This window comes from Oscillochloris sp. ZM17-4, assembly GCF_019599295.1.
Lineage (GTDB): Bacteria > Chloroflexota > Chloroflexia > Chloroflexales > Chloroflexaceae > Oscillochloris.
On sequence record NZ_JAIEWN010000006.1, the window covers coordinates 38365 to 96035 of the forward strand.

At 68.8% G+C, this 57671-nt stretch carries 46 protein-coding genes (1 of these 46 running past the window's edge); 35 read left to right on the plus strand and 11 right to left on the minus strand.

The features are described 5' to 3' along the window. Positions 1 to 1106 (minus strand): pyridoxal phosphate-dependent aminotransferase (locus K2Z83_RS07065; protein ID WP_220594474.1); only part of this gene is annotated, 1106 nt, incomplete at its 3' end. 191 nt (positions 1107 to 1297) lie between these two features. On the opposite strand from K2Z83_RS07065, the gene K2Z83_RS07070 reads away from it, so the two are divergent. The 5 genes from K2Z83_RS07070 (at position 1298) to K2Z83_RS07090 (ending at position 7176) form a co-directional block, all read left to right on the plus strand. Next, positions 1298 to 1861 carry a hypothetical protein gene (locus K2Z83_RS07070; protein ID WP_220594475.1) on the plus strand — a complete coding sequence of 188 codons (564 nt, stop codon included), beginning with the start codon at positions 1298 to 1300 and terminating at the stop codon, positions 1859 to 1861. 141 nt (positions 1862 to 2002) lie between these two features. Continuing rightward, positions 2003 to 2383: a RidA family protein gene (locus K2Z83_RS07075; protein ID WP_220594476.1), complete on the plus strand. Its 381-nt coding sequence runs from the start codon at positions 2003 to 2005 to the stop codon at positions 2381 to 2383. A 93-nt stretch (positions 2384 to 2476) separates the two neighbouring features. Further along, a complete protein-coding gene (locus K2Z83_RS07080; protein WP_255603496.1) occupies positions 2477 to 3310 on the plus strand; it encodes a hypothetical protein in 834 nt (277 codons plus the stop codon). Between the two features lie 77 nt (positions 3311 to 3387). Beyond that, positions 3388 to 4971: an oligosaccharide flippase family protein gene (locus K2Z83_RS07085; protein ID WP_370650093.1), complete on the plus strand. Its 1584-nt coding sequence runs from the start codon at positions 3388 to 3390 to the stop codon at positions 4969 to 4971. 318 nt (positions 4972 to 5289) lie between these two features. Continuing rightward, positions 5290 to 7176, plus strand: coding sequence for an LpqB family beta-propeller domain-containing protein (locus K2Z83_RS07090; RefSeq protein ID WP_220594477.1), 1887 nt, complete (start codon positions 5290 to 5292; stop codon positions 7174 to 7176). Between the two features lie 145 nt (positions 7177 to 7321). Here K2Z83_RS07090 and eno read toward each other — a convergent pair whose 3' ends face one another. Together eno and K2Z83_RS07100 are read right to left on the minus strand one after the other, a co-directional pair. Next, positions 7322 to 8608 (minus strand): phosphopyruvate hydratase, encoded by a 1287-nt coding sequence (eno, locus tag K2Z83_RS07095; protein WP_220594478.1) that lies wholly within the window; start codon positions 8606 to 8608, stop codon positions 7322 to 7324. 163 nt (positions 8609 to 8771) lie between these two features. Next, entirely contained in the window at positions 8772 to 9686 is a 915-nt protein-coding gene (locus tag K2Z83_RS07100; RefSeq protein ID WP_220594479.1) for a universal stress protein, read from the minus strand. A 698-nt stretch (positions 9687 to 10384) separates the two neighbouring features. Between K2Z83_RS07100 and ilvD the strand changes: the two genes are divergently transcribed. The 10 genes from ilvD to K2Z83_RS07150 all read left to right on the plus strand — a co-directional run bounded on the left by ilvD (position 10385) and on the right by K2Z83_RS07150 (position 23237). Further along, on the plus strand, positions 10385 to 12070 hold the full coding sequence (gene ilvD, locus K2Z83_RS07105) for a dihydroxy-acid dehydratase (RefSeq protein WP_220594480.1): 1686 nt from the start codon (positions 10385 to 10387) through the stop codon (positions 12068 to 12070). 116 nt (positions 12071 to 12186) lie between these two features. Further along, positions 12187 to 13923: a biosynthetic-type acetolactate synthase large subunit gene (gene ilvB, locus K2Z83_RS07110; protein ID WP_220594481.1), complete on the plus strand. Its 1737-nt coding sequence runs from the start codon at positions 12187 to 12189 to the stop codon at positions 13921 to 13923. Positions 13924 to 14021: 98 nt separating this feature from the next. Further along, a complete protein-coding gene (gene ilvN, locus K2Z83_RS07115; RefSeq protein ID WP_220594482.1) occupies positions 14022 to 14561 on the plus strand; it encodes an acetolactate synthase small subunit in 540 nt (179 codons plus the stop codon). A 151-nt stretch (positions 14562 to 14712) separates the two neighbouring features. Beyond that, complete coding sequence (gene ilvC / locus K2Z83_RS07120) at positions 14713 to 15735, plus strand: ketol-acid reductoisomerase (RefSeq protein ID WP_220594483.1); 1023 nt, start codon at positions 14713 to 14715, stop codon at positions 15733 to 15735. Between the two features lie 108 nt (positions 15736 to 15843). Then, positions 15844 to 17529: a 2-isopropylmalate synthase gene (locus K2Z83_RS07125; protein ID WP_220594484.1), complete on the plus strand. Its 1686-nt coding sequence runs from the start codon at positions 15844 to 15846 to the stop codon at positions 17527 to 17529. Positions 17530 to 17601: 72 nt separating this feature from the next. Then, entirely contained in the window at positions 17602 to 18426 is an 825-nt protein-coding gene (gene pheA, locus K2Z83_RS07130; protein ID WP_220594594.1) for a prephenate dehydratase, read from the plus strand. A 69-nt stretch (positions 18427 to 18495) separates the two neighbouring features. After that, entirely contained in the window at positions 18496 to 20118 is a 1623-nt protein-coding gene (cimA, locus tag K2Z83_RS07135) for a citramalate synthase (protein WP_220594485.1), read from the plus strand. Between the two features lie 162 nt (positions 20119 to 20280). Continuing rightward, positions 20281 to 21699 (plus strand): 3-isopropylmalate dehydratase large subunit, encoded by a 1419-nt coding sequence (leuC, locus tag K2Z83_RS07140; RefSeq protein ID WP_220594486.1) that lies wholly within the window; start codon positions 20281 to 20283, stop codon positions 21697 to 21699. Between the two features lie 101 nt (positions 21700 to 21800). Further along, a complete protein-coding gene (gene leuD, locus K2Z83_RS07145; protein ID WP_220594487.1) occupies positions 21801 to 22406 on the plus strand; it encodes a 3-isopropylmalate dehydratase small subunit in 606 nt (201 codons plus the stop codon). Between the two features lie 84 nt (positions 22407 to 22490). Continuing rightward, positions 22491 to 23237: a CPBP family intramembrane glutamic endopeptidase gene (locus K2Z83_RS07150; protein ID WP_220594488.1), complete on the plus strand. Its 747-nt coding sequence runs from the start codon at positions 22491 to 22493 to the stop codon at positions 23235 to 23237. 50 nt (positions 23238 to 23287) lie between these two features. On the opposite strand, the gene K2Z83_RS07155 is transcribed toward K2Z83_RS07150, so the two are convergent. Beyond that, positions 23288 to 24358 (minus strand): histone deacetylase family protein, encoded by a 1071-nt coding sequence (locus K2Z83_RS07155; RefSeq protein WP_220594489.1) that lies wholly within the window; start codon positions 24356 to 24358, stop codon positions 23288 to 23290. Between the two features lie 347 nt (positions 24359 to 24705). Between K2Z83_RS07155 and K2Z83_RS07160 the strand changes: the two genes are divergently transcribed. After that, the gene (locus tag K2Z83_RS07160; RefSeq protein WP_220594490.1) at positions 24706 to 28617 is read left to right on the plus strand and encodes a magnesium chelatase subunit H; all 3912 of its coding nucleotides are present in this window, start codon (positions 24706 to 24708) and stop codon (positions 28615 to 28617) included. Positions 28618 to 28645: 28 nt separating this feature from the next. On the opposite strand, the gene K2Z83_RS07165 is transcribed toward K2Z83_RS07160, so the two are convergent. Beyond that, positions 28646 to 29596, minus strand: a complete 951-nt coding sequence (locus K2Z83_RS07165; protein WP_220594491.1) for a DUF4938 domain-containing protein — start codon at positions 29594 to 29596, stop codon at positions 28646 to 28648. Between the two features lie 140 nt (positions 29597 to 29736). Here K2Z83_RS07165 and K2Z83_RS07170 point away from each other — a divergent pair, with 140 nt between their 5' ends. After that, positions 29737 to 30459 (plus strand): class I SAM-dependent methyltransferase, encoded by a 723-nt coding sequence (locus K2Z83_RS07170; RefSeq protein WP_220594492.1) that lies wholly within the window; start codon positions 29737 to 29739, stop codon positions 30457 to 30459. Positions 30460 to 30517: 58 nt separating this feature from the next. Continuing rightward, positions 30518 to 31048, plus strand: coding sequence for a hypothetical protein (locus tag K2Z83_RS07175; protein WP_220594493.1), 531 nt, complete (start codon positions 30518 to 30520; stop codon positions 31046 to 31048). A 290-nt stretch (positions 31049 to 31338) separates the two neighbouring features. Here K2Z83_RS07175 and K2Z83_RS07180 read toward each other — a convergent pair whose 3' ends face one another. Continuing rightward, positions 31339 to 31824: an MOSC domain-containing protein gene (locus K2Z83_RS07180; protein WP_220594494.1), complete on the minus strand. Its 486-nt coding sequence runs from the start codon at positions 31822 to 31824 to the stop codon at positions 31339 to 31341. 101 nt (positions 31825 to 31925) lie between these two features. On the opposite strand from K2Z83_RS07180, the gene K2Z83_RS07185 reads away from it, so the two are divergent. Further along, entirely contained in the window at positions 31926 to 33050 is a 1125-nt protein-coding gene (locus K2Z83_RS07185) for a hypothetical protein (protein ID WP_220594495.1), read from the plus strand. 25 nt (positions 33051 to 33075) lie between these two features. Here K2Z83_RS07185 and K2Z83_RS07190 read toward each other — a convergent pair whose 3' ends face one another. Further along, positions 33076 to 34515 (minus strand): S41 family peptidase, encoded by a 1440-nt coding sequence (locus K2Z83_RS07190; protein WP_255603498.1) that lies wholly within the window; start codon positions 34513 to 34515, stop codon positions 33076 to 33078. A 455-nt stretch (positions 34516 to 34970) separates the two neighbouring features. On the opposite strand from K2Z83_RS07190, the gene K2Z83_RS07195 reads away from it, so the two are divergent. The 7 genes from K2Z83_RS07195 to K2Z83_RS07225 all read left to right on the plus strand — a co-directional run bounded on the left by K2Z83_RS07195 (position 34971) and on the right by K2Z83_RS07225 (position 44233). Further along, on the plus strand, positions 34971 to 37241 hold the full coding sequence (locus K2Z83_RS07195) for a DUF11 domain-containing protein (protein WP_220594496.1): 2271 nt from the start codon (positions 34971 to 34973) through the stop codon (positions 37239 to 37241). 113 nt (positions 37242 to 37354) lie between these two features. Then, positions 37355 to 38158, plus strand: a complete 804-nt coding sequence (locus K2Z83_RS07200; protein ID WP_220594497.1) for a DUF11 domain-containing protein — start codon at positions 37355 to 37357, stop codon at positions 38156 to 38158. Between the two features lie 253 nt (positions 38159 to 38411). Beyond that, a complete protein-coding gene (locus K2Z83_RS07205) occupies positions 38412 to 39428 on the plus strand; it encodes a LacI family DNA-binding transcriptional regulator (protein ID WP_220594498.1) in 1017 nt (338 codons plus the stop codon). 167 nt (positions 39429 to 39595) lie between these two features. Further along, positions 39596 to 40930: a sugar ABC transporter substrate-binding protein gene (locus K2Z83_RS07210; protein ID WP_220594499.1), complete on the plus strand. Its 1335-nt coding sequence runs from the start codon at positions 39596 to 39598 to the stop codon at positions 40928 to 40930. Positions 40931 to 41063: 133 nt separating this feature from the next. Next, positions 41064 to 42008: a carbohydrate ABC transporter permease gene (locus tag K2Z83_RS07215; protein WP_220594500.1), complete on the plus strand. Its 945-nt coding sequence runs from the start codon at positions 41064 to 41066 to the stop codon at positions 42006 to 42008. Positions 42009 to 42019: 11 nt separating this feature from the next. Next, complete coding sequence (locus K2Z83_RS07220; RefSeq protein WP_220594501.1) at positions 42020 to 42859, plus strand: carbohydrate ABC transporter permease; 840 nt, start codon at positions 42020 to 42022, stop codon at positions 42857 to 42859. A gap of 279 nt (positions 42860 to 43138) precedes the next feature. Then, positions 43139 to 44233 (plus strand): calcium/sodium antiporter, encoded by a 1095-nt coding sequence (locus K2Z83_RS07225; protein WP_220594502.1) that lies wholly within the window; start codon positions 43139 to 43141, stop codon positions 44231 to 44233. A gap of 1 nt (position 44234) precedes the next feature. Here the strand turns inward: K2Z83_RS07225 and K2Z83_RS07230 are convergent, their stop codons facing one another. Beyond that, the gene (locus K2Z83_RS07230; RefSeq protein WP_220594503.1) at positions 44235 to 44582 is read right to left on the minus strand and encodes a cupredoxin domain-containing protein; all 348 of its coding nucleotides are present in this window, start codon (positions 44580 to 44582) and stop codon (positions 44235 to 44237) included. Between the two features lie 154 nt (positions 44583 to 44736). Between K2Z83_RS07230 and mbhE the strand changes: the two genes are divergently transcribed. The 7 genes from mbhE to mnhG all read left to right on the plus strand — a co-directional run bounded on the left by mbhE (position 44737) and on the right by mnhG (position 50743). Further along, entirely contained in the window at positions 44737 to 47130 is a 2394-nt protein-coding gene (gene mbhE, locus K2Z83_RS07235; protein ID WP_220594504.1) for a hydrogen gas-evolving membrane-bound hydrogenase subunit E, read from the plus strand. Between the two features lie 3 nt (positions 47131 to 47133). Further along, complete coding sequence (locus K2Z83_RS07240; protein WP_220594505.1) at positions 47134 to 47601, plus strand: Na+/H+ antiporter subunit B; 468 nt, start codon at positions 47134 to 47136, stop codon at positions 47599 to 47601. Between the two features lie 72 nt (positions 47602 to 47673). Beyond that, a complete protein-coding gene (locus K2Z83_RS07245; protein ID WP_220594506.1) occupies positions 47674 to 48012 on the plus strand; it encodes a Na+/H+ antiporter subunit C in 339 nt (112 codons plus the stop codon). Positions 48013 to 48089: 77 nt separating this feature from the next. Further along, positions 48090 to 49607: a proton-conducting transporter membrane subunit gene (locus K2Z83_RS07250; RefSeq protein ID WP_220594507.1), complete on the plus strand. Its 1518-nt coding sequence runs from the start codon at positions 48090 to 48092 to the stop codon at positions 49605 to 49607. Between the two features lie 7 nt (positions 49608 to 49614). Next, a complete protein-coding gene (locus K2Z83_RS07255) occupies positions 49615 to 50124 on the plus strand; it encodes a Na+/H+ antiporter subunit E (RefSeq protein ID WP_220594508.1) in 510 nt (169 codons plus the stop codon). Continuing rightward, entirely contained in the window at positions 50121 to 50390 is a 270-nt protein-coding gene (locus K2Z83_RS07260; RefSeq protein ID WP_220594509.1) for a monovalent cation/H+ antiporter complex subunit F, read from the plus strand. Before K2Z83_RS07255 ends, K2Z83_RS07260 begins: the two co-directional genes overlap by 4 nt. Beyond that, positions 50390 to 50743 carry a monovalent cation/H(+) antiporter subunit G gene (mnhG, locus tag K2Z83_RS07265; RefSeq protein WP_220594510.1) on the plus strand — a complete coding sequence of 118 codons (354 nt, stop codon included), beginning with the start codon at positions 50390 to 50392 and terminating at the stop codon, positions 50741 to 50743. Before K2Z83_RS07260 ends, mnhG begins: the two co-directional genes overlap by 1 nt. Positions 50744 to 50953: 210 nt before the next feature. Here mnhG and K2Z83_RS07270 read toward each other — a convergent pair whose 3' ends face one another. Then, on the minus strand, positions 50954 to 54277 hold the full coding sequence (locus tag K2Z83_RS07270; protein WP_370650096.1) for a WD40 repeat domain-containing protein: 3324 nt from the start codon (positions 54275 to 54277) through the stop codon (positions 50954 to 50956). Beyond that, positions 54247 to 55515 carry a CHAT domain-containing protein gene (locus K2Z83_RS07275; protein ID WP_220594512.1) on the minus strand — a complete coding sequence of 423 codons (1269 nt, stop codon included), beginning with the start codon at positions 55513 to 55515 and terminating at the stop codon, positions 54247 to 54249. The genes K2Z83_RS07270 and K2Z83_RS07275 overlap by 31 nt, the downstream gene beginning before the upstream one ends. Before the next feature lie 178 nt (positions 55516 to 55693). Between K2Z83_RS07275 and K2Z83_RS07280 the strand changes: the two genes are divergently transcribed. Then, positions 55694 to 56671 (plus strand): STAS domain-containing protein, encoded by a 978-nt coding sequence (locus tag K2Z83_RS07280; protein WP_220594513.1) that lies wholly within the window; start codon positions 55694 to 55696, stop codon positions 56669 to 56671. A 63-nt stretch (positions 56672 to 56734) separates the two neighbouring features. Here the strand turns inward: K2Z83_RS07280 and K2Z83_RS07285 are convergent, their stop codons facing one another. Beyond that, on the minus strand, positions 56735 to 57331 hold the full coding sequence (locus K2Z83_RS07285; protein WP_220594514.1) for a hypothetical protein: 597 nt from the start codon (positions 57329 to 57331) through the stop codon (positions 56735 to 56737). A gap of 197 nt (positions 57332 to 57528) precedes the next feature. Here K2Z83_RS07285 and K2Z83_RS07290 point away from each other — a divergent pair, with 197 nt between their 5' ends. Continuing rightward, a protein-coding gene (locus K2Z83_RS07290) for an STAS domain-containing protein (RefSeq protein ID WP_220594515.1) crosses the window boundary here: on the plus strand, positions 57529 to 57671 show its 5' end (the start). Its footprint extends 706 nt past the window's final position; 143 of the gene's 849 nt are visible here — the first part of the coding sequence; its start codon is at positions 57529 to 57531; the stop codon falls past the right edge of the window.

The following is a 57671-nucleotide window of genomic DNA, read 5'->3' on the forward strand; positions in this document are numbered from 1 at the left end:
CGGAAGGTGTCGGGCCGGGTGATGGCGGAGATCATCAGGTGGACGCCAGTCACCTCGCCGTAGTAGAACCCCGGGTGGGTGAGGACGCCGTGGTCGAGCAGGTGAAGGGCGAGAGTCTCCTCGTCGTCCCACCCGTCGACGGACGGGAAGAGATAGTAGCCGCCATCGGGCGCGGCGGCGCGCAGCCGCGGGTGGCCCCTCAGGGCGGCCAGAGCGTAGTCGAGGTTCTCGCGGACGCGCCCGGCCATCATCTCGACAAAGGGCATACCGCCGGCGAAGAGCTGCGGCAGCATGTGCTGGGTCAGGCTGTTGGCGCCGAGGAAGGTGTCGTTGAGCAGCTCCAGGCGGGCGCCGTACCCGGCTGCCTCCCGGCTGAGCGCCGCCCATCCCAGCTTCATGTCGGGCAGCGCGAAGATCTTCGAGATGCCGTTTAGCGTGAAGACCGGCAGCTCGGGGTGCAGGGCGGCCAGGGGCGGGGCCGGCGGCGCGGCGTAGTGGAAGGGCGCGAAGACCTCGTCGCAGATGATCGGCAGCCCCAGGCGGCTCAGGGCCGCTACCGGCGCACTGACGATCGCCCCGGTGGGGTTGTGCGGCGAGATGATCAGCACGCCACGGGTGCGGCTGTCGGCGGCGGCCAGCAGCGACTCCCCATCGATCCGCCAGCCCTCAGACTCGACCATGTCGTAGGGGCGCAGCTCGATGTCGCGCATGGCGGCCAGGTACTCGAAGAGCGGGTAGGTGACGGCGGGTGCCAGCAGGTTGTCGCCGGGGTCGGCCAGCAGGGCGAAGAGCAGCCCGTATGCCTCGCTGGTGCTGGCGGTGATGAAGATGTCGTCGCCGACCAGGGCGAGGGGTGGGGTGCGGCCGGCGTAGTAGGCGGCGATGGCGGCGCGGGCGGCCTGGCTGCCGCGCGGGTCGGGCGCGTAGCGCCGGGTCTCCCAGTAGCCCTCGGCGGCGGCGCGCAGCAGGGCGGGCGGGAAGAGCAGGCCCTGCTGGGTTGGGTTGCTGCTGGTCAGGTCGATGTAGCCGGCCCCGGCGGCGCGGGCCAGGCGGGCGATCTCCAGCGGGTTCGGGCTCAGGTCGAGGTCGTTGTAGCAGCCGGGCATGACCATTCCCTGATTGCAGATTGCAGATTGCAGATTGCAGATTGGCGCTATTATCGCATATGCTTGCCGCCCAAGATGACAAACTTGGTACCAGATGCCTACTTGAAACTGTATGGCAAAGATCCTACAATAGGTAGTAGTACCAAGGCGAGTGGGGGCCTGCAATCTGTAATCACACCAGGGAGCCTGCCGTGCCCGACGTTCTTGACCTTGTGGACCATCGGCTGCTGGATGATAGCCCGCCCCGCCGGCTGCCCTTCTTCTTCCTGCCGAACCTGATCGGCGAGTACATGCTTGAGCGCCCGCCGAGCTTCTACCTCGACCCAGTCCTGATCTTCGGCCTAGCCGCCGCTGTGGTGCTACTCTTCCTCCACGTCGACCCGCTGATCTGGCTGATCCTGGGGCTCGTCCTGGGGCTGCGGGCGGTGGCCGCCTGCTGGAAGATCTACCGCGATGTGCGCGAGGACTATCTGCTGATGCGGCACGGCGTTGTCACCAGCGCCCATGTGATGGGCGTGCGGGCCTGCCGCGACGCTGGCGGCGCGCCGTCGGGGGCCTATGTCGACTGCGTGATCCCGATCTCGCGGCGGCGCACCTCGGTGGGCAGTGTCTGGATGCCCGACGCCGGCGAGGCCACGCGCATCGGCCAGGCCGGGCACCTGACGGTGATCTGCCTCGCCCGCTCCCCCGGCGCCTGGCGCCTGCGCGAGGGCGACGGCCCGCACCTGCGCTACGAGCCGACCGGCGGCGAGTGAGCTAAGGGGACAGGGGACAGGGGACAGGGGGCAGGGGACAGGCAGCGCGCATTAGTGAGTGCTGTAATCTGCCTATCCCCTGTCCCCTTGCCTGATGCTATAATGGCGCGTCCCCAACGCGATGTGAATGAAGGAGTATGTATGCAGCGCACTGTGATCAGCACCTCGGACGCGCCCGCCGCGATCGGCCCCTACTCGCAGGCCGTCCGGGTCGGCGACATGATCTTCCTCTCCGGCCAGCTCCCCATCGACCCTGCCAGCGGCGAGATCGTCGCTGGCGATATCGCCGCGATGACCCGCCAGATCTTCACGAATATCTCCGCCGTTCTCGCCGCCGCCGGCAGCTCTCTGGAGAAGGTCGCCAAGGTGACGGTTTTTCTGGCCGATATGGGCGACTTCATCCCGATGAACGCGGCCTACGCCGAGTTCTTCCCCGCCGCGCCGCCGGCCCGCTCGACGGTGCAGGTTGCCCGGCTCCCGAAGGACGCCCGCATCGAGATCGAGGTGGTGGCTCAGGCGTAGGGCAATCGCAGATTGCAGATTGCAGATTGCGCATCCTAACAAGCGCTCCCACGGTACATGCATTGGTGTGCCGATAGGTACGGGAGGCGGCGGATGGATGCTCCGAAGGATGATCGACGATCACGGCTGTGGCGGGCGGCGCGCTGGCTGGCGCTGATGCTGGCCTGTCTGCTGGCGGTGGCCTGGGCGCAGCGCCCCGACGGGCGGCTGCACGTCTACTTTCTCGACACGCCCGGCGACGCGGTGCTGGTGCAGGCGCCGTCGGGCCGCTTCGCGCTGATCGATGGCGGGGGCGACCCGGCGCTGATGGCGACGACCCTGGGCCGGCTGATGCCCTTCTGGCGGCGCGACATGGCTGCGGTGGCGCTGACCCGCGCCGACGGCGCGCATCTGCCGGGCCAGGTCGCCGCCCTGGCCCGTTACCGCCCCGATCTTGTGCTTGGCCCGCCGGGGATGCCCGCGGGCGGCGTGGCCGGCGAGTGGCTCCGGCTGGTGGGGGCGCAGGGCGCGCCGCTCCGCGCCCTGCGCCCCGGCGCGCGGATCGGCCTGGGCGGCGGGGCGACCCTGTCGGTGCTCGGGGTGTCGGCGGGCGAGGGGGGCGGCGCGGTGCTGCTGGTCGAGTACGGCGCGGCGCGGGTGCTCATCCACGGCGGCGGGCCGGATGGCGATGCGGCGGCTATGGCCGCCGCGGGCAAGCCCCTGGCCGCCATAGCCTACCCCTGGCAGCGCGAGTTCGACACGCCCCTGCTGGCCGCCCTGCGCCCGCGCGCCGTCGCCTTCACCAGCGCCTACGAGGCCGCCGAGCCGGCCCTGCTCAGCTACGCCGAGCGCCGCCTGGTCAGCCCGGCCCTCTACCACGAGAAGAATGACGGCACGGTCGAGCTGATCAGCGATGGGAGAAGTGTCTGGTTTGCGACGCAGCGCTAGCGCCGCGTCGCAGACCGCATGAGCAAGACAGGTAGCGATCTCTGCGCATCTACATCATCATCGCCATTCTCGTCGGGGTGCTGATCGCCGCCGCTGTGGGCGCGCTGCTCTGGCGGCGCTTCTACCGGGACGACCCGGGGAACGCGGCGCGGCGGATCTTTAAGAACAGCGCCGTCACCTTCGGGCTGCGCGTGCTCGTCAAGGGCCTCGACACCATCGTGCTGCTGCTGCTCGTCGGCAGCTTCGGCCTGGCCGAGCTCGGCGCGTATAATGTCGCCGCGCTGCTGGTGGTCCAGTACCTCGCCACCTTCAGCGAGTTTGGCCTGGGCGTGCTGCTCACCCGTGAGGTGGCGCGCGAGCCGGGGGCCGCGCGCCGGCTCTTCGGCGTCACGCTGACCCTGCGCCTGCTGCTGGTCGCCATCGCCGCCGCGCCGGTCGCGCTGCTGGTGGCGCTGGCCTACGGCGCGCTCAGCCGGCTCGGCCTGAGCGCGCCGCTCAGCGCCGAGGCGCAGGCGGTGAACTGGGTCCTCCTGCTCACGCTCATCCCGAGCGCCTACTCGGGGGCGGTGACGGCGCTGTACAACGCCGCCGAGCGCATGGAGGTGCCCGCCCTGATCGAGCTGATCACCGCGGTGATCAGCTTCCTGGCCCGGATCGGCGTCCTCGCCCTGGGGCTCGGCATCGTCGGCCTGGCCTGGGCCGCCGTCGGGGTCAGCTCGATCACGGCGCTGCTCTTTCTCGGCCTCCAGATGGGGGCTTTCTTCGCGCCCACGCTCAGCTGGGACCCGCCGGCGATGCGCGCCCTTGTGCCGCAGGCCTTCCCGCTGATGCTGAACAACCTGCTCAGCGCGGTCTTCTTCCGCTTCGACATGTTCATTGTGCGCGGCTTCAGCGGCGCGCGGGCCGACGCCCTGGTGCAGCAGTACACGCTGCCCTACCAGCTGCTCAACATCGCGCTGGTGCTGCCGCCCGCCGTCACCTTCGCGGTCTTCCCGCTGCTGGCCCGCCGGGCGGCCGGCGAACGATCTGCCATGGCCGACGCGCAGCGGCGCACGCTCCAGCTGCTGCTGCTGCTGGCCTTCCCGCTGGCGATGGGCATGTGTGTCCTATCGAGCGACCTGGTCTGGGTCTTCGCCCGCAGCAAGTTCGCCGAGTACCTGCCCTCGGTGACGGTGCTGGCGATCCTGGCCTGGTTCCTGCCGCTCTCCTTCGCGAACGGGCTGCTCCAGTACGTGCTGATCGCGGTCAACCGGCAGGCGGCGATCACGCGGGCCTTCGTGATCGGGGCGGCCGTCAACCTGGCGCTGAACCTGGCGGCGATACCGGCGGCCAGCCTGCTGCTCGACCGGCCCGAGTGGGGGCTCTACGCGGCGGCGGCGATCACGATCCTCTCCGAGCTGGTGCTCTACCTGGTCTTCCGCCCGCTGCTGGCGGGCGAGGGCCTGGCCCCCGGCGTGTCCCGGCTCTCCTGGCGGCCGCTGCTGGCCTCCCTGGCCATGGGCGCGGCCATGCTGGCGCTGCGCCTGCCGCTCGGCGCGCCCCTCGGCACCGCCCTGGCCATCCTGGCCGCCCCGCCGGTCTACGCCCTGGCGCTCTGGCTGCTGGGCGGGGTGGGGGCGGAGGAGCGGGCGCTGGCGATGAGAATTCTGGGGCGTAGGTAGGGCGCATCGCGATGCGCCCTACCTACGCCCCAGAATTCTGATTCTGTGCATAGTGAGGGTGTAGGAGAGCTTCGCTCTCCCACACCCTCTCTGTGCACAGTGTTGTTGCTGGCAACAACAATCCTGATATTCCCCTCACACTCCCTTCAGATCCTCACGAGCGCCACACGATCCGCCCGTCATTCCCTGTCGCGTCCCCGCGCGCTATAGTGGTGGCACGATAGATGCAACACACAGCGAGAACGGGTTGGAACGTACAGTTCTCTCTGATCGTCTGGATGTACGCAGCATACTATCACATATCAGAAGGAGGAGCGTATGATGCTCGGAACACTTCGGCGGCGCGGCGGCGCGGTTGTCGCTGCGGTGATGCTCGGCGCCCTGGCCCTGACGGCGATCTCGGCCGGCGCGGCGCCCTTCGACGGCGCGCGCAACCAGTTCGCCGACGCGCGGTTCTCGACCGTCTGGGCGCGCACCGACGGCCAGGCCGTGCGCGGCGGGCGCAGCTGGTACTGGGGGCCCGGCCCCTGGTTCGACTACGCCGAGTTCTACCGCGAGAGCGAGAACGGCCTGCGCACCGTGCAGTACTTCGACAAGGCCCGCATGGAGCTCAACAACCCGGCCGACCGCTCCGGCCCCAGCCAGGGCGTCACCAACGGCCTGCTGGTGAAGGAGCTGGTGAGCGGGCGGGTGCAGCTCGCCAACAACCCCTACGACTACGACCAGCGCGAGCCGGCCGATGTGCCGGTGGCCGGCAACCCGCGCAGCGCCAACGATAGCGCGCCCGGCTACGGGGCCTTCGCCGGCGTGGCCACGATCGAGAACGGCTACCGCGACCCGCAGCGGCTCGGCGAGACGGTGGCCACCACCCTCGACCGCAGCGGCAACCTGGGATTGAACCCTGCCCTGGCCCTGCCCGAGACGAAGATCGTCCAGTACAACAGCGTCACCGGCCACAACATCCCGCAGGTTTTTTGGGACTTCATGAACCTGCGGGGAAAGATCGACACCGGCCGGGTGGAGAATGGCCCGGTGGTGGACTGGCTCTTCGCGATGGGCCTGCCGATCAGCGACGCCTACTGGACGCGGGCGCAGGTGGGCGGCGAGACCAAGGACGTGCTGGTGCAGCTCTTCGAGCGGCGCGTACTGACCTATGTGCCGACCAACCCGGCGGGCTACAAGGTGGAGATGGGCAACGTGGGCCAGCACTACTTCCAGTGGCGCTACCCGCACCTGGGCACGCCCTGGGCCTCGCCCGAGCCGAGCATGCCGCTGGTCTACGCCTCGGACATCGACACCGGCGGCAAGCACTGGGAGCTGTACACATCGAACAACGTCGGCGGCGGCGTGCGGATGACCAACAACGCCCAGGAGACGGTGGCCTTCTCGTGGCGGCGCAGCTGGGACCCGGCCCAGATCGCCCTGCTCGTGGACTCGCGGCGCAGCAACGCGCAGTTCCGCCAGATCTACGAGTTTGATGTGAACGCCTTCTACAGCGGCGACCATAGCGCAAACGCCAAGGTGCGCCGGCTGAGCTACAGCGACGGCACGCCGCCGCCGCCGAACGGCCCCTGGCCGGGCTACCTGCCCAACGGCACATCCAACGATTACAACGCCAGCTACTCGCCGGACGGCACCAAGATCGTCTTCGTGAGCGACCGGATGGGCGGTGGCGGGCAGGAGCTGTTCATCATGGGCGCGACCGCCAACGGCCCGGCCCAGCTGACCAGCCAGGGCTGTGTGAACGAGACGCCGACATGGTCGCCTGACGGCCGGCGGATCTACTGGGCGAGCAACTGCGACGGCGACTTCGACATCTACCGCGCCGACATCGCCTACAACAACGATACGGCCTGGGGCGTGGACGCGCACCTGGTGAACACCGTCAACCTGACCAACAACCAGAGCGACGACCGCCTCGCGCGGGTGTCGCCGGACGGCAAGACGATCGCCTTCTCCGGCAACCGCGAGGGCAACTGGAACATCTACACGATCAACACGGAGAATGGCGGGGGCGAGCGCACGCTGACGATCAGCCTCGCCAACGACGACGCGCCGACCTGGTCGCCCGACGGCGTGTGGCTGGCCTTCGCCAGCGACCGCGACGGCGACTACGAGATCTACACGATGCGGTTTGACAGCAGCAACGTGACCCAGATCACCAACAACGCGGCGCAGGACCGCTGGCCGCTCTGGGCGCAGTAGGAAATAGGGAACAGGGGACAGGGGACAGGGGACAGGGGACAGGGGACAGGGGACAGGTGGTCTCGCCTGGTGGTGTAGATAACGAACAGGGGACAAGTGGGCAGAGATGTTGCCCGCCTGTCCCCTGTTCGCTGTCCCCTGTCCCCTAGAACTTCACCTGGAAGGCGGCCCGGCCGGCGTACTTAGCGCCGCCGCCGAGCTCCTCCTCGATGCGCAGGAGCTGGTTGTACTTCGCGATGCGGTCGGTGCGGGCGGGCGCGCCGGTCTTGATCTGGCCGGCGTTGGTGGCCACCACCAGGTCGGCGATCGTCACATCCTCGCTCTCGCCGGAGCGGTGCGAGACGACGGCGGTCCAGGCGTGGCGCTGGGCCAGCTGGATGGCGCTGAGCGTCTCGGTGAGGCTGCCGATCTGGTTGAGCTTGATCAGGATAGAGTTGGCGGCGTCCTCGTCGATCGCCTTCTGGAGGCGGGTGACATTGGTGACGAGGAAGTCGTCGCCGACCAGCTGGACCTTGTGGCCGAGCTTCTGGCGCAGCAGCTTCCAGCCCTCCCAGTCGTCCTCGGCGAGGCCGTCCTCAAGCGAGATCAGCGGGTAGCGGGCGGCGATATCGACCCAGTAGTCGACCATCTCGGCGCTGGTGAGCACCTGGTTGTCGCGGGTGAGGTGATACTTGCCGTCCTTGTAGATCTCGGTGGTGGCCGGGTCCATGGCCAGCATGACCTGCTCGCCGGGCTTATAGCCAGCCTTCTCGATCGCCTCCATAATCACCTGGAGCGGGGCCTCGTTGGAGGGCAGGCTGGGGGCGAATCCGCCCTCATCGCCGACGGTGGTGGCGAGGCCGCGGTCGTGGAGCACCTTCTTGAGGCTCTGGTAGATCTCGGAGCCCCAGCGCAGGCCCTCGCGGAAGCTCTCGGCGCCGACGGGCATGACCATAAACTCCTGGAAGTCGGTGGAGTTGGTGGCGTGCTGGCCGCCGTTCATGATGTTCATCATGGGCACGGGCAGCGTGTGGGCGAAGACCCCGCCGAGGTAGCGGTAGAGGGGCAGGCCGAAGGCGGCGGCGGCGGCCTTGGCGGTGGCCAGGGAGACGCCGAGGATGGCGTTGGCGCCGAGCCGGCCCTTGTTGGGCGTGCCGTCGAGGGTGATCAGCTCATTGTCGATGCCGATCTGGTCGGCGGCGTCGAGCCCCTCCAGGGCCTCGGCGATATCGCTGTTGACGAACTCCACCGCCTTGAGCGTGCCCTTGCCGCCGTAGCGGGCCTTGTCGCCGTCGCGCAGCTCCAGGGCCTCGTGGGCGCCGGTGGATGCGCCGCTGGGCACGATCGCCCGGCCGACGTCGCCGCTCTCCAGGCGCACATCCACCTCAACCGTCGGGTTCCCGCGTGAGTCGAGCACCTCGCGGGCGATAATCTCCTCGATCAGAGTCGACATAATTCCTCCGATTATTCAGCCCTATCAGTGGGCATCACCGCGTTAGCCTGTCATTGCCGGCTGTCGGCGCCCGCCAGTATAGCATAGAACCCGCGCGCGCTTCGGCTCGCGGGTTCTATGCTAGGTGGGGGGCGGGGAGGGTGAAACCCTCCCCGAAATCGTCTCACCCGTCAGGGTGGCTGGGGCGCAGGGCGAGCACCGGCAGCGCGCCGCCGCGGATGATCTTGTCGGCCACGCTGCCGAGGAGGGCGCTGGCCATGCCGCTGCGCCCACGGGTGGCCAGGGCGATCAGGTCGGCGCCGCGCCCCTCGGCGGCGGCGAGGATGGCCTGGGCCGGGCCGTCGGCGGCCTCGATGGCGGTGTGGGCGGGGTGCCCGCCGGCCAGGAGCTCCGCGGCCAGGCGGCTCAGGTAGAGCTCGGCCGTGTCGCGCTGCTCGGTGACGCTGCTCTCGTGGGGGCGATAGTCGATCGGGTTCCCCAGGATGTGGGCCGGGTGGCCCTCGATGATCCGCAGCAGCGTGATCTCGGCGCCGTCGTGCTCGGCCATCGCCACGGCGTGGGGCAAGATCTGCTCGGCCAGGGCCGAGCCGTCGAGCGGCACGATGATATGTCGGAAGGGCTGCGGCGTCGCGGCCTCGGGCGTGGGGCGTAGCAGCAGCATGGGCACGTGCAGGCTGCGCAGCAGCGCCTCGGCCACGCTGCCCAGCCAGAGCTGGGTGAACCCGCTGCGGCCGTGGGTGGTCATCACCAGCAGGTCGGCGCCGATCGCGTGGCAGTAGCTGGCGAGCCGGAAGGCCACCGGCCCCTCCAGGCGGGCGATGACCGGCTTGTGAAAGGTGCCGGCCACGCCGTCTGCCGTCCGGTGCAGATAGGCCAGCTCGTGGTCGACGGCGAGCGAGCGCAGCTCCTCGTCGATCACCGGGAGGCCCTCGATGCTGATCGGGGCGGTGGTGTATGGCGAGTGGACGTGGACGAGGTGGAGCGCGGCGGAGCTGCCCTGGGCGAGCCGGGCGGCGGCCGCGATGGCCTGCTCGCTGGTAGGCGAGCCGTCGAGGGGAACCATAATTGTCTGGAACATGGCTCAACTCCCTTGTTGTGTCAGTTCCGCGAAGGACACACTTTCAGTATACCCCGCCGCCGGCGATTCGCCGGTGTCGCCTTCTATCCGTCTGGTAATGAAGGTGCTACCCTGCGCCGCCAGGGCATGTGCAACGTCCTGCGCGCCCCCCTGGCTGGCGACTGACGCCGGATCGCCCACGAAGGTGGGCGGTCGGCCGCAGGCCCCCGCGACGCGGCTTCAGCCGCTAGCGACGTTGCAGATGCCCTGCCTGCGCCGCGATCTTGCTTGACGATTCCTAGAGCCTATGGTATCCTCACGATGTTCGTCAGTTGTAAAGGTTGCACATACCGATGGCGTCTCTATTTGTAAACATCCTCCTTATTAGCGGCCTGGTACTCCTCCTTATTGGGTGGAGCGACAACCGTTTGGGAGGGGAAGCGTAGCGACCCGGTACAGCAGCGAGACTGAACCTCCCACGGAAACGCGGGAGGTTTTTTTATACGTCGCGAGCCCCGGCGCAGCGCCTCGCGCCCGGGATGCCCACAGCGCGGTGGGCGGCGGCGCACATCCCCACGGCGGGGCACCTGTCCGACGGCATCACTTCTTCCCACGGCCCCAGAGCGTCTTATAGCAGCGTGTATGCCGCCATGGTGGCGGCGCGGGCAGCCAGCCGGCTGCGCCGCCCGGTCTCGCATTGCGTCAAAAAGGGTTCGGCTATGCGATCAGACACAATCAAGCGCGGCTTCGAGCGCGCGCCCCACCGCAGCCTGCTGCGGGCCACCGGCCAGATCAAGGACGAGGCGGATTTCGGCAAGCCCTTCATCGCGATCTGTAACTCCTACATCGACATCATCCCCGGCCACGCGCACCTCCAGGAGTTCGGCCGCGTCGTGAAGGAGGCGGTGCGCGCCGCCGGCGGCGTGCCCTTTGAGTTCAACACGATCGGCGTGGACGACGGGATCGCCATGGGCCACGACGGCATGCGCTTCTCGCTGCCCTCGCGCGAGCTGATCGCCGACTGCGTGGAGACGGTGATCTCCGCCCACTGCTTCGACGGCATGGTCTGCATCCCCAACTGCGACAAGATCGTCCCCGGCATGCTGATGGGGGCGGCCCGCGTGAACATCCCGACGATCTTTGTCTCCGGCGGCCCCATGGCCGCCGGTGTGGATGAGGACGGCAACAAGTCGGACCTGATCACGGTCTTCGAGGCGGTGGGCAAGCGCGCCTCGGGCAAGATCACCGACGAGCAGCTGCTCAAGCTGGAGCAGATCGCCTGCCCCACCTGCGGCTCCTGCTCGGGCATGTTCACCGCCAACTCGATGAACTGTCTCTGCGAGGCGCTCGGCATCGCCCTGCCCGGCAACGGCACCATCCTGGCGATCTCGCCCGAGCGCCACGAGCTGGCCCGCAGGGCCGCCGCCCAGATCCTGACCCTGGTCGATCGCGGCCTGTGCTTCCGCGATATTGTCACCGCTGACGCGATCGATAACGCGATGGCCCTCGATGTGGCCATGGGCGGCTCGACCAACACGGTGCTGCACGTGCTGGCCCTGGCCCGCGAGGCCGGGCTGGACTACCCGGTCGCCCGCTTCAACGAGGTGTCCGACCGGGTGCCGCACCTGGCCAAGGTTTCCCCGGCCTGGGACGGCCCGCGCCAGTGGCATATCCAGGATGTCCACGACGCCGGCGGCGTGCCGGCCATCCTGGCCGAGCTGGCCCAGAAGCCCGGCGCGCTCAATCTGGACGCGCTGACAGTGATGGGCGGGACGCTGGGCGAGAGCCTGGCGGGCGTCGAGATCCGCAACCGCGAGTGTATCCGCCCGGCCAGCGACCCGCACTCTGAGCGCGGCGCCCTGAGCGCCCTGTTCGGCAACCTTGCCCCTGAGGGCAGCATCATCAAGGTGGGCGCGGTCGAGCAGCACGAGATGAACTTCCACGGCCCGGCGCGCTGCTTCGACAGCGAGGAGGCCGCCACCAACGCCGTGGTGAACGGCAAGATCAACCCCGGCGATGTGATCGTGGTGCGCTATGAGGGGCCGCGCGGCGGCCCCGGCATGCGCGAGATGCTCTCGCTGACCAGCATGGTCAAGGGCATCCCCGAGCTCTCCAGCACCACCGCCCTGATCACCGACGGCCGCTTCTCGGGCGGCACCCGCGGCCTGTGCATCGGCCACGTCAGCCCCGAGGCCGCCGAGGGCGGGCCGATCGGCCTGATCGCCGACTGCGACATGGTGACGATCGACCTCGGCGCGCGCACCCTGGCCGTCGCCCTGTCCGACGAGGAGCTGGCGGAACGCAAGGCCGCCTGGACGCCCCCGGCGCCCAAGTACCAGCGCGGCTGGCTCTCGCGCTACACCCGCATGGTGACGAACGCGAGCAACGGGGCGGTGCTGGAGTAATGTTGAATGTTGAATGTTGAGTGCTGAATGTTGAGTGCTGAATGTTGAGTGTTGAGTGCCGATGCCCGGCAATTCAACATTTAACATTCAACATTCAACATTATCAAGGAGGACGTATGCCAGAGAATCGTACCGGCGCACAGATCATGTGCGAGGCCCTCATCCGCGAGGGCGTGGATGTGATGTTCGGCGTCCCCGGCGGGGCGATCATGCCCTTCTACTTCGCGATGTGGGAGTACCGCGAGCAGCTGCGCCACGTGCTCTGCCGCCACGAGCAGGGCGCCGGCCACGCCGCCGAGGGCTACGCCCGCTCCACCGGCAGGATCGGCGTCTGCATCGGCACCTCCGGCCCCGGCGTGACGAACCTGGTCACCCCGATCGCCGACGCGATGATGGACAGCACCCCGCTGCTGGCGATCTGCGGTCAGGTCTCCTCGACGGTGCTCGGCCGGGACGCCTTCCAGGAGACGGACATCACCGGCATCACGATGCCGATCACCAAGCACAACTACCTGGTGAAGCGCGCCGAGGATCTGCCCTACGTTTTCAAGGAGGCGATCCACATCGCCACCACCGGCCGCCCCGGCCCGGTGCTGATCGACATCACCAAGGACGCGATGCAGAAGAGCGTCGTGCCGAACTGGGACTTCAAGCTGAACCTGCCCGGCTACAAGCCGAACTACCACGGCAACCGCAAGCAGATCCGCGAGGCCCTGCGGCTGCTGGCCCACGCCAAGAAGCCGCTGATCATCGCCGGCAACGGCGTGGTCATGTCGGGGGCCAGCGATGAGCTGCGCATCTTCGCCGAGAAGCTGCGCGTGCCGGTGATCACCACCCTCCACGGCATCGGCTCCATCCCCGAGTCGCACCCGCTCAACCTGGGCATGCCCGGCATGCACGGCTGGGTGCATAGCAACAAGGCCATCCAGGAGTGCGATGTCCTCTTCAACATCGGCGGCCGCTTCGACGACCGGGTCACCGGCAAGGCCAGCACCTTCGCGCCCCACGCCAAGGTCATCCACGTCGATATCGACCCCTCGGAGATCGGCAAGAACGTCAAGGTGACAGTGCCGATCGTCGGCGACGCGCGCAACGTGCTGCTGGCCCTGCTTGAGGATATGCCCTCCCAGGACGAGCTGTCTCAGCTGCACGGCCACGCCTCGGACTGGATGGAGCACATCCGCGACCTGCAGGATAAGCACCAGGGCAAGCAGCAGTATAAGAACCGCTCGGCCACGGAGAACATGACCCTGCCGCCCCACGATGTCTACGACGCGCTCAACGCCACCATGGCCAAGAACGGCAACTACGTGCTGGTGACGGACGTCGGCCAGCACCAGATGTGGGCGGCGCAGCTGCTCGACTTCAACGCCGGCCCGCGCACCCACATCACCTCGGGCGGCGCGGCCACCATGGGCTTCTCGGTGCCGGCGGCCCTCGGCGTGGCCGTGGCCCACCCCGAGAAGACGGTCTGGGTCGTCTGCGGCGACGGCGGCTTCCAGATGACCAACCAGGAGATGGCGACGATCATCCAGGAGGGCATCAAGAACGTCAAGGTGATGGTGATCAACAACGGCTACCTGGGCATGGTCCGCCAGTGGCAGGAGCTGTTCGAGAACAAGCGCTACAGCGGCACGCCGCTGAGCGGCCCGAACTTCGCCAAGCTGGCCGAGGCCTACTACTGGAAGGGCATCACCGTCGAGCGCACCGCAGACGTGCAGACGGCGATCGACGAGGCCCTGGCCACCGACGGCCCCGTGCTGATCGACTTCCAGGTCGAGCGCGAGGTGAACGTGTTCCCGATGGTGCCGCAGAACAAGTCGATCGGCGAGATGATCGAGTCCGAGGCGTAGATACATTTCGTAAGGGCGCAGCAGGAGCAGCGCCAAGCGTTGCCTGAAAGCACCGCAGTGACACAGCTCCTGCTTCGGCCCTACCAAGGATAATCGTTATGCGTAAGCACACAATCGTCGCCCTGGTGCAGGATCAGCCCGGCGTGCTCACCCGGGTGGCCGGCCTGATCCGCCGACGCGGCTATAACATCGAGAGCCTGGCGGTGGGCCACAGCGAGCAGCCGGAGATCAGCCGGCTGACGATCGTCGTTGAGTCGGAGGATGTCGAGCAGGTGACCAAGCAGCTCTACCGGCTGATCGAGGTGATCAAGGTCAGCGATGTGACCTTCGACCCGACGGTGGAGCGCGAGATGGTGGTGATCAAGCTGCACGCGCCGTCCGCCACGCGCCACGAGATCGTCTCGATGTGCGGGGTGTTCGAGGCGAAGATTGTGGACGTGGGAACCACGACGATGATCATCGAGATGACCGGCACGCCCTCGAAGGTGGAGAACTTCATCGAGGTGGTGCGGCCCTACGGCGTCAAGGAGATGATGCGCACCGGCCGGATCGCCATGGTGCGCGGCGTCCGCGGCCACAACGCCGGCGAGTATGTCGAGCAGGCCAACGGCAACGGCGTCGCGTCGAGCGTGAACTAGAAGGCCCTGGGGCGAAGCCCCAGACCCAATTTTTGTTGGGTGTGGGCGGCTTTGCCGCCCACACCCAACAAAAATGACGTATGCGGGGGCGGCGTCGCCGCCCCCGCACCCCCACCCTGTAGCATGTGTGTATCTGGAGGAATGCGACATCATGGCGGAGCTTTTCTACGACAAGCAGGCGGACCTTGAGCGGCTGAAGGGCAAGCCGATCGCGATCATCGGATTCGGCAGCCAGGGCCACGCCCACGCCCGCAACCTGGCCGATAGCGGCATGGACGTGCGGGTCGGCCTCTACGCCGGCTCGAAGAGCTGGGCGAAGGTGGAGGCCGCCGGCCTCAAGGCGATGACCGTCGCCGACGCGGCTAAAGAGGCCCAGATCGTGATGATCCTGGTGCCCGACACCATGCAGGCCGAGGTCTACCGCGAGCATATCGCGCCGTATATGACGCCTGGCAAGACGCTGATGTTCGCCCACGGCTTCAACATCCGCTTCGGCCAGATCATCCCGCCCGAGGGCATCGATGTCAGCATGGTCGCCCCCAAGTCGCCCGGCCACCGCGTGCGCGAGGTGTACGAGCAGGGCGGCGGCGTGCCGGCCCTGGTGGCCGTGCAGCAGGACGCCAGCGGCGGCGCGCTGGCCGACGCCCTGGCCTACGCCAAGGGCATCGGCAGCACCCGCGCCGGCGTGCTGACGACGACCTTCGCCGAGGAGACCGAGACCGACCTGTTCGGCGAGCAGGTCGTGCTCTGCGGCGGCGTGAGCGCCCTGGTCAAGGCCGGCTTCGAGACCCTGGTGGACGCCGGCTACCAGCCCGAGGTGGCCTACTTCGAGTGCATGCACGAGCTGAAGCTGATCGTGGACCTGTTCTACCAGGGCGGCCTGAACTACATGCGCTACTCGGTGAGCGACACCGCCGAGTGGGGCGACTACACCGCCGGCCCGAAGATCGTCACCGACGAGACGCGGGCGGCCATGAAGCAGATTCTTACCGACATCCAGACCGGGGCCTTCGCCGAGGACTGGATCGAGGAGAACCACACCGGGCGGCAGCGCTTCAACGCCTTCCGCAAGAATGATGTCGACCACCCGATCGAGCAGATCGGCCTGGAGCTGCGCCGCATGATGCCCTTCGTCGGCCCGCGCGAGGTGCGCCCGGGCGAGGGCGGGGCGTAACACCGCGTAGGGGCGCAGCAGCGCGCCATGCTCGTATGGCACACGCGCCTAGGCTGGGTCGGCGCGCTGCTGCGCCCTTACATCCCACATATACGGAGGTTTCCTAAGATGGATGTAGATCACGTACGGATCTTTGACACGACTCTGCGCGACGGCGAGCAGGCCCCCGGCTGCACCATGACCCTGGAGGAGAAGCTGGAGGTCGCCCGCCAGCTCGCGCGCATGAAGGTCGATATTATTGAGGCGGGCTTCCCCGCCGCCTCGCCCGGCGACTGGGCCGCCGTCCACGAGATCGCCCGCGAGGTGGGCACCCCCGACGGCCCGACGATCGCCGCCCTGGCCCGGGCCAACAAGGACGATATCGACAAGGCCTGGACGGCGATCCAGCCCGCCGCCAACAAGCGCATCCACACCTTCATGTCCACCTCGGACATCCATCTGGAGCACCAGTTCCGCAAGACCCGCGGCGAGGCCCTGGAGCTGATCGGCGAGATGGTGACCTACGCGAGCTCGCTCTGCGATGACGTGGAGTTCTCGCCGATGGACGCCACCCGCTCCGACCCGGAGTATCTCTTCGAGGCTATCCGCATCGCGATCGAGTGCGGGGCCACGACCCTGAACATCCCTGACACGGTGGGCTACTCGACGCCGCAGGAGTACGGCGACCTGATCGCGGCCATCCGCGCGAACGTTCCCGGCGCCGAGGGCGTGGTGATCTCGACCCACTGCCACGACGACCTGGGCGTGGCCGTCGCCAACTCGCTGGCCGGCGTCTATGGCGGCGCGCGCCAGATCGAGTGTACGATCAACGGGATCGGCGAGCGCGCCGGCAACGCCTCCCTGGAGGAGGTCGTCATGGCGCTGCACACCCGCGAGGCGTTCTACGGCCTGAAGACCCAGGTCGAGACCCGCGAGCTGGCCCGCAGCTCGCGCACGGTGAGCAGCTTCATCGGCGTGCCGGTGCCCCCGAACAAGGCGATCGTCGGAGCCAACGCCTTCGCCCACGAGTCCGGCATCCACCAGGACGGCGTGCTCAAGAACCGCATGACCTACGAGATCATGAGCGCCGAGACGGTGGGCCTGGACGGGAACGCGCTGATCCTGGGCAAGCACTCGGGCCGCCACGCCTTCCGCAAGCACATTGAGGCGCTGGGCTACACCCTGACCGACGAGGACTTCCAGCACGTCTTTGTGCGCTTCAAGGATCTCTGCGACCGCAAGAAGAAGGTGGACGACCGCGACATCGAGGCGCTGATCGTCGGCGAGACCCAGCACACCCCGCATATCTACAAGCTGGAGCACGTGCAGTACAGCTCGGGCATGGGCATGGTGCCCACCGCCACCGTGCGCCTCGTCGGCCCCGAGGGCGAGAGCCGCACTGACAGCGCCCACGGCACCGGCCCGGTCGACGCGATCTACAAGGCGATCAACCGGCTGATCAACCGGCCCAACGAGCTGATGGAGTTCTCGATCAACGCGATCACCGAGGGGCTGGACGCGGTGGCCGAGGTGACGGTGCGTATCCGCGAGCAGGGGGCCTCCCCGAGCGGCGGCAGCGACCCGACCACGATCAACCTGACCGGCAAGCGGGCCGCCCAGCAGATCTTCTCCGGCTACAGCGTCAACACCGACACGATCGTGGCCGCCGCCGAGGCCTACATGGGCGCGCTGAACAAGATGCTCGCCGTGCGCCAGGAGCGCATGAAGGCCGAGGCCGTGGCCTACGCCGCCGGCTACGCCGACGACCCCGGCGCCCTGCCGGCGGATCTGTTCGACAGCGGAAGCGCGGGCTAGGAATTGCAGATTGCAGATTGCAGATTGCAGATTGAGCTGCAATCTGCAATCTGCAATCTGCAATCTGCAATTATGAACACAATCGCATACCTTGGCCCGGCGGGCACCTTCAGCGAGGAGGCGGCGATCGCCTACGCGGCGGGCGAGACAAGCTACCTGCCGCTGGCCAGCATCCCGGCGGTGGTCACGGCGATCGAGACCGGGGCGGCCGACGTGGGCGTGCTGCCGATCGAGAACCTGCTTGAGGGCAGCGTCAACTTCACGCTCGACCTGCTCATCCACGAGACGGCGCTGCAGATCTCGGGCGAGATCGTCATCCCCATCCGCCAGTACCTGGTGGTGCGTGAGGGGATGCGGCTGCCTGATGTGAAGGTGCTCTACGCCCACCCGCAGAGCCTCGGCCAGTGCCGCAGGTTCATCGAGCGCGTGCTGCCGGGGGTGGCCACGGTGGCCTCGCTCTCGAACAGCGCGGCGCCCGCCGAGGCCCTGGCCGACACCCGCCCGGCCGCCGCGATCAGCACCCTGCGCGCCGCCGAGCTGACCGGCGCGACCATCCTGGCCCGCGATATCGCCGACAGCACCGGCAACGTCACCCGCTTCATCGGCCTGGGCCGCCAGGACGCGCCGCCCAGCGGCGATGATAAGACCAGCTTCTGCTTCGCCTTCACCGAGGATCGCTCCGGCACGCTGGTGGACGCGCTGAAGGAGCTGGCCGCCGAGCAGATCAACATGACCAAGCTGGAGTCGCGGCCCTCGCGGGCGGTGCTCGGCAAGTACATCTTCCTGGTCGACATCAACGGCCACCGCGAGGAGCCCCACGTCGCCCGCGCCCTGGAGCGGATCGCCGCCCAGTCGGGCATGTTCAAGGTGTTCGGCAGCTACCCGCGGTGGAAATAGGTTTATATGCTCACGATTGCGCGCCCGAGGCGCGCAATCGTGAGCATATATGATCTTTGAGGGCTTACTGTGCAGATATTTCTCTACGACACGACCCTCCGCGACGGCACGCAGCGCGAGGGGCTCTCGCTCTCGGCCGAGGATAAGCTGAAGATCGCCTACCTGCTCGACGAGCTGGGCGTCCACTATATCGAGGGCGGCTGGCCCGGCTCGAACCCCAAGGACGCCGAGTTCTTCCAGCGCATCCGCGAGACGCCGCTGCGCCAGGCGAAGGTGGCCGCCTTTGGCAGCACCCGCCACGCCGGCGGCTCCTGCGAGCACGACGCCAACATCCGCGCGCTGGTGGACGCGCAGACGCCGGTGGTGACGCTGGTGGGCAAGAGCTCGGTGCTGCACGTCGAGCGGGTGCTGGAGACGACGCTTGATGAGAACCTGGCGATGATCGCCGACAGCGTGGCCTACTTCAAGGCCATGGGCAAGGAGGTGGTCTATGACGCCGAGCACTTCTTCGACGGCTACAAGCTCGACCCGGCGTATACGCTGCGCACGCTTGAGGCCGCCGCCGGGGCCGGCGCGGATGTGCTGGTGCTCTGCGACACCAACGGCGGCTCGCTGCCCAACGAGGTCGCCGAGATCGTACGCGCCGTGCGACAATTCCTGATTGCAGATTGCAGATTGCAGATTGCAGAGCCCGGCAATCTACAATCTGCAATCTGCAATCTGCAATTGGGCATCCACACCCACAACGACGGGGCGCTGGCCGTGGCCAACGCCATGGCGGCCGTGCAGGAGGGGGCGACCCAGGTCCAGGGCACGATCAACGGCTACGGCGAGCGCTGCGGGAACATGGACCTGATCCCGCTGATCGCCAACCTGCAGCTGAAGCTTGGCCACCAGTGCGTGAGCGCCGCGCAGCTGGCCCGGCTGAGCGAGCTGGCGCACGTGGTGGCCGCTGTGGCCAACCTCAACCCCGACACCCACGCGCCCTACGTGGGCCGCAGCGCCTTCGCCCACAAGGGCGGCATCCACGTCGCGGCGATCGCCAAGGTCGAGCACAGCTACCAGCATATTGACCCGGCCCTGGTGGGCAACCAGAAGCGGGTGGTGGTGAGCGAGCTGTCGGGGCGGGGCAACGTGAAGATGCGCGCCGACGAGCTGGGCCTGGATGTCTACGGCAACGAGCGGGCCGTGCTCCAGCAGATCAAGGAGCGCGAGAGCAAGGGCTTCCAGTTCGAGGCGGCCGAGGGCAGCTTCGAGATGCTGGTGCGCCGCAGCGCCGAGGACTACCAGCCGCCCTTCGAGCTGCTCGACTTCACCGTGACGGTGGAGAAGCGCGGCGACCGCGAGATCACTTCGCTGGCCACGGTCAAGGTGCGCGTCGGCGACGACCTGATGCACACCGCCGCCGAGGGCGACGGGCCGGTACACGCGCTGGACGCGGCCATCCGCAAGGCGCTGCTGCCGCACTACCCCGAGCTGGCCGAGGTGCGCCTGGTGGACTACAAGGTGCGGATCATCGACGAGCACCGCGGCACCGCCGCCACCCCGCGCGTGCTGATCGAGAGCGCGCGCGGCGACGAGCGCTGGAGCACGATCGGCGCCTCGCCGAATATCATCGAGGCCAGCTACCAGGCGCTCTGGGATAGCCTGGAGCTGCCGCTGCTGCGGGCGCAGCAGGTGGTGACACAGTAGGGGCGAAGCATTCGCCAGCTGACGCCCTGGCGATACCGGATTGAGATACGTGGGGAGATCTCGTAGGGCGAAGCATTCGCCAGCTGACGCCCTGGCGATACCGGATTGAGATACGTGGCGAATGCTTCGCCCCTACATCATACGTATGAGGAATATATTGTTATGAGCCCAAAGACCCTTTTCGAGAAGGTGTGGGACGCCCACCAGGTGCGCCCGGAGACGGCGGACACCCCGGCGGTGCTCTACATCGACCTGCACCTCATCCACGAGGTCACGTCGCCGCAGGCCTTCACCGAGATCCGCGAGCGCGGCCTGAAGGTGCGCCGGCCCGACCGCACCCTGGCCACGATGGACCACAGCACGCCGACGACGCCGCGCAACGCCCAGGGGATCATCCCGGTGATCGACCCGCAGGCGATCAATCAGCTCGACCAGCTGCGCACCAACTGCGCCGAGTTCGGCATCCCGCTCTTCGAGCTGGGCAGCGAGAACCAGGGCATCGTCCACGTGATCGGCCCCGAGCAGGGGGCGACCCAGCCCGGCATGACGATCGTCTGCGGCGATAGCCACACCTCCACCCACGGGGCCTTCGGCGCGCTGGCCTTCGGCATCGGCACCAGCGAGGTGGGCCACGTGCTGGCCACCCAGTGCCTGCTCCAGCGCAAGGCGAAGACCTGCGCGGTGCGGGTGGATGGCCGGCTCGGGCCGGGCGTGACCGCCAAGGATATCATCCTGGCGATCATCGCCAAGTACGGCGTGGGCGGCGGCACCGGCTACGTCTTCGAGTACATGGGCGAGGCCATCCGGGCGCTCTCGATGGAGGAGCGCATGACGATCTGCAACATGAGCATCGAGGGCGGCGCGCGGGCCGGCATGGTCGCCCCCGACGAGACGACCTTCCAGTACGTGGCCGGGCGACACTTCGCCCCTAAGGGCGCCGACTTCGAGGCCGCCGTGGCCCGCTGGCGCACGCTGCCCAGCGACGAGGGCGCGACCTTCGACCACGAGATGACCCTGGACGCCGACGAGCTGGTGCCCATGATCACCTACGGCACCAACCCCGGCATGGGCATGCCGATCACCGGGACGGTGCCGACCCTGGACGAGATGGGCGACGCCAGCTCCCGCGCGGCCCTCGACAAGGCCCTGGCCTACATGGCCCTGGAGCCCGGCAAGCCGCTGCTCGGCCACCCGATCGACATGGTCTTTATCGGCAGCTGCACCAACGGTCGGCTCAGCGACCTGCGCGAGGCGGCGGGGCTGCTCAAGGGCCGCAAGGTGGCCGAGGGCGTGCGGGTGATGGTGGTGCCCGGCAGCCAGCAGGTGCGCCAGCAGGCCCAGGCCGAGGGGCTAGATGAGATCTTCAAGGCCGCCGGCGCCGAGTGGCGCGAGGCGGGCTGCTCGGCCTGCCTGGCCATGAACGACGACCGGGTGCCCGCCGGCAAGTACGCGGTCAGCACCTCCAACCGCAACTTCGTCGGCCGCCAGGGGCCGGGCTCGCGCAGCCTGCTGGCAAGCCCGCTGACGGCGGCGGCGGCGGCGGTCACCGGCGTGGTGACGGACCCGCGGACGATGATGTAGCCTTGGCTAGAGCATACCAGCGTAAGGGCGCAGCAGCAGGAATGCGGCTGTGCTGTAGGCACAGCCGCATTCCTGCTGCTGCGCCCCAACGAGGAATACTTATGGACCCGATCAATACCTTTGCCGGCAAGGTGGTCGCCATCCCGGCGGAGAACATCGACACGGACCAGATCATCCCGGCGCGCTTCTTAAAAGTTACGACTAAAGAGGGCCTCGGCGACGGCCTGTTCGAGACCTGGCGCTACAACGCCGACGGCACGCCGAACCCGGACTTTGTGCTGAACCGGCCGGAGTCGGCGGGGGCGACGGTGCTGGTGGCCGGGAAGAACTTCGGCTCGGGCAGCTCGCGCGAGCACGCGCCCTGGGCGCTGCAGGCCTACGGCTTCCAGGCCGTGATCTCGCCCTCCTTCGCCGACATCTTTAAGAGCAACTCGCTGAAGATCGGCCTGCTGCCGATCGTCGTGGACGAGGACACCTACTACCAGCTGGTCAGCCTCTGCGAGGAGGACCCGCAGACGACGCTGACGGTGGACCTTGCCGCCCAGACGGTGACGCTGCCGGGCGGCCAGCAGGTGGGCTTCCCGATCGACGGCTTCAGCAAGCACTGCCTGCTCAACGGGGTGGACCAGCTCGGCTTCATCCAGCAGCAGGAGGCGGACATCGCCGCGTTTGAGGCGACGAACCCGGTGGCGTCACTGAGGGGCTGAGGCACTGAGGCACTGAGGGTATAATAAAGACGCGGCGCGATTTCGCGCCGCGTCTTTATTATGAATAGCAGAATTGGTATACGCATGGAAGAAGAGATCATCGCGCCGCCGGCCGCGCCCGCCGATGGGCCGGGCTTCGGCTGGCGCGATCTGGGCCTGGCCCTGCTGGTGTTTGTGGCCGGCAGCGCGGCGGTGATCATCCTGGCGCGCTTCGTGGCGGCCGCGCTGGGCCTGCAGCCCGGCGGCGGGCTGCTCTCGCCGGTGGCCTACGTGGCCGGGGTGGGGCTCTACCTGGCCCTGCTGCTCGGCATGTACCTATTCGGGGCGCGGCGGGCGGGCTGGGCCGCCCTGGGTCTGCGCGGCACCAGCTGGCTCAACTTCGCCCTGGTGCCGCTGATCTTCGTGGTCGGGCTGAGCGCGCTGCTCTCGGTGAACCTGCTGATCACGCGGGTGGCCGGGTCGTTCGAGAACCCGCAGGTCGAGGCGATCAGCGGGGGCAAGGCGATGAGCCTGGGCGAGCTCGGGGCGGGCCTGCTGCTGATCGCGGTGCTGGTGCCCTTCGTCGAGGAGCTGTTCTTCCGCGGGATGCTCTACCCGCTGCTGCGCCGGCGGCTCGCGGCGCCCCTGGCGGTCGTGGCCAACGCCGCGATCTTCTCGGCTGTCCACGCCATCCCCGTGCTCATGCCCGGCCTCTTCATCGTCGGCCTCTGCCTGGCCTTCCTGCGCGAGCGCAGCGGCTCGGTCTGGCCGGGCATGCTCTACCACGCCATGCAGAACAGCCTGGCCATGCTGGCGATCTACGCGGTGCTGAATATGGGGGCCATCAAGTAGGGCCGAAGCATTTGGCCAAGGCGCTTGCGCCTTGGCCAAATGCTTCGGCCCTACGATTCGTACCCCCGCAATAACTCCACCACATTATTCCCCAATGCCTCCACCGCGTAGCCGCCCTCCTGCACGAAGAGGGTGGGCAGGCCGAGCTGGGCGATCCGCGCGCCGATGGCCGGGTAGGCCGCCGAGGTCAGGGCGAAGTCGCCGAGCGGGTCCTCGGCGAAGGTGTCGAGCCCGACGGAGACGACCAGGTAGCGCGGGCTGTAGGCGGCGATCGCCTCCAGCGCCTGCTCCAGGGCGGCCAGGTAGCGTGCGTCGTCCACCCCAGCCTCCAGCGGGATGTTCAGGTTGTAGCCCTCGCCGGGGCCGGCGCCGCGCTCGTCGGCGAAGCCCAGGAAGTAGGGGTACTCGCGGTCGGGGTCGGCGTGGATGGAGGCGAAGAGGACGTCGCTGCGCTCGTAGAAGATGGCCTGGGTGCCGTTGCCGTGGTGGTAGTCGATGTCGAGGACGGCCACGCTGGGGGGGGCCATGGCCCAGGGCCGCCGGTCGACCTCGGCGTCGGGCGGCTGCGCGGCGGCGGCCAGGTGGTGGGCGGCGATGGCGGCGTTGTTCAGGTAGCAGTAGCCGCCGGCCAGGGCGGGCATGGCGTGGTGGCCGGGCGGCCGGCAGAGGGCGTAGGCCGCCCGCGTGCCAGCCAGCAATACCTCTGCCCCCGTCAGGGCGGCGTCGGCGGCGCAGCGGGCGGCGGCGTAGGTGCCGGCCACGATCGGCGCGCTCAGGTCGAAGCAGTAGCGCCCGGCCTCGGCGGTGGGCGCCGTGGAGCGCCCGGCCATGCCGCCCAGCGGCAGCGTGCAGGGCATCACCCCGTCCGGCGAGAGCCCCGCCGCCACCCAGCGACCGTGGGCGCGCTCCAGATACTCGACATAATCCTGGCGATGCACGGCCAGCAGCGGCCCGAGGCCAAACTCGCGCGGCGCGGTGGGCGCGGGGAAGCCGGCGGCCGCCAGCGCCCCGGCGATGATCGCGGCGCGGCGCGGCGCCTCGAAGTAGGGTGTGCGCTCGCCGTCCAGGATCTCGAAGGGCGGGTCGTGCCGCGTGTGCTGCGGGCTGTCGATGATCTGCATAAGATCTCCTCTTGGGTGCATTATATCGGTGGTTGGATGGGGTCGCAATTGCCGGCGGGGAGTGCGGGGTGCATGCGTCACCGGCATTCCCGTAGGGCCGAAGCATTCGCCTCGGATGCATCGCGCGGGCGGGAGGAGACAGGGGCGAATGCTTCGGCCCTACCTTGGTGCGGGCGGCGTCACCGGCGGCGGGCGGACACCCTACGCCGGTGACGCCCGGTTATCTAACGGCGACGTATAATAACGAAACCTTCACATATGTCATGCGGATCTCGCGCTAGGATTATGGGAGCAGCAAATACTCAGATTAGACTATTCGCCTCTGGACTGGCCTAAGGAGACGCGAGATGCGCTTTGTCTTTGTGACCACGCAGGATAACTACACCACCGCCCTGCGCGACGCGGCCGCCGCGATCACGCGCGAGCATGGGATCGACGTGTCGGTCGGCGTCTACATGACCTCGGAGCTGAGCGACCCGGCCATGCGCGGGCGGCTTGAGGAGGACCTGGCGCGGGCCGACTTTATCTTCGGCGGGATGATCTTTGGCGAGGCGATCGTGCGGCCCCTGGTGGAGCAGCTGGCGAAGGTGAGCTGCCCGGTCTGCATCATCATCAGCAACCCGGCGCTCATCCGGCTCACCCACCTGGGCAAGTTCAACCTGGGCATGATCAGCGATGGTAAGGATAAGGACAAAGAGAAGGAGAAGGAGAAGGAGAAGGGGGGCATCAGCAGCATCCTCCAGTCGCTGAAGCCCAAGCACGGCCACGGCGAGGTCTCGCGCCAGATGAACCTGGTCAAGGGGCTGACCAAGATCCTCAAGTTTCTGCCGGGCCGCTTCCGCGACCTGCACACCTACGTGTCGGCCCACCAGTTCTGGGTCCACAACACGCCCAAGAACATGGAGCGCATGCTCTGCATGCTGATCGAGCGCTACGTGCCGGGCTACAAGGGCAAGCTGCCGGTCGAGGACCCCGAGATCTTCCCGGATGTGGCGATCTGGCACCCGGACGCGCCCAAGCCCTTCACCGACATGAAGAGCTACCAGAAGTGGCAGAAGGGCCGCCGGCTCAAGCTGGATAAGGGCGTGGCCGGGCTGCTCTCGCTGCGCGTGATCGTCCTCGGCGACAATGTGCGCCACCTGGCCGGCCTCATCCACGCCCTGGAGAAGCGCGGCGTCGAGGCCCGCCTGGTCTACACCGCCGGCCTCGATGGCCGCCCGGCGATCGAGGCCTTCTTCACCCAGCCCGCCGGCGGGCGGGCCGAGCCGACGATCGACCTGATCGCCACCACCTCGGGCTTCGCCCTGGTGGGCGGCATGGCCCAGAGCAAGCCCGACGAGGCCCGCGCGGCCATGGAGGCGCTGAACCTCCCCTTCCTCCAGACTATCCCGCTGGTCTTCCAGAGCGTCGATAGCTGGCTGGCCGACGATCGCGGCCTGAACCCGATGCACATCGCTATGAACGTGGCCCTGGCCGAGCTGGAGGGCGCGGCCGAGCCGCTGGTCTACGGCGGGCCGTCGAGCGACTCGGGCGTGGCCGTGCCGGTGCAGGCTCAGGTCGACCGTTTCGCCGAGCGGGTGGCCCGCCGGATCGCCCTGGGGCGCAAGGCCAACGCCGAGAAGAAGGTGGCCCTGGTGCTCTTCAACTACCCGCCGAACCTGGGCAGCATCGGCACCGCCGCCTACCTGGACGTGTTCGCCAGCACCTACGAACTGCTCTCGCAGATGCGCGCGGCCGGCTACCAGATCGACCTGCCGGCCAGCGCCGACGAGCTGCGCCAGATGCTGGTCGAGGGCAAGGGCGACCCGTCCAGCGCGCCGCTCGTCCACGGCACCGACGCCGCCGTGGGCGCCTTCCTCTCGCTCGACGACTACCGCAAGCTCTTCCCCGACTATGTGGACATCGAGCCCTTCTGGGGCGCGGCCCCCGGCGAGCTGCTGAGCGACGGCCGGCGCTTCCAGATCCTCGGCCGCCGGCTGGGCAACGTCTTTGTGGGCGTGCAGCCGACCTTCGGCTACGAGCGCGACCCGATGCGCATGCTGATGGCCAAGGACGCCGCGCCGCACCACGGCTTCGCCGCCTTCTACACCTGGATCGATAAGGTCTTTGGCGCGGACGCGGTGGTGCACATGGGCACCCACGGCGCGCTGGAGTTCATGCCCGGCAAGCAGGCCGGCCTCGGCCCGCAGTGCTGGCCGCCCCGCCTGCTCGGCGGCCTGCCCAACATCTACTACTACTGCGTGAACAACCCCAGCGAGGGCACGATCGCCCGCCGCCGCGGCGCGGCCACCCTGGTCAGCTACCTGGTGCCGCCGGTGCAGCAGGCCGGGCTCTACAAGGGCCTGCGCGTCCTCAAGGACAGCATCGATATGTATCGGGCGAAGCCGTCGCCAGAGCTGCTTGAGGATATCCAGGTGCAGGCCGAGCGATTGCAGATTGCAGATTGCAGATTGCAGACCGAACAATCTGAAATCTACAATCTGCAATCTGCAATGGACAGCTACATCGCCGCGCTCAGCCACGAGCTGCTCCAGGTCGAGCAGCGGCTCATCCCGATCGGCCTGCACGTGCTGGGGCGGGCACCCTCGACCGAGGAGCTGGTGGACACCCTGGCCCTGGTGGCGGCCTTCCAGCGGCCCGACCCGGGCGCGCCCACCCTGCCCGAGCGGGTCGCCGCCGGCCTGGGCTTCTCCTACGCCGAGCTGGGCGCCGGCCTCAGCCGCGACCCGGTGGCCCAGGACCGCTACCGCCAGGTTGATACGATCTGCAAGGAGGCCATCCGCAGGTTTATTGCAGATTGCAGATTGCAGATTGCAGATTTGCAGACAGACCAATCTGCAATCTACAATCTGCAATCTGCAATCGCCTCCACCAACCTCTACCTGTACGAGACGGCGCAGGTGCCGCCCGACTCGTTGGCCGCGACCTGGCGCCTGCTGGGCGACCTGCGCGGCAAGCTGACGGTTGACCACGAGACCTCGGGGCTGCTGAACGCCCTCTCGGGCGGCTACACCCCGCCCTCGCCCGGCAACGATGTGGTGCGCAACCCGGCCGTCGTGCCCACCGGGCGCAACATCCACGGGCTCGACCCCTACCGCATCCCGTCGGCGGCGGCCCAGGTCAGCGGCGCACGGGTGGTGGACGATCTGCTGGCCCGCCTGACGAAGGAGCAGGGCCAGATCCCCGAGACGGTGGCGCTCATCCTGTGGGGCACCGATAACATTAAGACCGAGGGCGAGGGCGTGGCCCAGGCCCTGTCCCTGCTGGGCGCCCGCGCGATCAGCGACGAGCTGGGCAAGGTGGCCGATGTGGCGCTCATCCCGCTGGAGGAGCTGGGCCGCCCGCGCGTCGATGTGGTGGCCACCGTCAGCGGCATCTTCCGCGACCTGATGGCTATGCAGGCCCAGCTGATCGATAAGGCCGTGCGTATGGCCGCCGCCGCCGATGAGCCCGAGGCGATGAACTTCGTGCGCAAGCACACCTTGGCCCAGGCCGCCGAGCTGGGCGTGAGCATCGACGAGGCCGCCTGCCGGGTCTTCTCCAACGCGCCGGGCACCTACGGGGCCAACGTCAACAACATGGTCGAGAGCGGCTCCTGGGAGGACGACTCCCAGATCGGCGACGTGTTCATGACCCGCAAGGGCTTCGCGATGGACAAGCGCGGCGAGTGGCAGGCCGCCCGGCCCATCCTGGAGCAGGCGCTGGGCACCGTCCAGGCCACCTTCCAGAACGTAGACAGCGTCGAGGTCGGCATCAGCGACGTGGACCACTACTACGAGTACCTGGGCGGGGTGACGAAGAGCGTGGAGAAGCTGCGCGGCACCCGCCCGACGGTGATGATGGCCGAGGTGGAGGCCTTCAGCGGGCCTGGCGGCGGGCGGGTGCGCTCGCTGGAGCAGATGGTGCGCCTGGATAGCCGGGCCAAGCTGCTCAACCCGAAGTGGTTCGAGGGCATGCTCGCCCACGGCTACGAGGGCGCCCACGAGATCGAGGTGCGCGTCAGCAACACCTACGGCTGGAGCGCCACATCCGGCGCCGTGGAGGGCTGGGTCTACCAGGGCGTCGCCGAGACCTACCTGCTCGACGAGGCCATGCGCGAGCGGCTGGCCGCGCTCAACCCGCACGCCGCCGCCGGCGTGGCCCGCCGCCTGCTGGAGGCCAACAGCCGCGGCTTCTGGGACGCCGACGAGGCCACCCTGGAGCAGCTGCGCGAGATCTACGCCGACCTGGAGGATAAGCTGGAGGGCGTGACGTCCTAAGCGCGCGGGCCTGGGAGTTACCGGAGGCTCAGGGGAGGGCTTCGCCCTCCCCTGAGCCTTCTCCGATGACGCCGTTGGGCGCGTAGGGGATGAGCGCGCTCAGGCGCTGGTCGGCGAGGTTGAGCCGGACGGGGCCGGGCGCGAGGAGCATGGGCAGGCCGAGGGCGCGCAGCCACTCTTCGTCGTCGGCGGCGGAGCCGGGGCGCGGCCCGCCCATGTCGCAGATCTCGGCCTGGTCGCAGCGGTCGACAGGCAGCCCGTGGAGCAGGAGGCTGTCGGTGTCGAGGCCGATCACGGCGGCCTCGACGGCGGGGTCGGCGAGCAGGCTGCGGGCGGCGTCGAAGCCCAGCCCGTCCTCGGCGCGCGCGGCGACGCCGGCGGCGGCGATCGCGGCGGCCGCCAGCGCCACCGCCGCGGCGCGCAGGGCGTCGCCGGTGATCAGCGTGACCGGGATGGCGCCGAGCCGCCCCCAGGGCGGCGCGGGCGCCGTATCGGAGCGCGGGTCGTAGGCCCAGCCGCGCGCGCCGTAGCCGATCTGGAGGCGGCCGTCGGGCAGGCGCATGGCGGGCAGGCCGCGCCGGCGGGCCTCGGCGAGCAGCTGGAGGGCGGGCACGGGCAGCGCCTCGCGCCGGCGGCGGGCCTGGAGCGCGTAGAGCGGCCCGTCGCGGTCCCACTCCTCGTCGCCCGCGGCCTCGGCGCGCATCCCGGCTACAATGTAGCGGCAGAGCTCGGCGCCGATCTCCGGCTCGTCGGTGCTGAAGCGGGCCTCAAGCAGGAAGCCGTCGCCCAGCGGGCGGGACTCGGCCTCCAGGTAGGCGATCACCAGGCCGATGGCCTGTGCGCCGTCGCGGACGGCCGCGCGCAGGCGGCGCGCCCGGTCGGCGGCGGAGGTGATGCGCAGCAGCGCGCCCGGCAGCGGGCCGTGGATGTTGGGGCCGCGGTAGGCCCGGAGCTGGGCGATGGTGATTGGTGTGGGCATGACGTTCCCTGTGGTCATGATGAGTTGGTGGTGCCCGTCGGGGCGCAGCAGCGCCGCGCTGCTGCGCCCTTACACAAGCGTGTCACTTCACTGGTATGGTAATCGATCATAGCGGCGCTCGCTGCGCCCTTACAGAGAGTATGCGACACCTCCTCGATGATCTCCACGCGCCCCACGCCGCGCTGCTGCGGGCGGCCCTGGCCCTGGCGAGCCCGCCGGGGGCGCGGCTGGCCGTGGATATCGGCTGCGGGCCGGGCCTGAAGGCCGGCTGGCTGGCCGAGCGCCTGGCCCCCGGCGGGCTGCTGGTCGGCGTCGATATCGACCGGGCGGCGCTCGCGGAGGCGGCGCGGCTGCGCCCCGGCGCGTGGGTTGTCGGCGACGCCCGCGATCTGCCAATGGCGGACCGATGCGCCGGGCTCGGCTGGTGTGTGGCCGCCCTTGACCTGTTCGGCAGCCCCGATCTGGCCCTGTCCGAGGCGCGGCGCGTGCTGGGCCCGGGGGGCACGCTGGTGGTGGCGTCGGCGGCGCAGCTCTGGGCGCGCCCGCGACCCTGGCCCGCCGGGCTTGTCGCCGCCTGGGCCGAGCGCGCCCCGCCGCCGCCGGCCGATGGCCTGGGCGATCATCTGGCCGAGTCCCTGCTCGCGGCGGGCTTCGCCGGGGTCTATCTGCGGGCCTACCTGCTCGACCCGCCCGGCCGCGGGCTGGCCGGCGCGGCGCTGCCCCTGGCCGGGTGGGATTGGCTGGCGGCGCGTCTGGACGGCCTGCTCGCGCCCGCCGATCTGGCCGCCTGCGCGGCGGCCGAGGCCGAGGCCGAGCCGGAGCCGCTGGCGGTGCTGCTCGTCGCCGCCGGATCTGTGGCGTGAGTATATGACAACGCGTGCTATAATCTGGCAAAACCCCAGACAACCCAAGGAGCGAGCGATGAGCGACCAGCAGATGCCCTGGGAGCGGGCCGGGATGAATGCGGCATGGTATGAGAACCAGCCCTTCGATGTGGGCATGCGCGTGGAGATCCGCGACTCGGTGTGGCGCACGCGCGCGGGCGCGATGGCCGGCCGGGTGGTGGGCTTTGACGCCAGCGGGCCGCTTCCGGGCGAGAACTTTGTCCGGGTGCTGGTGCAGCCCGACGCGGCGGTCGCGGCGATCGTGGCCATCCCGCCGGCGGCGCTCGGCCCCGAGGAGGGCTCGGAGCTGCGCGGCATCGCCCTGACCCTGCTGACCGGCGCGGAGCAGGCGATGCGGCCCGAGCAGTTCGACACGCTGCTGCGCTGGCTCACCGGCGACGCCTGCAAGGGGCTGATGGCCGAGCCCAACATCCGGTTTCAGCGCATCCGCGCCGGCGGGCTCTACATCCCCGGCCTGGTGCTGCCCGAGCTGGCCGCGCTCGCCGAGGAGCGGCTGCGCCAGCCTGAGCCCTCGGGGCAGGCCGGCATGCGGCTCACGCCTCGATAACATAGAGAAGGGACGCTGTGGCGCATCGCCCGCCGGGGCGACCCATCCCCGCCGGGGGCACCGTAGGGCCGAAGCATGCGCACCCCACGCATGTGCGACACGCAGATTCCTCCGGTGCGCATGCTTCGGCCCTACCTATGCCGGGGGCGGCTATCCCACCCCGCCGGGGGCACCGTAGGGCCGAAGCATGCGCACCCCACGCATGTGCGACACGCAGATTCCTCCGGTGCGCATGCTTCGGCCCTACCTATGCCGGGGGCGGCTATCCCATATACGTGCGGTATTGCCATTTATCTGTGCCGCAGCTCGACCGGGTCGCCGGGGCGCACCTCGCCGGGGCTGACCACGCTGGCGTAGAGCCGGCTCCAGCCGGGGCGCAGCTTCTGCGATATGCGCGTGAACTCCCCATCGATGAAGGACTCGGCGATCGTGCTGCACGGCGCGGCGTAGCCGGTGACCTCGAGCTCCACCCAGTCGCCGACCCGGAGGGTGTCCCCCACCCGCACCGCGTCCCAGTCGATCCCGGCCACGGTCAGGTTCTCGCCGGCGCTGCCGGGCGTGATCGGGTGGCCCTCGGCGCGCAGGGCCGCGATGCGCTCCTGGGCGAAGAGCGAGACGGCGCGGGTCGGCCCGCCGTGGTGCTCCCGGTCGCGCTGCATGTCGCCGGCCACCCCCTGCGCCGTCAGCTCGGCGGCGGGCACGGGGCGCTTGGGCACGCCGCCGCGCGGGTTCACGTTCACCTGGACGACTCGCCCGAGGGCACTCGCTGCGCTCATCGGCTGCGCTCCTCTCTTGCTCTCTCATTGGCGGGGCCAGTATAATGGTGCGCGCACCTATGCGCAACCGGCCCGACAGCGATGTCTGAAAGGAGGCCAGGTTGATCGATGTTGATCGCCCACCCCCGTCCGCCGACCCCGACGTTGCCGAGGCGCTTCCGGTGATGCCTCCCGAGGGGGGCGCCCGCGCGGCGCTGGGCCGGGCCGCGGCCCTGATCCTCGGGCTGCTGCTCTTTATCGTGGCCCTGGAGCTGCTCAAGAAGGGCGCCGGCGGCTACGGGCGCGAGGTGGTCGGCTTCCTGCGCGTCGGCGGCCCGGTCGCCTCGCTGGGCCTGGGCTGGCTGCTGGCCTACCTCTTCCTGAGCGGGTCGCCGGTGGCGGCGGTGGCCGTCTCGCTCTTTGCGGCGGGCACGCTCGACGCGCTACAGACCTTCACCATGATCACCGGCTCGCGGCTGGGGGCGGCACTGATCGTGCTGATCACCGGCGCGGTCTACGCGGCGCGGGTGCGCCAGAACACCGACGGGCTGGCGGTGGGCGTGCTGGCGATGATCACGACGGCGGCGATCTACCTGCCGGCCCTGGCGATCGGCTCGTGGCTGCTGGGCAGCGGCCTGCTGGGCGAGCTGCAGGTGAGCGCCTCGGCGCCGCTGGCCTCGCTGCTCGACTGGCTGATCGACCCGCTGGTGGGGCTGCTGGCGGCGCGGCTGCCACCCTGGGGCCTGCTGCTGGTGGGGGTCGCCGCGCTGCTGCTGGCCTTCAACCTGCTCGACCGGGCGCTGCCCTCGATGAGCGGCGGCCACGGGCTGTTTCAGCACCTGGACAAGATCTCGCGGCGGCCGCTGGCCATGTTCGCCCTGGGCGCCGTCGTCACCGGGCTGACCCTCTCGGTCTCGGTGTCGATCTCGGTGCTGGTGCCGCTGGCGGCGCGCGGGCTGCTGCGGCGCGAGCGGGTGGTGCCCTACATCATGGGCGCGAACATCACGACCTTCATCGACACGCTGGTGGCGGCGCTGCTGGTGGGCGGGCCGGCGGCCTTCACGATCGTGCTGGTGGAGATGGTGAGCGTGGCGGCGCTCTCGCTGCTGGTGCTGCTGGCGGCCTACGCGCCCTTCGAGCGCGGGCTGCTGCGGCTCCAGGAGCGCATCCTGGGCGACCGGCGGGCCCTGGGGGCGTTCATCGGCGTGCTGGTGGTGGCGCCGCTGGCCCTGCTCCTGTGGAGGTGAGGGGCGGACGCAGCACGCTGCGTCCCTACGGCGCGCGGATCGCCTGGATGGCGGCGATGATCTGCGGGTCCGCATCGGGGGGGTAGCGCCACCACTCCGCGTCGACGGTGCGGTCGGGGATGACGCCGCGGCCCTCGATCAGGGTGCCGTCGGGGAGCCGGTAGGCCACCACCGCCAGCAGGATGCGCGACCCGTCCTCGAAGTCGTAGGCGTAGAGGTTCTCGGTGTTGCCGGCGCTGGGCAGGCCGGCCACCTTGGCCCGGCCGAGCACCTGCATGCCGGCGGCGAACATCTCGGCGGCGCTGACCGTCTCGGGGCCGGTGAGCACGGCGATCGGCACGCCGCCCATGCCTGGGATCGTCCTGCCCGCGGGGATGCGCTGATCGTCGCTCTCGTTTCGCCCGCTGGTGCTGCCGATCGAGCCGCCGTCATGGAAGAGCGCGATCGTGTTGGCCATCAGGTGGACGTAGCCGCCCGAGTTGGAGCGCACATCGATCAGCAGCCCCTCCAGCGGGCCAGCGGCCAGCAGCCCCTCCACGGCCTCGCGCACGTGGGCGTCGACCGATTCGACATAGAAGCTGGGGATGGTGACGAGGCCGATCGTGCCGCCGTCGAGGCGCTGGGCGGTGACCCGGTTAAAGGCGTCGAGGTCGATCACCTCGCGGATGACGATGACGACGCGCTCGGCCTGGCCGGGCGAGATGATGCCGAGGCGCACGCCGGTGCCGGGCTGGCCGCGCACCTCGCCGATCGGGCCGCTGGGGCCGAAGGCCGCGCTGTCGAGGTAGGCGACCCCGTTGATCGAGGTGAGCAGATCGCGCGGCCTGATCCCGGCGCGCTCGGCCGGGCCGCCGGGCACCACGCTGCTGACCATGCCGCCCTCCTCCACATCGCGGATCTCGGCGCCGATGCCGCCGTAGCGCAGCTTGCCCGCGAACTCGGCCTGCTGCTCTGCCACCTCCTGGGGCGACTCGAAGCGCGAGTGGTCGTCGCCCAGGAGGTCGATCATCTGGCGCATGAGGCCGTAGAACGCGTCGGGCGTCGTGGCCGCCGCGACCAGCGGCGCGTACTCCTCGCGCGTCGCCTCCCAGTCCACCCCCCGGTAGTCCTCGTAGAGGTAGTTATCGCGCACCGTCTGCCAGATATCCTGGAAGATCCGCTCGCGCTCATCGGCGGCCAGGGGGGCCAGGGTGGGCGTCGGGTCGAGGGGGGCGATGGTGGGCGCGGGCGTGGGCGGGCGGGTGGGCCGCGCCGTCGAGGGCCGCGCGGCGGTGGACGTGGGCGCCTGGGCGAGCTCCGTGGGCGCGGCGACGGTGGGCACGGGGGGCATCGTGGGCACGGCGGCCGCCGTCGCGCTGGGCACAGGCATCGCCGTGTGCACGGCGACCGCGCGCGACGAGAGCCCGCAGGCCACGAGGGCGAGGGCGGCCAGGGCGAGGGCTGCGGCGCGTGTGAGGCGGTTCATAGTATAGGTATCATACCATGGGGGCTGGGTGTTGGGGGTTGGCAGGGCATGGGCAACGTCGCTGGCGGCTGAAGCCGCGTCGCGGGGGCCTGCGGCCGACCGCCCACCTTCGTGGGCGGATCCGGCGTCGGCCTGCGCCGACGCCCGGCGCAGCGCGCCATGCCGGCGCGACGTCAGTCGCCAGCCAGGGGGGCGCGCAGGACGTTGCACATGCCCTGATCATACCCCCTAATATACTATCGGCCTACGTTTGTACTGTGGTATAATGCGCGTCCTTTTCGGACAAGCGCTCTAACTTATAAATATCAGATGCAATGAAGCGTGATCTCGCTTCGCCTGGGCTGTGCGCTGGCGAAACTGGGCACCAGAGACACGCAGAGCGAGTGGTGCAACCGGCTGTCGATTGATCGGCAGCCGGTTTTTTTGCCCACTCGCCTGCTCCGGAGGTCAGTAGTATGAAATCCATTTCTTCCCTGTGCTACGCTCATGCACTCGTATTTCTCTCGGTTACGCTGATACTTGTCGCCGCCATGCCCACCCCCGCCTCCAAGGCGGCTGAGCTACCACCCGTAAGCTTGCCGATCTTCATCCAGACCAACGGCGCCAGCGCAGATATCGGCCTTGGGGACTGGTACAGCAGCGACCAGAACGGATTTGGCGGAGGGTACCACTACCTCGGCATAGAGATCCCATGCCGCTGGCCATCCACGCTCGATGTACACATCGACCTGTTCAGCCCGGAGATCAACACCTTCGCCCCGCCGCCTCGTATCGACGAGGTCGGGGGAGCCACGCTCAGCGATACCGTCTTCGAGCTCTATGATCAGCATACGCCATACGGCGGGCTGAGCACGCCTGGGCCAGGCGCCCCAGGCAGCCTCATCCAGCTCCCCTTTACCCCGGTGACAGGCCAGGCCGAGCAGTGGGTGCGCTTCTACACGCTGCCCGCCCCGGTGGCATGCGGCACCTATCTGCTGCGCGCCGAGACTCTCGGCGACGACCAGAACGGCTGGCGCCTGCGCGTCGGCCACGACAATGACAGCGACCCGAACAACGCCATGCCGGCGAACTACGACAACCCCGACGGCAGCGCCGGCACCGGCGATGAGCTCGCGATCAGCATCGAGCAGACGACCTACCAGCACAACGAGCTCGGCCAGGTTGAGTGCCTGCTGAACTACCAGTATGTGCGCCCCAATTTGCCCGATGTAAGCTTCCATAACTTCGACCTCGACAATAATGAGCGGGTCACCTACTACCCGCCAAGCGCGACGCTCGACCTCCAGGGGAATCCAGCGCCCGGGAGCATTGCGGGGACCGTATCGGGCTCCTCGGTCTGGAACGGCGGCACGCAGACGAGCCGCGGCACTGGCGACGTGGTGCTCAACCCCGAGCCCGGCTGGTGGCGACTGGTGACCTGCGTGAAGGACGACAACCAATTCAACCAGGAGGGGCAGACAGGCGTGCCGAGCTTCCTCGAGCCAGTGCCCGAGCCCGATATGGCGATCAGTAAAGATAACCAGCGCACCCTGGTGTCTGCCGGCGATGTGCTTACCTACACGATCCGCTTTAGCAACAACTCCCCCACCACAAAGCAGGTTCCGGGCGCCGCCTTCGACGTGATGATCACCGACACGCTTCCCCTGAGCCTCGGGTTTCTCAGCTGCCGGCTGATGACGCCGGGCCTGTCCGGGAGCTGCGCAAATAGCGGCCAGGATGTGACCTTCACCCTCGACGACCCGGTGTTCGCCGGCGCATCGGGCGAGGTGGAGGTCGTCGCCGAGGTGCAGCCGGGCGCGAGCGGTCAGGTGCTCAACGTGGCGACGATGGACTACACCGATCTCCTGGGGAACCCCCGCCCAACGGAGCGCGCCGAGGATCTTGACCTGATCCCCGCTGCGGCCCCCCTGCCCTCCATCGTAGTCGATAAGACTGCGAGCCTATCGCGGGATAACAATGGCGACGGGAAGGCCGACCCGGCTGACGAGATCGCGTACACGATCAGCATCACGAACACCGGACCGACGACGGCGACGGGCGTCCTGCTGCGCGACGCGCCAGACGCAAACACCACGCTGGTGATCGGCACCGTCGCCATCGACCCAGCGGGGGGGCTGGTGCTTCACGGGAATAGCCTGGGCGACCGCTATGTTGAGGCGCAGATCGGCATGATCGCGCCCGGCGACAGCGCCCAGGTCAGCTTCACCGCACGGGTCAACAACACGCTCCTGGCGGGCACAACCACGATCGCCAACCAGGCGGTCGTGCGCGGCGATAACGTGCCCGACACCCCAAGCGACGATCCGAGCACGCCCGAGCCGGATGACCCCACCGATGTTCCGGCGGGAGGATCGCCTGGGGGCGGCCCACCAACGGCGATCACGCTCACCGACTTTCGCGTCGTGACAGATAAGCACGCAGTGACGGTGCTCTGGTCCACCGGCAGCGAGATTCGCACGGTCGGCTTCGAGATCCTGCGCGCCGCCACAGCTGATCAGGCAGGCGCCGTGCGACTAGGGCCGATCATACCGGCCCAGGGGGTCGGCGGGGGCGGGGCGAGCTACCGCTACGCCGACAGCTCCGCATCGCCCGACGAGACGTATTACTACTGGCTGGTAGAGCGCGAGAGCGGCGGGGCAGCATCGCGCTACGGCCCGGTCGCGAGACCGGCAACGGCGGCGGATGCCGGGGGCTACCAGGTCTATCTGCCGCTCGCCATACGCTAATAAGATCACGGTTGAGTATGGTACTATTCCAGAACATATCACGTTCGTCTCCGTCCGCGCTGGGGTGATGAGGCCTGTCATACGGACTGATGAGTTGCGAAGGAGCAGAGATAATGAACATCGCGTTTTCGCGGGTGGCCCTGTTTGTCACCGGCCTCGCATTCATGCTCACCGCGCTGTTGATGGCGCTCGCCGGCCCTGTGGGAGCCGCTCCCAGCATGCTCGTCACAGAGACCGCGTCTGTTGAGCCTGCGACGCGCACCGCGACACCGATCATCGCCGCGACCAGCACCCCCATCCCGCCAACGGAGACCAGCCCTCCCTCCCCGCCAACCGCGACCAGCACCCCCGTCCCTAGCGGCGGCGGCGGCGGAAGCAACCCCACGAACACGCCTGTGCCGACCAGCACCCCGGAGGCGACGATGACGCCCGTCATACAGATCGCTGATCCGGCGATCACCAAGTCGGTGAGTGTTAGCGCCGCGCAGGTCGGCGACACCGTCGAATTCACCCTCACCGCGACAAACTTGGGCAACGCACCAGCGAGCAACGTGGTCGTTGAGGACACGCTGCCCAGCTTCCTCGCCCTCGATGGAGTCAGCGCCACCCGAGGCACCGTCACCGTAAGCGGGGCGACTATCCGGGTTGATATTGGCGACCTGGCCCCAGGCGAGGTTGTGACGGTCACGATCACCGCGCGGGTGGTGGCCTCAGCCGCCCCGCCAAACAATAGCAATGTCGCCACGATCATCTCCGACAGCGCCACGGACGACCCGGGCAACAACAGCAGCTCAGTCTCGCTGACCGTCGATGCGCCCCCGCCGGCGAGCCTGCCCAACACCGGCAACCCCGATGGCGGGGCATCCCTGCTCATGCTGCTGGCCCTCGGTGTCGGCCTCAACCCTCGCTCCTACTGATGGTTGACAATTCTTTTTGGGCGGTGTATACTTCCGGAAACCGTTTTACTATCGACCTATACGCTCAGTGAAGAGGCGCGCAGGTGTGCTGCGCACATGTCGTTTCGGGCTTTTATGGTGCCTTTCTATGAGGCACTCCATAAAAGTTCTTCGCGTTATGCCCGCCGTCTGCGCACGCGCCTGCCCACACAGAAACCCTTTACAGTTTTTGTGATAATTGGCGCAATCGAGCCCCAACTATCGGCCACAACTCATGCCAACAATCGACGACATCGCTCGGATCGCCCAGGTCTCGCCGGCCACCGTCTCGAAGGTGGTGAACAACCGGCCCTACGTGAGCGCAGAGACGCGGGCGCGGGTCGAGCGGGTGATCGCCGAGACGGGCTTCGTGCCGAGCCAGCGGGCGCGCGGGCTCAGCCGGAAGCGCTCGTCGATCCTGGGCCTGATCATCCCCTACACCTCCGACCAGCTCTTCCTCGACCCGCACCTGCTCGAGCTGATGCGCGGGATCGAGGCGGTGGCCAACGAGCACGACTACAACCTGCTGCTCTCGACGGCCCGCGAGGCGGTGGATGCGGCGAGCGCCTGTGTGCGGATGCTGCGCAGCGACATGATCGACGGCGCGATCATCGTCGAGACGAATGACGTGCAGCCCTTCGCCGCGGCCCTGGCCGCCGAGAGCTCGCCCTGGGTCGTGGTGGGCTACGCCCAGCAGAGCGCCACCCCCGCCGTCCACGCCGACGACTACGGCGGCGCGCTCCAGGCCACGCGCCACCTGCTCCGCCTGGGGCACCGGCGCATCGGCGTGATCAGCAGCGTCTGGCGGCCCTTCGCGATCGAGGAGCGCGAGCGCGGCATCCGCGACGCCCTGTCCGAGGCCGGGGTCGCCCTCGACCAGGATCTGATGGCCCTGGGCGACTTCTCGATCGAGAGCGGCGGCCACGCCGGGCGCGCCCTGCTTGAGGGCGGCTCGCCGCCGACCGCGATCTTCGCCCTGAACGACCGCATGGCCCTCGGCCTCATCCGCGCGGCCGCCGACCACGGCCTGCGCGTCCCCGACGACCTGTCCGTCGTCGGCTTCGACGATATCTCCCTGGCGACGCTGCTCACGCCGGCCCTGACCACCGTGAGCCAGCCCGGCTTCGCCCTCGGCACGGCCGCCGCCAGCGCCCTCTTTCAGCTGCTCGACGGCGCGCCCCTGGCGCCGCCCGCGGCGCTGCCCACCGACCTGATCGTCCGCGGCAGCACGGGCCAGCCGCGCGACCTATGAAGGAGGTGCGATGACATGTTCTGGGGCTGCGCCCCAAACCCTGCTTTTGTCAGGCTTGGGTGGCGAAGCCACCCAAGCCTGACAAAAAATACCGTGGGGCGGCGGAGCCGCCCCCACACCCCACCGCAAGGTGGTGTATCAACGGACAGATTTAGAAAGGAACAACGATGTACTGGAAGCGATCCCTGACGATCTTCAGCCTGCTGATGATCATCGCCACGATGCTGGCCGCCTGTGGCGCCTCGACCACCCCCCAGGGCGGCGCCGCCGCCCCGGCCGCCCCCGCCGCCACCACCGCCCCGGCCGCCCCCGCCGCCGCCACCGTCCGCTGGCGCACTCGCCCCGGCGACGCCGCCGAGCAGAAGGTCTACGAGGAGCTGAACACCCTCGCCAACGATCAGCTCAAGGACAAGGGCATCTCCGTCACCTACGACCCGGCCCCCAACAACGGTGACTACTTCACCAAGATCCAGACCGAGCTGGCCGCCGGCAACGCCCCCGACATCTTCTGGATCGGCGGCGCGAACCTGGCCGACTTCGTCAACACCGGCCAGATTCTCGACCTCAAGCCGCTGATGGACAAGGACAGCAGCTTCAAGATCGGCGACTTCTACGACAACGTGATCGGCGAGCTGACCCGCGACGGCAAGATCTACGGCCTGCCGCGCGACATCTCGACGATGGTGGTCTACTACAACGAGGATATGTTCAAGGCCGCCGGCCTGCAGACCCCCAAGGAGCTGGCTGCGGCGGGCAACTGGAACCTCGACACCCTGCTCGACACCGCCAAGAAGCTGACCGACCCGGCCAAGCAGCAGTACGGCCTCGGCTTCGGCAACTGGTGGGGCCCGGGCTGGGGCTACTTTGTCAACGTCGAGGGCGGCAGCCCGCTGACCCCGGACCGCAAGGGCTGCGGCCTGAACACGCCCGAGGCGATCGCCGGCGCGGCCTACGCGCAGAACCTGTACAACGAGAAGCTGCTGCCGGCCGGCGACGCCGACGGCGAGGCTCTGTTCAGCGCCGGCAACGTGGGCATGTACTTCAACGGCCGCTGGTTCGCCCCCGGCGTGCGCACCAACGCCAAGTTTAACTGGGACGTGGCCCCGATGCCGAAGGGCAAGGTCGAGAGCACATGGCTCTTCTGGGGCCCCTACCTGGTGAACGCCAAGACCGCCAACCCCGACGCGACCTGGGAGGTCCTCAAGGTGCTGACCAGCGCCGAGGCCACCGGCAAGGTCGCCGCCCTGGGCACCAACGTGCCTCCGCGCAAGGACGCCGCCGCCGTCAACGCCTTCCTCGGCGCCACCCCGCCGGCCAACAACCAGGCCTACCTGGACGGCATCTCCTACGCCGCCCTTGAGGCCCCGGTCTGGGACGGCAACTGGGGCGACTTCAGCGGCAAGGTGCAGAGCCTCTGGGACCAGATGATCGCCGGGCAGATCACCCCCGAGGAGTTCGGAAATCAGGCCTGCGAGCAGACGGCCGACACCTTCACGAAGTAAGGGTGTCCGTTGGGGCGCAGCCCCAAACCGGCATTGTGTGGACATGGGCGGCTGCGCCGCCCATGTCCACACAACAGATCATGGGGCGGCGTCGCCGCCCCAGCCCCGCCGGCAGGCGACAAGGGAGGCCTTGATGAGTAAACAGGCACAGGCAACGGTTGCCTCAGGCTCGGTGCGGAGCCGCCGCAGCAGCAAGCAGCTCCGCGAGACGCTCGACGCCTACAGCATGCTCCTGCCGACGATCATCGGCGTGGCGATCTTCTTCGCCATCCCGCTCGGCATCTCGCTCTATCTGAGCTTCACGAACGCGCGGCTCTTTGGCGACACGAAGATCATCGGGTTCGAGAACTATCTGAAGGCGCTCAGCGACGCCACCTTCTGGATCGCCCTGCGCAACACCTTCGTGTTCTCGCTGTTCACGCTCATCCTCTCCACCGTCCCGGCGCTGATCGTCGCCATCCTGCTCAACGAGAAGATTATCGGACGATCCTTCTTCCGCGTGCTCTTCTTCATCCCGGTGGTGGCCTCGGTGGTCGGCGTCAGCCTGCTCTGGCGCTACCTGCTCAACCTCGACTTCGGCTTCGTCAACTACGCGATCCATTTGCTCGGCTTCGAGCCCATCCCCTGGCTGACCCGCCCCGAGTGGGGGCTGGCCAGCGTGATCTTGATCTTCACCTGGAAGACGGTGGGCTACAACATGGTGATCTTCCTGGCCGGCCTGCAGGGCGTGCCGCGCCAGCTCTACGAGGCGGCCAGCCTGGACGGGGCCAGCCGCTGGCGGCAGTTCCTCAACATCACCCTGCCCATCCTCTCGCCGACCACCTTCTTCGTGCTGGTGACGACTCTGATCAACTGCCTGCAGATCTTCGACGTTCCGGTGGCCCTCGGCCTGACCCGCGGCAACACGGTCGGCCCGGCCGACTCGATGCTGACGGTGGTGCCCCTGCTCTACCGCGAGGCTTTCCTGAACACGCGCATGGGCTACGCCTCGGCCCTGGCCTGGATCTTGTTCCTGATCATTATGGCCATTAGCTTCGTGCAGTTCCGCGTCTCCGACCGCTGGGTGAACTACGAATAGGGGGTGCCATCATGGTCGGTCAAGTCTTGCAGCGGCCGTGGGAGAAGGCGCTGGCCTACCTGTTCCTGAGCTTCAGCGGCCTGATCATGGTCTTCCCGTTTATCTATATGGTCGCCTCATCGCTGAAGACCTCCTCTGAGGTGGTGCAGGTGCCGCCGCAGCTCTTCCCCTCGGTGCTCCAGCTCGGCAACTATATCGAGGTGGTGAACATCGTGCCGCTGGGCACCCAGCTGGTGAACACGGTGATCGTGACCGCGCTGGTGGTGCTGGGCTGGGTGATCACCTCGGTGCTGGCCGGCTACGCCTTCGCCCGCCTAGAATTCCCCGGCCGCGACCTGCTCTTCGGGGCCTACCTGGGCACGCTGATGGTGCCCTTCGCCGTGCTGATCGTGCCGATGTACCGGATCATGCTGCTCTTCGGCTGGGTCGACCAGCTCACCGCGCTGATCGTGCCCTGGCTCTTCACCGCCTACGGCACCTTCCTGCTACGCCAGTTCTTCATGAGCATCCCGAAGGACCTGGAGGAGGCCGCGCTGATGGACGGGGCCAGCCGCTGGGGCGTGCTCTTCCGCATCTTCCTGCCCCTGGCCCGCCCGGCCATGGCGACCCTGGCCACCTTCGGCTTCCTCTACGCATGGAACAGCTTCCTCTGGCCGCTGATCATCATCAGCAGCCCGAGCAAGAAGGTGATCACCCAGGGGCTGGTGGACCTCCAGGCGCTCTACGCCGTCCGCGTCGACCTGATCATGGCCGGCTCGACCCTAGCCATCCTGCCGACGCTGCTGATCTTCCTGCTGGCCCAGCGCTACTTTATCGAGGGAATCGCCACGGCGGGCCTGGCCGGGAGGTAGGGCGAATGCTGAATGCTGAATGTTGAATGTTGAATTGCTACAGCCTCTCCGCTGAGATCTGGCGGTTGTGGGAATATTTTCCCTAGCGCGGCACGGCACGCGGCGGCTATACTCGATAGCGGTTGGGGAGTAGCCGCTCGGCTTCGAGCGGGCCGTCGTCAGTTCGGGGAGACCCCGGCGGCCCGTCTGCGCATCTGCGCTTATGGCGAGACCACCATGGCATAGGTGTGCCTGGTGGCCTCTTTTTGTGTGCCACCGGCAGGAGTAGGGAGCAAACGTGTGGATGCGCTGACGATGGTGCTCTTTGTGATCGGCCTGGGCCTGCTGATCGGCGGGGCCGAGCTGCTGGTGCGCGGGGCCTCGCGCCTCGCTGGGGCGGCAGGGATCCCGCCGCTGGTGATCGGCCTGACGGTGGTGGCCTTCGGCACCAGCGCCCCCGAGTTCGCGGTGAGCGCCCAGTCGGCGCTCTCCGGCCAGGCCGACATCGCCGTGGGCAACGTGGTGGGCAGCAACATCTTCAACGTGCTGTTCATCCTGGGCGTCTCGGCGCTGATCGTGCCGCTGGTGGTGCAGCGCCAGCTGGTGCGCACCGATGTGCCGCTGATGATCGGGGCGGGCCTGCTGATGGCCCTGCTGGCCCTTGATGGGCGGGTGGGCCGGCTCGATGGCCTGATGATGTTCGGGCTGCTGCTGGCCTACATCGTCTTCCAGGTGCGCCAGGGGCTGCGTGAGGGCGCGGCCTCGGCCGAGGCGCCGGCGCAGCAGGAGGGCCGACCGACCGGGGGCGGCCAGCTGGCCATGAACCTGGGCCTGGTGGCTGGCGGCCTGGTGCTGCTGGTGGTCGGCTCGGGCTGGCTCGTGGACGGGGCTGTGGCCATGGCCCGCGCCCTCGGCCTGAGCGAGCTGATCATCGGGCTGACGATCATCGCCGCCGGCACCTCGCTGCCCGAGGTGGCCGCCTCGCTGGTGGCCGCCCTGCGCGGCGAGCGCGATATCGCCGTGGGCAATGTGGTGGGCAGCAACCTGTTCAACATCCTGGGCATCCTCGGGCTAACCGCCGTGATCGCTCCCGATGGCGTGACGGTTTCCCCGGCGGCTATGGCCTTCGACATCCCGGTGATGATCGCGGTGCTGCTGGCCTGTCTGCCGATCTTTTTCACCGGCTACCGCATCGCCCGCTGGGAGGGCGGCCTGTTCCTCGCCTACTATGCGGCCTACACGGCCTACCTGATGCTGTCAGCGGCCAACCACGACGCCCTGCCGGCTTTCAGCGCGGCCATGCAGCTGTTTGTCCTGCCGCTGACCGCGATCACCCTCGCCCTGCTCGGCGCGCGGGCATTTGTCCAGCGCCGAGCGCAGCGCGAAGCCATCTGAATCAGGGCAGGATCGTGATCTCGCCCTGCATGGCCTCGTGGCCGGGCACCGAGCAGTAGAAGCGGAAGGTGCCCGCCGTGCGTGCCGGGAAGATCATCACCGCGTCCACGCCGTCGGTGGCGGCGATCGACCGGTCGCCCGAGGGCAGCAGGATGACGAGGTTGTGGGCCAGCTTGCCCTTGTTGCTCAACGTCAGGAAGACCTGGTCGCCCACGTGGGCCTCGACCTTGTCGGGGGTGAACTGCATCTCGGTGGCCACGACGGTGATATGAGTCTCGGGCAGCGGCGCGCCGCAGCCGCTGAGGATGACCGTGAGGGTGAACAGAAGGGCGGGCAGTAGCCGACGCATGCGCTCTCCATACACAATGAGATAACGAGGGCCTTTGGGAATTCAGGTACAATGGGCTGTAAGGGCGCAGCAGCGCGGCGCTGCTGCGCCCCGACAAATCACATATCTCTAGTATACTCCACAAGCTGACGCCGGCTGATGATAAGGGAGAGGGATGCTCGCTTCAATCGTGCTGATCACGCTGGCCGCCGCGCCGCTCGGGCTGCTCGCCAGACGCGGGCCACGGCCCCTGGTGGGCTGGGGGCTGGCCCTGCTCCCGGCGGCCATCTTCGCCCTGCTGCTGTCCCAGCTCCCGGCGGTGGCGGGCGAGGCCCACATCACCCAGGCCATCCCCTGGGCGCCCGCGATGGGCGTGGAGCTGCGCTTTACGCTCGACGGCCTGAGCCTGCTCTTCGGCCTAGTGATCAGCGGCATTGGCGCGCTGATCTTCGGCTACGCTGGCCACTATATGCAGAGCGACCCCGGCCTGGGCCGGTTTTTCGTCTACCTGATCCTGTTCATGGGCGCGATGCTCGGCCTGGTGCTGGCCGGCAATGTGCTGACGATGTTCCTCTTCTGGGAGCTGACCTCGGTCACCTCCTACCTGCTGATCGGCTATAAGCACGACTACCCGGACGCCCGGCGCGGCGCGCAGCAGTCGCTGCTGATCACAGCGGGGGGCGGGCTGGCCCTGCTGGTGGGCCTGCTGCTGCTCGGCGAGGCGGCCCGGCGGGCGGGCGTCCCTCCGGGCGAGGCCTACACCTTCGAGGCGATCATCGGCGCGGGCGAGGCGATCAAGGCCGGGCCGCTCTACGCCCCGGCGATGATCCTGGTCTTCCTGGGCGCCTTCACCAAGTCGGCGCAGTTCCCCTTCCACTTCTGGCTGCCCGGCGCGATGCAGGCCCCCACGCCGGCGTCGGCCTTCCTGCACTCGGCCACCATGGTCAAGGCCGGGATCTACCTGCTGGCCCGCCTGGCCCCCGGCCTGGGCGGCACGCCGCTCTGGAGCGGCACGCTGGTGCTGGTGGGCGGCTTCACCTTCGCCTTCGGCGCGCTGGTGGCGACTCGTAAGCTTGACATAAAAGCTCTGCTGGCCTACACCACCCTGAGCATGCTCGGCGGGCTGGTGATGCTGATCGGCCTCGGCGGCAAGTACGCCGCCGAGGCCCTGGCGGTCAACATCCTGGCCCACGCGCTCTACAAGTCCGCGCTGTTCATGATCGCCGGGATCATCGACCACGAGACGGGCACGCGCGACCTGAACCGGCTGGGCGGGCTGCGCCGCTTTATGCCGGGCACGGCCGCCTTCACCGCCCTGGCCCTGCTCTCGCAGATGGGCATCCCGGTCTTCTTCGGCTTTGTGGGCAAGGAGATCATGATCGAGGCGGCCCTCCAGAGCCCGCTGGATGCGCCCTGGCGCTACGCGGCCCTGGCGGCGATCGTCGTCGGCGCGGTGGGCTACATCGTGGCCGCCTGGCGCCTGTTCAAGGGCGCCTTCCTGGGCCAGCCCTCGCCCGATGTGCTCCAGCACCATGTGTTCGACCCGCACCTGGGGATGCTGGCCGCCCCGGCGGTCCCGGCGGCGCTCTCGCTGCTGCTGCCGCTCGGCCTGCTGCCCCTCGTCTCGCAGCTGCTGGCCCCGGCCGCCTCGGCGGTCTACGGCAAGGAGCTGGAGCTGGAGCTGGCCCTCTGGCACGGGCTGAACGTGGCCCTGGGCGTGAGCGCGGCGGCCATCCTCGGCGGCGCCCTGCTGGCTCGCTTCGAGCGGCGGCTGGCCGCCCTGCCCTCGCCCCTGCCGGCCTGGGCCGACGGGGCCAGGCTGTTCGACCGGCTGACCGACGCCATGCTCGCCGGGGCGACGGCCTTCACCGCCGCCATCCAGGCCGGCCAGCTGCGCCGCTACATCCTGTACACCACCGCCGCCTTCCTCTGCGCCGTGGGCATCCCCCTGGCGATCTACGGCGCGGCCAGCGCCATCCCGATCACCCCCGACCCGCAGCTGCAGCCCTACGAGGTCTTCGCCGCCGCGCTCATCCCGGTGGCGATCGTGGCCACGATCAGAGCCCGCTCGCGGGTCGGCGCGATCATCGCCGTGGGCGTGGTGGGCGCGATGGTCTCGCTCTTCTTCATCCTCTTCAGCGCGCCGGACCTGGCCCTGACCCAGCTGCTGATCGAGGTGCTCTCTACGGTCTTCCTGCTGCTGGTCTTCTCGGTGCTGCCGGCCCGCTTCGAGATCCTCTCGTCGCCATGGGCGCGCGCGCGCGACGCGGCCATGGCCGCGCTGGTGGGCCTGCTGATGACCGGCCTGGTGCTGGCCACCGCCGGCAGCGACGCCTTCGGCTCGATCGCGCCCTACTTCCTGGAGAACAGCCTGGAGAAGGGCAAGGGCCACAATGTGGTGAATGTGATCCTGGTGGACTTCCGCGGCTTCGACACGCTGGGCGAGATCACGGTGCTGCTCACCGCGCTGCTCGGGATCTACGGCCTGCTGCGGATGCGGCGGGCTTCCCCTCCCCCCCCAGCCCCCTCTCCCAGCAGGGGAGAGGGGGGGCAGAAGGAGGGCGCATAGCTCATGTACGACTCCGTCATCCTGCGCAGCGTGTCCCGGCTGATGCTGCCGATCCTGCTGCTGCTCTCGGTGTTCATGCTGCTGCGCGGCCACAACCTGCCCGGCGGCGGCTTCATCGGCGGGCTGGTGGCCTCCTGCGCGGTGATCTTGCAGATGGTGGCCTTTGGGCCGACCTTCGCCCGCCGCGTGCTGCCGGCCAACTACCTGGCCATGGCCGCCGTCGGCGTGATCTTCGCGGCGAGCTGGGGCCTGCCGGCGCTGCTCGGCGGACAGCCCTTCCTGACCGCCCTCTGGCTCCCCGAGCCCATCCCGGGCGTGGGCAAGATCGGCACGCCGGTGCTCTTCGACGTGGGCGTCTTCCTGACGGTGATCGGGGTGACGACGCAGATCGCCCTGCTGCTCTCCGAGGAGCCGCTGCTCTTCCCCATGGAGCGGGGGCCGGCCAGGGACGAGGGCGCGCCGCGGGCGTAAAAGCGTATGGTCTGTTGGCGAGCATGGCCAGCTTCGCTGGCCATGCTCGCCAACAGACCAAGAGATACTGTCATGGTCTTAATCCTCGCGATAACCATTGGCTGCCTGTTCGCCGGGGCGATCTACCTGATGCTGCGGCGCAGCGTGGTCAAGCTCATCCTGGGGCTGCTCCTGCTCAGCCACGGGGTCAACCTGCTGATCTTCACCATGGGCGACGGGGTGCGCCGGGGCGCGCCGCCGATCGTGGACGACGCCGGCCTGCCGCCGGCCAACGTGGCCGACCCACTGGTGCAGGCGCTCATCCTGACGGCGATCGTGATCAGCTTCGGCATCATGGCCTTCGTCCTGGCCCTGGCCTACCGGGCCAACCAGGCCGTCGGCTCGGACGACCTGGACGATATGATTGAGTAGGGCCGCAGCAGCGCGCCCTGTTGCGCTGCGAGGCCCCGATGACATGGGCCGCGCTGCTGTGGCCCTACAGGTGATCTATGGCAAACCATCTCTTTCTCCCGTTCATCGTGCCGATCTTCGGGGCGGCCCTGGCGGTGCTGCTGGGCCAGCGGCGGCCCCTGGCCCGCGCGGCCGTCCTGGCGAGCGTGCTGTTCAACGTCGGCTACGGCGGCTGGCTGCTCTGGCTGGTGATCTCGGGCGGGCGCCTGGTCGCCCAGGCCTCGGGCTGGCCGGCTCCCTTCGGCATCTCGCTGGTGGCCGACGCCCTCGGCGCGACGATGCTGCTCGTCGCGGCGCTGCTGATGCTGGGCACGCTGCTCTACGGCCGGGCCAGCACGGGGCCGATCTACGACTCGCCCTTCTACGAGCCGCTGCTGCTGCTGCTGCTGCTCGGCGTCAGCGGGGCCTTCCTCACCGGGGACCTGTTCAACCTCTATGTGTGGTTCGAGGTGCTGCTGATGGCCTCGTTCGGGCTGATCACCCTGGGCGGCACGCGCGCCCAGCTGGTCGGCGGCCTGAAGTATGTGGTGCTCAACCTGTTCGGCAGCACGGCCTTCCTGATCGGCTGCGGCCTGATCTACGGGCTGGCGGGCACCCTGAACATGGCCCACCTGGGCGAGCGCATGGCCGCCCTGCGCCAGCCCGGCCTGAGCACGGCGATCGCCGGGCTGTTCCTCTTCGCCTTCGGCAGCAAGGCCGCTATCGCGCCGCTGTTCTTCTGGCTGCCCGACAGCTACCACACCCCGCCGCCCGCCGTGACGGCGATCTTTAGCGGCCTGATGACCAAGGTCGGCGTCTACGCGCTCTACCGGGTCTTCGGCATCGTCCTGCCGGGCGAGCTAGCCCTGATCGCGCCGCTCATCCTGGCCCTGGCCGGCGTCACCATGGTGGTCGGGGTGATCGGGGCCATGGCCCAGATGAACATCCGGCGCATCCTCTCGTTCCACATCGTCAGCCAGATCGGCTACAGCATCATGGGGCTGGGGCTGGCCAGCGCGGCCGGGCTGGCCGCCGGCCTGCTCTTCACCACCCACGTGATGATCGTCAAGGCGGCGCTGTTCTTCCTGGGCGGGGCCGTCGAGCAGGTGGCCGGCACGGGCGACCTGAAGAAGCTGGGCGGCATGGCCCGCCGCGAGCCGGCCCTGGCGACCTTCTGGTTCCTGGGCATCCTCTCGCTGGCCGGCATCCCGCCCATGAGCGGCTTCTTCGGCAAGCTGGCCCTGCTCCAGGCCGGCGTGGCCCAGGGCCAGCTCCTGATCACCGGGGTGGCCGCCGGCGTCAGCCTGCTGACCTTCTTCTCCATGCTGAAGATCTGGAACGAGGTGTTCTGGAAGAAGTCCTACGAGGATATGAGCAAGCTGCCGCGGGTGCCGCTGGGCCTGCTGCTCCCCGGCGCGCTGCTGGTGCTGCTGAGCCTGGCGATCGGCGTCGGCGCAGGCCCGATCTCCGCGCTGAGCGCGCAGGCCGGCGCGCAGGCCCTCGACCTGAGCGGCTACGCGCAGGCCGTCTGCGGGGCGGGCGGCTGCGAGGCGGCCGTGTCGGATCTGATGAAGTGAGGCCCCTATGCTTGTCCTAAACCTGATGCTCGCCATCGTCTGGATGGTGCTCCAGACCTCCTTCACCTGGCCCGACTTCGTGGTGGGCATGGGCGTCGGCTTCGCGATCATCGGCCTGAGCGAGGGCGCCCTGCGCTGGCAGGGGTCGCCCGCGCCCAGCCCGGCCGCCGGGCGGGCCCACGTCGGCTACGTGGCCTTCACCCTGCGCGTGCTCGGCTTCATCTGGTTTGTGATCGTGGCGATCGTGCGCTCGAACCTGGAGGTGGCCCGGATCGTGCTGAGCCCGCGCCACGACTTCCGGCCGGGGATCGTCGGCGTGCCGCTGGACGTGCGCAGCGACGCCGGGATCACCCTGCTGGCGATCGTGGTGACGATCACCCCCGGCACGGTGGCCCTAGACGTGTCGAGCGACCGGCAGACAATGTATATCCACGCGATGGACGTGCGCGATGTGGCGGCCCTGCGCTCCGAGATCAAGGACGAGTTCGAGCGCCGCGTGATGGAGATCTTCCCATGAGCCTGTTCGCGACCCTGATGGGCGGCCTGCTGGCGGTGCTGGTGATCTCGCTGGTGCTGACCATGGCCCGCCTGCTGATCGGCCCGAGCATCCCCGACCGGGCGGTGGCCTTCGACATGGTCATGATCCACGTGGTGGGCATCGGCGCGATCACCGCCGCGCTGACCGACGAGTCCATCCTGATCGACGCGGTGATCGTCGTCGCCGTGCTGGGCTTCCTGGGCACGGTGGCCCTGGCCCGCTACATCGAGGAGGGGGGCAGCTGATGACCCTTATCGAGATACTCGCCGTGGCCCTGACCGCCGTGGGCGTGCTGTTCACCCTGATCTCATCGGTGGGCATCATCCGCATGCCCGACCTCTACACCCGCGTCCACGCGGTCGGCAAGGCCGGCACCCTCGGCGTGGCCGGGGTGCTGCTGGGCGTGGCCGTCTCCTTCGCCGACCTGCTCACCGGCGTGAAGATGCTCGCCCTGGTGGCCTTCTTCTTCCTCACGGCGCCGGTGGCTACGCATATGCTCGACCGGGCGGCCTTCATCACCGGCGTGCGGCCGATCCCGGCGACCCGGCCGAACGACCTGGAGGGCGCCTACGACCGCGAGAGCAAGCGGCTGCGGTAGGGACGCAGCGTGCTGCGCCCCGGGGGCCAGCCCCCGGGACCCCCGCTGGGGGCGCTACGCCCATGCGCATCAACGTAAGCCCCAGCTTCTCGGAATTCCTTGTTGTTTTGGCCAACATGGCCAGCGAAGCTGGCCATGTTGGCCAAAACAACGTCGGGTTTTAGGGCGGCAGCCCTAACGTTGATGCGCATGGGGCGCGCAGCCCCGGCGCTACAGCCCGAGCTGCGCGCGCAGCTCGTCGGTGAGCTCCGGCGCGTAGCGGTTCGCCGCGACCCAGCCGAGCAGCGCGTCCAGGCTGTCGAAGCGCCAGATCCGCGCCTCCCCGCTGCCGCTGCCGATCAGGATGTCGCCCGAGTCGCGGTCGATCGCCAGGCTCGTGATCGTCCCATCGGTGATGTCGATAAACTGCGCCTCGGCGTTGCTGTCCAGATCCCAGAGCGAGATCCGGCGGTCGGTCGCCGCCGAGATGACCTGCGTGCCGTCTGTGGAGAAGGCGACCCCCACCACCGGCCCGCGGTGGGTGAAGGAGTGTAGCTCCTCGTCGCTGCTCGCGTCGAACACCCACACGACATTGTTGCTTGAGCCTACGGCGAACATGCTGCCATCCTGGTTCCATGCCACCGCCAGGGTCGATGTCCTTGGCCAGCTATCCCCAATGTGGGCCTGTCCCTGGGCCACATCCCAGCGCAGCACACCTTCGCTCGTGCCCATCAGCAGCTGGCTGCCGTCGCGGCTCCACGCCACCGACTCAAGCACCGCCGGGATGCTCGGGTCATCCGGGGCGGTCAGGTCGACCGACCGACTCTGGCTCCGAGTGGCTACATCCCAGATCTTCAGCTGCTTGTCGAGCCCCCCCGAGGCCAGCCGCGCGCCGCTGGCGTCAAAGGCCAGGCTCAGGATCTTATCGCTGTGGCCCTCCAGCGTGCCCAGCGTCTCTCCCGAGCGCGGGTTCCAGAGCGTGATCGTGCCGTCGGCGCCGCCCACTGCGGCTAGGCTGCCATCGCCGCTCAGCGCCGCCACCGCCGGCAGGGCCGGGTTATCGATGGAGAGGCTCTGGAGCGTCTGGGTGCCCGAGACACCGATGCTGACCGACACCACGCCTTCGGAGGATGCCAGCAGGCCCAGCGCGCCGTTATCGCTCAGGGCGACCGTGTCGACCGCGCCTGAGGCGTAGATGCGGGCGACCTCGCGGCCGTCGGTGAGGTCCCATAGCCGCAGGGCGGGGCCGACGTCGTCGTAGCCCAGCGACACCGCCTGGAGCGGGCTGCTCTGCGGCCGGAACAGGGCCAGGTAGGCGCCGGAGCTGTGGGCCTCTAGGCGCAGCTGCTCGCCCAGGCTGAGCTGGCTCCACAGCCGCACGGTGCCGTCATCCGAGGCCGAGATGATCTGCTGTCCATCATCGCTGAACTGCACACTTTTAACCGTTGCCGTGTGGCCTGTGAGGAAGCCGATCGCCGCCGGGTCACGTCGGCCCACGTCCCAGATCCCGATCGTCTGATCGGCCGAGCCGGTGATCGCCAGGCTGCCATTCGGGCTGAAGGCCACGCTGGTGATCTGGTCGCTGTGGCGCACCCGCTCGCCCTGCTCATTGCGGCTGCCGCCGTTCTGCCCGCCGTCGAAGCGCACGATCGGCGTCTGGCTCGTAAGATCCCACAGCGTCGCGGTGCCATTCAGGTCGCCGGTGAGCAGGTCTGGCCCGGTGGGGCTGAAGGCCACGCTGCTGATCGGCCCCTGGCCGGTGATCGTGGCGGTGATCTGGAGGCTGGCCGTGTCCCAGATCTGCACCTGGCCGCCCTCAGTCACGACAGCGAGCGAGGTGCTGTTCGGGCTATAGGCCACCGCGAGCGCCTGGGAGCCGCCCGTGGTGCTGCCCAGGTCGCGCTCGCTGCCGAGGGTCTGGATCGTCACGCCGCGCCGTGCGCGAGCCACCGCCAGGCTTCTGCCATCGGGGCTGAAGGCCAGGCTGTTGATGGCGTCAGCCTCGCCTCCGGCGCTCGTACTCGCCAGGCTGCCGTCGCTCAGGTTCCAGATCGCCAGGACGCCATCACCGCTGCCGGTGGCCGCCAGCTTGCCGTCAGGGCTGAGCGCCAGCGTGTAGATAAAGGTGCCCGCCTTCTCCTGGCTGAGGTTGATCTGCGTGCGCACGCCTGGCGGGTAGGCCACCTGGCTCAGGTCGCGCAGGGCCTCGGTGTTGTCGCCGCTGCGCGTGGCGCGCTCACGGTCGATCGCGATTGCCTCGCTGAGGTTGCCCGCGCTCATAGCCGCCTGGGCGGCCGCCTCAAGGGCGTTACTCCTTGCCAGGTCGCTGGCGGCTACGGCGGTCTGCTGCTGGGCCTGGGCCAGATCGTTGGCGACCTCGGCGGTCGCCTTCTGGGCCTGGGCCAGATCGTTGGCCACCTCGGCGGTGGACTTCTGGGCCTGGGCCTCGGCGGCGGCCGTCTGGGCCTGCTGGGCGTTCAGGTCCGACCGGCCCTGCTGGTAGTTGGCCTGGCCCCAGAAGCCCAGGGCGGCGATGGCGGCCACGGCGGCCACGGCGGCGATCCCGGCCATAACGCGCGAGAGCTGGCGCTGGCGGGCGGCGGCGGCGGCGGCCTCGTCGGCGCGGCGCTGCTGCTCGTTGGCCAGATCCCGTGCCGCCTGGAGCTCGCGCTCGCGGGCGGCCTCGCGCCCGGCGGCCTCACGCGCGCGCAGGGCCGTCGCCGCATCGAGGAACTGCTGCTCCTGGGCGTTCAGCGCGAAGCGCGCCAGCGCCGCCAGGGCCACGGCCTCGTCCAGGCGGGTGCCCCGGAAGAGGAAGTCCTCGTCCTGGCCGCCGGCCGCCCACTCGCGGGCCGCGCTGTGGATCGCCTCGCGCAGCAGCAGACCCTGGCGGTCCTCGCTCAGCCAGGCCCGCAGACGCGGCCAGCCGCGGATCAGCGCCTCGTGGGCGACCTCGGCCGTCTCCTCGCCGCCGGGGCCGATGCCCGTCACTAGCAGGCGGGCGTCGGCCATGCGGCCGACCAATGCGCGGGTGGGCGTCGGGTCGGCCCCGGCGGGCACCAGATCGGCCAGGACCACCCGCTGGCGAGTGTCGCGCTGCGCGCCCTCGGCCCGCTCGGCGTCCAGGCGGGTCAGCCGCACAAAGATCGCGCGCAGGCGCTCCTTGTCCTCGGGCGAGGCCTTGTCGTAGATCTGGTCGGCGCTATGGGCGATCGCCTGCTGGATGCCGCCGATCTCCCGGTACTCGGCCGCGCGCAGCCAGGAGCCGCGCCGTCGCTGCCAGAGCTCCTGGAGGGCGTGCTGGAGCAGCGGCATGGCCCCCGGCTCATCGCGCACGTCGTCGAGGATCTGGCCGCCCAGATCGGCCTCGAAGCGCAGGCCCACGGCGGCGGCCTGGCGCTCCATGGCCCGCCGCAGCTCCTCGGGGGTCATCGGGGCGATCAGCTCCTGGCGGGCCGTCACCATATCGCGCAGCGCAGGGTAGGGCGCCACCTCGCCCAGGAAGTCGGCGCGAAGGGTGATGATCACCATGAGCGGGCCGACCTGGCGCAGCAGCTCGTCGAAGAAGGCCCGGCGGTCATCCTCGTCTTTGCAAAGGGTGAAGACCTCCTCAAAGCCTCGCCGAGCTCGTCCGCCAGCGTCGGCGCGCGCGCGGGCAGCAGCAGCTCCAGCGCGTCGAGTCCGGCGCGCAGCTCGGCCGGGGTCAGCGCGCGATCCAGCGTGTCGCTGAACAGCGGCAGCCCGCCCAGCCGGCTGAACAGCACCGGCACCATCGCGTCGCCGCGCTCGGCCAGGCGCACCGCCCCCTCGACCAGCGCCCGGTCCGGCTCGCCGTGCTCGCGCAGCCGCAGGTAGATCGCCGCCGACAGCGCGGTGGCGGTGACGACGCTCACCTTGTCGGTCATCGCCACCACGGCGGGCATGCCCAGCTCGCGCACCAGGCGCTGGCCCAGGCCGCCCATGGCCTCGTCGGCATCGGGGCTGGCGCTCTCACAGGTCGACAGGAAGGCGAAGTGGGGCAGGCCGCGGGCGCCATCCAGGCTGCTCAGCCGCTCGATAAGCCGGGTCCCGGTCACGGCCTCCACGCTGCTGGGGCCGTCGGCGCCGGCAAGAAAGAGCACCAGGTCGCCGCCCTTGAGCACGCGGCCGTGGCAGACGAGGTGCAGGATGGTGGTGGGCTCGGCGGTGATGCGGGCGCAGATCTCATCGAGCGTGGGCGGCCCATCGGCACCGTCGATGTCGGCCAGCAGGGTGGACGGGATGGGGCCGAGCGACTCGCGGACGCCGGCGGTGGAGGCGGCCACGTCGAAGGGCGCCAGCTGGAAGCGATTGCCGGGGGCGGGGCTGGCGACCACGATCAGCGCGCGTAGGTCGCGCCGGCCGATCGGCGGGAAGCGCCGGTCGGTCAGGCTGGGCATATAGCGCGAGAAGGGGGCGCGCTGGAAGGTGGCGAGCAGCTTCCAGCCGCCGTCGATCGGCGCGTAGAGCCGCTCCCAGCGCAGGCCGCGCATGGGCACATCCTCGATGAAGAGCAGGACGCGCAGCGTGGCGTCCGCGCGGGCCAGCGCCTCGACGAAGGCGTCGCGCACGGCGCCGCCGAACAGGGCCGCGCCCAGGGCCTGCCCGTAGGCCGCCACGTCGCCCTCGATCGCCAGCAGCTCGTTCTGGTCTAGGCGCAGCGCGCCCTCGACGCGGATGGGCAGCTGCCCGCCGTCGCGGCGCTCCTCGGCTATCACCGGGCAGGCCCCCTCGCCCTCGCCCTGGCGCTGGATGGTGATCTCAAATGTGTGCATGCGTGCTCCCGCTGTGCTGCTCTGGATGAAGTGATGATAGCACGCCCCTGGGGCGTGCTATCATCACGGCGGGTATGGTATGATGGCGATGGAATGCGGCAGGCACCGTATGGCACGTGCGGGGCCGCGCCCGCAGATCTGGAGCGTGCGCCGCCCTACATGACCTGCTGCCGCAACTATGCACAACTCCCTCGACCGTACTGCATTCCGTATCCAGGCTCTCGCCTTCGTTGAGCTCGGCATCCTGTCGCTCATCCTCATCCTCGGCACCCTGGTCTTCCCTCACCTGCTCCTGCTCTTCGTTGCGCTCTGCGGGATCGGCATGCTGGCCGCAGGCGCCATCTACTGGCTGCGCCAGAGCGCGATCATCGAGCCGATCATCTACGCCAACATCATGACCATGATCGTCCTCCTGGTGATCGTCGACCCGCTCAGCGGCACGCTCAGCGGCTCCACCTGGACGCTCTACCAGATCTGGCCGCTTGTCGTCGCCCTGATCCTGCGCAACCTGCGCTCGACGGCCATCGTAGTGGTCATCACCCTCGCCATCCTGGTCACCAGCGCCTGGCTCCAGATCAGCGGGGTCATCCCCGTCGAGCTCATGGTGCGGCCCGATCTGCTCTGGTTCAACCTCGGCATCCAGATCCTGGTGATGATCATGATGTCCTCGATTATCTCGGTGATCACCGCTGATGAGCAGCGCTCGTACGAGGCGGTCTCGCGGCTCGGCGCGGCGCGCGAGCGGCAGCTCGCCGAGAACCAGGTGCTGCTCGACCAGCAGGGGCAGCTCAACCAGGAGCTGCGCGCCAGCCTCGATCAGATCCACCTGCGCGAGGCGCAGCTGCGCGACGAGCAGACCCTCAACCAGGAGCTGCTGCGCACGGTGGATGCCCTGGCCGCTCCGATCATCCCGATCAGCGATGAGGTCGTGGTGGCGCCGCTGGTCGGCTCGTTTCACCAGGAGCGGCTGGCCGCGCTGGCCGGGGGGCTGCTGGAGCAGATCGCCCGCCGCCATACGCGCGTGCTGATCCTAGATGTCACCGGGCTCGCCGCCTTCGATACGGCCACCGCCCAGGCGCTGATGGCCACCGTCGATAGCTGCCGCCTCATGGGCATACAGGCGATGCTGGTCGGGATCCAGCCCGAGATGGCATAGCCTGAGCGCGCTTTGCCCAATCTGCAATCTGCAATCTGCAATCTGCAATCGTACCAGGGTCCGTTACCGGCGGAACCAGCCCAGGTAGAGCCCGGCGCCGATCAGCAGCAGCGGCCCCCAGATCATGCCGAGGCCAAGGATCGAGGGCAGGTTGGCGGCCGCCACGATCAGCCCCACGGCGAAGAGCGGCACCGCCGGGTAGATCGGCCACTGGGTGCGCTTCCCGAAGAGGCCGCGGCCCAGGGCGAAGACGCCCAGGAAGCCGAGAGACAGGCCCCAGAGCACAGAGACACCAGCGGTCAGGTTGGCGAAGGTGACGCCGACGCTCAGCCCGGCCAGGATGCAGGCGGGGATGATCAGGCCGTAGAGGCGCTTCCAGAGGCCGAAGAAGAAAAAGCACGAGGAGATCGTCAGCAGGACCATGCCGCCGGTGAGCTCCATCGGCGCGGTCGCCCCGCGGGACAGCAGCAGCAGCACGCCCAGCCCGATCATGCCAAGCGCCAGAGGGTTGGCGCGCTGCGCCGGGGCGGCGCCGATCTGCCCCGCCGGGGCGTAGCCCGCGCCGCTGGGCATCTGAAGCTGCTGAGTCTGCACGCCGGCAGATGATCGCTCGGCCTGCCGCGCACGCTCGGTGTCCTGATCCGTATAGTCGGTCTGCATCTTCGCTCCTCCGCTCTCATCACACACGATCCGCTATCATCTACGACGAGAAGCCATAGGCGCATGTTGCACACCGCTGGCCAGGATTGCTGAATTACTGCCCTTTTTCCTTTGCTCGTGCATAAATTTGCGGCTATACTAGTAAATATTCGTATGCTCATATGTCATCACTCAGAATAGGATGAAGGATCTGTCGCATGAGCGCTCAAGATGATCTCCATCAACTGCCTATCACCGCATTCGCCGACATCTTCGAGCAACTGCCGATTGCGGTCAGCGCTTACGATTCAACCGGACTGCAAGTTGCCATGAACGAGGCCCAAGCCAAGCTCTGGGGTCT

Bases quoted from the DNA above. Each gene is read 5' to 3' on its own strand.
- K2Z83_RS07100 (WP_220594479.1), bottom strand. From the start codon at position 9,686: ATGTTCCAGACAATTATGGTTCCCCTCGACGGCTCGCCTACCAGCGAG.
- eno (WP_220594478.1), bottom strand. From the start codon at position 8,608: ATGTCGACTCTGATCGAGGAGATTATCGCCCGCGAGGTGCTCGACTCA.
- K2Z83_RS07215 (WP_220594500.1), top strand. From the start codon at position 41,064: ATGAGTAAACAGGCACAGGCAACGGTTGCCTCAGGCTCGGTGCGGAGC.
- K2Z83_RS07240 (WP_220594505.1), top strand. From the start codon at position 47,134: ATGTACGACTCCGTCATCCTGCGCAGCGTGTCCCGGCTGATGCTGCCG.
- ilvB (WP_220594481.1), top strand. From the start codon at position 12,187: ATGCCAGAGAATCGTACCGGCGCACAGATCATGTGCGAGGCCCTCATC.
- K2Z83_RS07230 (WP_220594503.1), bottom strand. From the start codon at position 44,582: ATGCGTCGGCTACTGCCCGCCCTTCTGTTCACCCTCACGGTCATCCTC.
- ilvD (WP_220594480.1), top strand. From the start codon at position 10,385: ATGCGATCAGACACAATCAAGCGCGGCTTCGAGCGCGCGCCCCACCGC.
- ilvN (WP_220594482.1), top strand. From the start codon at position 14,022: ATGCGTAAGCACACAATCGTCGCCCTGGTGCAGGATCAGCCCGGCGTG.
- mnhG (WP_220594510.1), top strand. From the start codon at position 50,390: ATGACCCTTATCGAGATACTCGCCGTGGCCCTGACCGCCGTGGGCGTG.
- K2Z83_RS07285 (WP_220594514.1), bottom strand. From the start codon at position 57,331: ATGCAGACCGACTATACGGATCAGGACACCGAGCGTGCGCGGCAGGCC.
- K2Z83_RS07165 (WP_220594491.1), bottom strand. From the start codon at position 29,596: ATGCCCACACCAATCACCATCGCCCAGCTCCGGGCCTACCGCGGCCCC.
- K2Z83_RS07075 (WP_220594476.1), top strand. From the start codon at position 2,003: ATGCAGCGCACTGTGATCAGCACCTCGGACGCGCCCGCCGCGATCGGC.
- K2Z83_RS07205 (WP_220594498.1), top strand. From the start codon at position 38,412: ATGCCAACAATCGACGACATCGCTCGGATCGCCCAGGTCTCGCCGGCC.
- K2Z83_RS07195 (WP_220594496.1), top strand. From the start codon at position 34,971: ATGAAATCCATTTCTTCCCTGTGCTACGCTCATGCACTCGTATTTCTC.
- K2Z83_RS07220 (WP_220594501.1), top strand. From the start codon at position 42,020: ATGGTCGGTCAAGTCTTGCAGCGGCCGTGGGAGAAGGCGCTGGCCTAC.
- leuD (WP_220594487.1), top strand. From the start codon at position 21,801: ATGGACCCGATCAATACCTTTGCCGGCAAGGTGGTCGCCATCCCGGCG.
- K2Z83_RS07090 (WP_220594477.1), top strand. From the start codon at position 5,290: ATGATGCTCGGAACACTTCGGCGGCGCGGCGGCGCGGTTGTCGCTGCG.
- K2Z83_RS07150 (WP_220594488.1), top strand. From the start codon at position 22,491: ATGGAAGAAGAGATCATCGCGCCGCCGGCCGCGCCCGCCGATGGGCCG.
- K2Z83_RS07275 (WP_220594512.1), bottom strand. From the start codon at position 55,515: ATGCACACATTTGAGATCACCATCCAGCGCCAGGGCGAGGGCGAGGGG.
- K2Z83_RS07170 (WP_220594492.1), top strand. From the start codon at position 29,737: ATGCGACACCTCCTCGATGATCTCCACGCGCCCCACGCCGCGCTGCTG.
- K2Z83_RS07160 (WP_220594490.1), top strand. From the start codon at position 24,706: ATGCGCTTTGTCTTTGTGACCACGCAGGATAACTACACCACCGCCCTG.
- K2Z83_RS07155 (WP_220594489.1), bottom strand. From the start codon at position 24,358: ATGCAGATCATCGACAGCCCGCAGCACACGCGGCACGACCCGCCCTTC.
- K2Z83_RS07200 (WP_220594497.1), top strand. From the start codon at position 37,355: ATGAACATCGCGTTTTCGCGGGTGGCCCTGTTTGTCACCGGCCTCGCA.
- K2Z83_RS07280 (WP_220594513.1), top strand. From the start codon at position 55,694: ATGCACAACTCCCTCGACCGTACTGCATTCCGTATCCAGGCTCTCGCC.
- K2Z83_RS07080 (WP_255603496.1), top strand. From the start codon at position 2,477: ATGGATGCTCCGAAGGATGATCGACGATCACGGCTGTGGCGGGCGGCG.
- K2Z83_RS07255 (WP_220594508.1), top strand. From the start codon at position 49,615: ATGCTTGTCCTAAACCTGATGCTCGCCATCGTCTGGATGGTGCTCCAG.
- K2Z83_RS07210 (WP_220594499.1), top strand. From the start codon at position 39,596: ATGTACTGGAAGCGATCCCTGACGATCTTCAGCCTGCTGATGATCATC.
- K2Z83_RS07190 (WP_255603498.1), bottom strand. From the start codon at position 34,515: ATGAACCGCCTCACACGCGCCGCAGCCCTCGCCCTGGCCGCCCTCGCC.
- mbhE (WP_220594504.1), top strand. From the start codon at position 44,737: ATGCTCGCTTCAATCGTGCTGATCACGCTGGCCGCCGCGCCGCTCGGG.
- pheA (WP_220594594.1), top strand. From the start codon at position 17,602: ATGAACACAATCGCATACCTTGGCCCGGCGGGCACCTTCAGCGAGGAG.
- K2Z83_RS07175 (WP_220594493.1), top strand. From the start codon at position 30,518: ATGAGCGACCAGCAGATGCCCTGGGAGCGGGCCGGGATGAATGCGGCA.
- leuC (WP_220594486.1), top strand. From the start codon at position 20,281: ATGAGCCCAAAGACCCTTTTCGAGAAGGTGTGGGACGCCCACCAGGTG.
- K2Z83_RS07125 (WP_220594484.1), top strand. From the start codon at position 15,844: ATGGATGTAGATCACGTACGGATCTTTGACACGACTCTGCGCGACGGC.
- K2Z83_RS07180 (WP_220594494.1), bottom strand. From the start codon at position 31,824: ATGAGCGCAGCGAGTGCCCTCGGGCGAGTCGTCCAGGTGAACGTGAAC.
- K2Z83_RS07245 (WP_220594506.1), top strand. From the start codon at position 47,674: ATGGTCTTAATCCTCGCGATAACCATTGGCTGCCTGTTCGCCGGGGCG.
- ilvC (WP_220594483.1), top strand. From the start codon at position 14,713: ATGGCGGAGCTTTTCTACGACAAGCAGGCGGACCTTGAGCGGCTGAAG.
- K2Z83_RS07260 (WP_220594509.1), top strand. From the start codon at position 50,121: ATGAGCCTGTTCGCGACCCTGATGGGCGGCCTGCTGGCGGTGCTGGTG.
- K2Z83_RS07250 (WP_220594507.1), top strand. From the start codon at position 48,090: ATGGCAAACCATCTCTTTCTCCCGTTCATCGTGCCGATCTTCGGGGCG.